We start from the raw sequence: 55,825 nt of genomic DNA on the forward strand, positions 1-55,825 counted from the left end.
GGTCGATCTTGACGCGTTAAGGGCCTTTGCCGGCCTTATCATCGGGAACAACCAGGAAAGCAGGCTCGCCGGGCACGATGTGAGCGCAAGGCTGAGCGCGCAGCGTTTTCTGGCTTCAGGCTTTGCCGCCAATGACACCGATGTTGCGCTTCGCCTGAAAGGCGGCACGCTTGATATCGACCGGTTGACGATCAACGATCTGGCGGGCGCCTCGGTATCAGGTGTCGGCAGGCTGGAGAATGTTTTTACGGCTCCGGTCGGCGATGTCGATGTCAGCATGATGACAGAGAGCAGCGGCCGCTTTCTGACGCTCCTGTCCCGGCTTGGCGGCGCCCATCCGGTGCTGGATCACCTGGGTGCGAACGCAGCTCTCTTCGGTGAAACATCGATTGACGTTCAGACGCGATTTGCCCCGGGGCTGACAGAGGGAACGTCCCTGTCCTCGCGTGTAAGGGGTCGCACAGGCGGCAGCCGCTTCAACATCCTCGTCGAGCGCAACGATGCGTTTGCGCCACTGGATACGGGCCAGATTTCCATAACGGCTGATCTTGGAAATTCAGAGCCGCGCACCTTGCTGGCGCAAATCGGCATCGACAGCCTTCCCGTAGAACTTCCCGGACCGGCTTCACTTGATCTTAGGGTCGAAGGCAGCCCATCGCAGGAACTTGCATTTTCCTTCGGCTATGATGCGCCCGACACTCAACTGTCGGCTCGCGGCAAGGGCTGGCAGGATCAGGACCGTATCCTGCAGGGCGATTTCAAGCTGCAGTTCAACTCCGATGACCTGACGCCCTATCTTGCGATGAATGGTCTGAACCTGACCGATCCGGGCCTTTCACTGCCGGCTCAGTGGAGCGCCGATATCCTCACCAGTTCGCGCTCCTATCTGCTGGAGAATTTGCAAGGAATTGCGGGGGAGAGTGAATTTGCCGGCAAGGTCTTTGTCGAACGCAATTCCGAAATCGCGGACCTGCGCGGCGAGCTGACGCTTACCGAGGTCGACTTTCCCTATCTTGCAGACCTGATGCTCGGGCCCGGCACGACCCTATCCGGCACCACGGATTGGTCAAATGCGCAATTTCTGCCACCGCTTCAGGGCAACCTCGAATTTGATTTTGACATCACGGCAAAGACCGCCGCGCTACATTTTGGGCCCAAGGCTGAAAACTGGTCCGGTAAACTGGTCCTGAAGGACAATGAGCTGCAGTGGCGTGACGTTGGCGCCGACTGGCTCGGCGGAAAACTGGCCGGCGGATTGACGCTGGCAAATCGTGACGCCACGGCGCTTTTGTCAGGTCAGTTTCAGGTAAACGGCGCCGACATCGATACCATCGTGTGGAAGCGTGACGGATTTCCGGTCGCCACGGGAACCTTTGACGCTTCCGCAGCCTTCGAGGGCGCCGGCACAAGTGTCCGAGACCTGGTTTCTTCACTCTCCGGGTCCGGGATCATTCAGGCCAACGGGCTTGAGATCGTCGGGGTGGAAAATGAATCCCTGTCTGCGATCCTGACGGCTGCAGATACGGAAGGTTTCGAGGCGGATCGTGAGAGCGTAGGCATTCTTGCGGATGCAACCGTTTCGGGCGGAACCTTTTATGCCGACAGCATGGCGGTGCCTTTTACCATGGCAGCCGGCACGCTGCGCATGCCGAATATTGTGCTCGACGATTCAGGAGCAAGTGTTCGCGGCGAGGCACGCTTTAATCTTCAAGAAGGCGCGGTGGATGCGCGTTTCGATATCGAATTCGATCCGGAAGACGCAGCGCTGACAGGTGCGGCGCCGGCCATCAGCATAGCATTTCTCGGACCGGTCGGTGCGCCGGACCGGACAATCGATGTTGCGGAACTGGCGAATTTTCTTTCGCTCAGGGCATTCGAGCGTGAGCGCCGCCGGGTCGAAATCCTTCAGGCGGTTGTTCTTGAAAACCAGCGCATGCGCCGCGAGGCGCTGCTTGCCAAGGAACAGGAGAGGGCCCATCGCGACGCCACGGAGCAGCGCGAACGTGAAATCGATGAGCGTGCGGCGAACGAAGCCGAAAGGCTTGAGCAGGAACGCCTTGCAGCAATAGAAGCCGAACGCCGGGCGGAACAGGAAGCGCAGGAGGCCGCGCTACGGGCCCAGGAGGAAGAAGAGCGCCGGCAACTTGAAGAGGCTCAATTGCGCGCCGCGCAGAATTTCGCCGACAGGCTTTTAAGGGGCGATGCTTCGCCGCCCCAGCAGGATGATTTCCTGCTGCAACTGGAAAATGCTGTGAGGCAGGCCGGTGAGCGCGCCGACAGCGCGCAGGGTGGAGCGGGCAGTGTAACCCGGTTACCGGTGCCTTCAGAGCGCGGCCCCCAGGACGGCGGTAGCAGGTTGCGTATCCTCAATTTCGACAGTTTGAACAACTAGAGCAGATCTGGCGCCGGCCGGAAAATGGCGGGGCCGCCTTATTCGCTGCGACGGGTTTGCAGCTGCTTGAGCACATAAACGCGTAAGGCGGACGACAGGTTCGTTTCAGAACGTCGGGCCTCGTCGATCTCAACGATCAGGTTGGAAAGCGAAAGCTCGCGATCTGCCGCGATCGCTCGCAAAGCCTGCCAGAATTCATCTTCCAGAGAGAAGCTGGTTCTGTGGCCGCGAATGGTTACCGAGCGTTTGCGGATCATTTTTCGGGCAGTTTGGACCGGCCCTTGTCCCGATTGTCTATACGCTTTTGCGCGTGTTGGCTGTTGCGCTGTTCATTCAGCTTGCCGGTCAGTTCTTTTTCGGCCTTTGTGCGGCCATAGGAAATGCGGTTTTGCTCCGCCGTCTTTTGCTTTTGTGCGCGTGCCTTGCGTTTTTTGAACTGGCGCAAATTGACCAGATCGGCGGTCATCTCAGTTTTTCTTCCGGAATGCATCGAGCGAAACGACATCTGCGCTGGCCTTGTCGCCGTCGTCGTCCTCTTCCTCGGGCTTGTCAGCCGCAGCAGCTGCCGGTGCGGTTTCCGACACAGCAGGTTCGGCTTCGGGTTCCGTGTTTGACTGGTTTTCCACGGTATCCAGATAATCGGCGATTTCAGCCGTTGGCTGTTCCTCGCCTTCGGTGGCCGAGGGGTCAAACTCCAGTTCGAAGTTGACGGACGGATCGTAGAAGCCCCGGATCGCCGCAAAGGGGACGTGAAGCTTCTCCGGCTTGTCGGAAAAGGAAAGACCGATTTCGAAATAGCTTTCCGTGACCTTGAGATCCCAGAACTGATGCTGGATGACAATTGTCATCTGCTCGGTATATTTTTCTTTCAGATAAGCGGAGATGCGCACACCCGGCGCATTGGTCAAAAAGGTTATGAAGAAGTGGTGTTCGCCTGGCAGGCTTCCGGTTGCGGCTACTTCTGACAAAACCTTGCGGATAACGCCCCTGAGCGCTTCCTGGGCCAGAATATCGTATCTGATGTGATCCTGCACTTGCCGATTCCGCCTTTTTCTTTCCGTACCGTGATACACATCCTGCGATAACCGCTCAATATTGTCTTTGAAAATTTCCTTTATAAAACAGAAAGTGGAGGCTTCTGTTGCCAGGTGCCTCCGAACCCCGCCTGACCGTGCGACCGGTCAGGAGTTTAATTGAAGCTATCGCACCGCATTAAGCGGCGAGACGCGCTTCCGCATAGTTGTCGTTTGCAACTATTGAGTCGGCCCGATAACGGCGGAACCATGCCGGGCAAAAAGTTGATCTTTACGCCCTCGTCGATCCTGTATCGCCCCCATCACAACCGTCTCGGCTTTCGCTCCGTGCTGGCGGAGCCGGTTGTGGTGGAGGCGCCGGGTACTGCCCCCGGGTCCGATGGGTTTATTGCATCTTCCGTTTATCGCCATAGCTGCCGAAACAGCACCCTAGATATAAGACGTCGTGTCCGGATTGAAAAGGGCTTGGGCATTTTGGCGCGGCGGTTCTGGCTAAAACCAAGCTTTTGCATTGAAGCTGTTGAACGTTTCGGCTTCATGGGATTGCGGTGGCTTTTTCGCGGCCAAAGCGTTTTGTGTCTTGCCCGGTGACCTTATGATGGCGCGTGCGAATCGGCGCGGGAGCATGACATGCAGCAATATCACGAACTACTTCGGCGGGTGCTCGACACTGGCGTCGATAGAAGCGACCGCACCGGAACGGGCACACGCTCGATTTTCGGCCACCAGATGCGGTTCGATCTGTCGGAAGGGTTCCCGGTCCTGACGACCAAAAAACTTCATCTGCGGTCGATCATCATCGAATTGCTGTGGTTCCTGAAAGGCGAGACCAATATTGCCTGGTTGAAGGAAAACGGCGTCTCCATCTGGGATGAATGGGCTGACGAAAATGGCGAACTCGGTCCGGTTTACGGCTATCAGTGGCGATCTTGGCCGGCACCGGACGGCCGTTCCATCGATCAGATCGCCAATGTGGTCGATACAATCAGGACAAACCCGACATCTCGGCGTCTGGTGGTATCGGCCTGGAATCCGGCACTTGTCGATGATATGGCGCTGCCGCCCTGCCACTGCCTGTTCCAGTTCTATGTCGCCGAGGGCCGGCTGTCGTGCCAATTGTACCAGCGGTCGGCAGACATCTTCCTGGGCGTGCCCTTCAACATCGCTTCCTATTCATTGCTGACGATGATGATGGCACAGGTCTGTGGACTGGAATACGGCGATTTTGTTCTCACCTTTGGCGATGCCCACCTTTATGCCGACCATCTGGAAAAAGCCGAGCTGCAGCTAAAGCGCGACGTTCGGTCGCTACCCGTCATGCACATCAACCCCGAAGTCAAAGATCTCTTTGCTTTCCGTTATGAGGACTTCACGCTCGAAGGCTACGATCCGCATCCGCACATCCCGGCGAAGGTCTCGGTATGAGCGGAGCCACCAGGTCATCCGATGTTGAGGTGTCCATGGTTGTTGCCATCGCGCGCAACGGCGTGATCGGCAGCAATGGCGATATGCCATGGCGGCTTTCGACAGACCTGAAGCGCTTCAAGGCCATCACCATGGGCAAGCCGGTCATCATGGGCCGCAAGACCTACCAATCCGTCGGTAAGGCTTTGCCTGGCCGCAGGAACCTTGTGATTACCCGGAACAAGGGGTTTGTGCTGCCGGACGCGGATGTTTTCCTGTCGCTTGATGATGCACTGGAAAGTGCGCGCAAAACCGCCGCTGCAGAAGGTCACAGCGAGGTCTGTATCATTGGCGGCGGCGAAATTTACCGGCAATCACTGCCGTTTGCTGATATCCTGCATGTAACTTATGTGGACAGCGATCCCGAGGGCGATACGGTGTTTCCAGAAATTGACAGCGGAACCTGGCGGGTGGAATCCGAACAGTCTTTTCCGTCCGGCGAACAAGACAGTGCGGCAACCCGCTACGTGGTTTATCGCCGCAAGGGAAGGTAACCTTAAGCGCCGGGCCGCGTTGAAAGCCGGGGCCGGAGTACCTATAACCCCAAAGGAGCGAATTGGCGCACACCCGAATATGCCTTGACCTTGCAGGGTTGCCGTGCAAATCGATGCGCCGAAACGAGAAACTGCAAGTATCAGATGCATTTGCGCGGGCTCACAGCCAATGGCGACAAATCGCAGCGACGAAATGGTGAGGATTGAATGCCCTGGAGCAACCAAAATGGTAGTGGTGGAAATAACCAGGGTCCCTGGGGGCAGGGACCGCGTGGGCCACGCCGTCCTGGCGGCGGCGGTGGTGGCGGAACGCCCCCCGATTTGGAAGAGATTATCCGCCGAAGTCAGGATCAGCTGAAAAATGCACTGCCTGGCGGCGGTGGCGGGAGCCCGTGGTTCATCGGCGTGATAATCGTCGGTCTCGTGCTCCTGTGGCTGTTTCAGGCTGTTTACACGGTTCAGCCCGATCAGCGTGGCGTCGTCCTTTTGTTCGGTGAGCCACGCGACGAGCTTTCACAGCCCGGCCTTCACTTCCTGTGGTGGCCGGTCGAACGTGTCGAGATGGTCAGCATTGTCGAGCGGCAGATCAATATCGGCGGAAGCTCCGCCAGGGGAGCCACGCAAGGCCTGATGCTGTCGGGCGATCAAAACATCGTCGATGTGCAGTTCTCCGTGCTTTATGCGATCACCGGTCCGCGTGACTACCTGTTCAATGTAGAGCAGCCAGAGGATACGTTGCGTCAGGTGGCTGAAAGCGCCATGCGTGAAGTTGTCGGTCGCCGTCCGGCTCAGGACATTTTCCGCGACAATCGTCAGGTAATTGCCGATGACGTGAAAACGACGATCCAGAGCACCATGGACAGCTACGGTGCCGGAATTTCCGTCAATACAGTGTCGATCGAGGACGCCGCACCGCCGCGCGAAGTGGCCGATGCGTTTGACGAGGTGCAGCGCGCCGAGCAGGACGAAGACCGCTTTGTCGAGGAAGCCAACCAGTATTCCAACCAGAAGCTTGGTCAGGCCCGAGGTGAGGCGGCTCAAATCCGCGAAGAGGCTGCGGCCTACAAGGACCGGGTGGTCAACGAAGCCGAAGGTGAGGCACAGCGCTTTGTCGCCATCTATGACGAGTATTCCAAGGCTCCTGACGTGACGCGCAAGCGCCTGTTCCTGGAAACCATGGAAGATGTGTTCAAATCGTCCAACAAGTTCATCATCGAACAAAACCAGGGATCGGGCGTCGTGCCTTATCTTCCGCTCACCGAACTCAACAGGAGCGCTGGCCAGGGAGGAACAAACTAATGGGTAACCGTCTTCCCATCATCGTCATTGCCCTCGTGGTTCTGGCTGGTCTTGCCTACTCGTCTTTCTTTATCGTTCATGCCGGACAGCAGGCCATCGTGCTGCGCTTTGGTGAAATCCGTTCGGTGAAAACCGAACCCGGGCTCTATTTCAAACTGCCGTTCAGTTTCATCGAAGCCGACAATGTGCAGATGATCCAGAAACGGGCCATCCGGTTTGATCTCGATGATATCCGCGTTCAGGTCTCAGGCGGTAAATTCTACGAGGTGGATGCGTTCGTGGTCTATAAGATCACCGATGCGCGGCGCTTCCGGGAAACCGTTTCCGGGGATGTGATGGCGGCTGAGGCGCGGCTTCGCACGCGTCTCGATTCGGCTTTGCGCCGTGTGTATGGTCTGCGTGGATTTGAGGCGGCGCTCTCGGATGCGCGTAATGCGATGATGACCGAGGTGCGCGATCAGTTACGTCCGGATGCCGAATCCCTCGGACTGACCATTGAGGATGTGCGTATTCGCCGGACCGACCTGACTCAAGAGGTCTCCCAGCAGACCTATGACCGTATGAAGGCGGAGCGTCTTGCAGAAGCCGAGCTGATCAGAGCGAGAGGCCGTGAAGCCGGCCAGCGCATTCGCGCCATTGCCGACAGGCAGGTCGTGGAGCTGGAATCCGAGGCGCGCCGCGATTCAGAAATCACCCGAGGTGAGGGCGATGCCGAACGCAACCGCATCTTTGCCGAGGCTTTTTCCAAGGATGAATCGTTCTTTGATTTCTACCGCTCCATGGAAGCTTACCGGCAGTCGCTGACCGACACTGACACGACCATGGTGATCACGCCGAACTCCGAATTCTTCCGCTTCTTCCAGGATGCAGCGGGAGCAGCGGCGAGCGGCGGCGACGCAGCCAGTTCGCAATGAGCCGAGTGCGCCATGAGTGACCTTCTTGTGGCCATCGGATTGTTCTTTGTCATCGAGGGGCTGGTCTATGCGCTGGCCCCTTCTTTCATTCGCAGGATGGCTGAAGAACTACCGCTGATAACGGACCAGCAGATGCGTGCCTTCGGGCTGGCTGCAGTCGGGCTTGGCGTGTTTTTTGTCTGGATGGTCAGGGGCTAGCCGGGCTTCACGGGATTTTTGCCAGAATTGAGTGGACGTGGCCGAAATTGACCATATCTATGCCGCAAAAGGTATCAGCCGAAATCAAACCGAGAGAGAGAACACCATGGCTTTGAACACAATCCTCAGACCGTTCCGCACTGTCGCAATCGTTGCGGCGTTGGGGGTCGCGGCGGTCCATTCAGGGGGCGTGAGTGTTCGGACCGCAGAAGCTGCGCAGGGCCCCGAATCGGTGGCGGATCTTGCAGAGGGCCTGCTGGATTCCGTGGTGAATATCTCCACATCGCAGCGTGTCAGCAGCAATCGCCGCACGCCGCGCCCGCGCATTCCGGAAGGGTCTCCCTTTCAGGACTTCTTCGACGAATTCTTCGGTGAGCGCGATGGCGATCAGCAACCACGCTCCCGCCGTGTCAACTCGCTCGGATCGGGTTTTGTGATCGATGCGCAGGGCATCATTGTCACCAACAACCACGTGATCGCGGAAGCTGACGATATCGAAGTCAACTTCGCAGACGGCACCAAGCTGACCGCCGAAGTCGTGGGTGCCGATCCGAAGACCGATATCGCGGTGCTGAAGGTCGAACCGGAGCAGCCGCTGACGGCCGTCCCTTTTGGCGATTCCAATGCGTTGCGGATCGGCGACTGGGTAATGGCGATCGGCAACCCCTTCGGACTTGGCGGTACGGTGACGACGGGTATCGTTTCGGCACGCGGACGCGATATCAATTCCGGTCCGTACGACAATTTTATCCAGACCGACGCGGCTATCAACCGAGGCAACTCCGGTGGCCCGCTGTTTAATCAGGAAGGCGAGGTCATCGGCGTGAACACCGCGATCATTTCGCCCACCGGCGGATCAATCGGCATCGGCTTTGCAGTGCCGTCCGATCTTGTTCAGACCGTGGTCGCCCAGCTCAGGGAGTTTGGCGAGACGCGCCGCGGCTGGCTCGGTGTGCGCATCCAGCCGGTTACAGATGACATCGCCGAAAGCCTCGACATGGCTGAAGCGAAGGGGGCGCTCGTTGCAGGCATCATCAAGGGCGGCCCGGTCGACAATGGAACGGTTGAACCTGGTGATGTCATCATCCGCTTTGATGGTCAGGAGGTCGAGGATATGCGCGACCTTCCGCGCATTGTCGCCGAAAGTCCGGTCGGCAAAGAGGTTGAAGTCGTCCTTATCCGAAAGGGCGAGGAGAAGATCATCAAGGTTACGCTCGGTCGCCTTGAGGATGGCGAACAGCTGATTGCACAAAGCCAGAGCACGGATGAACCGCAGACCGCCACCGTGCTCGGTATGGATATGGCCGAACTCGACAGCGCGTTGCGCGAGAAATACGAGATCGAGGAGGGCGTCGAGGGTGTCGTTATCGTGTCGGTCGAGGAAAACTCGGCCGCAGCCGAAAAACGCATCGTTGCGGGGGACGTGATTGTCGAGGTCGCCCAGGAAGAGGTCAAAACGCCTCAGGACGTCAAGGACCGGGTTAAAGAACTTACCGATGACGGCAGGCGCAACGCCCTTTTGATGATCGCCAACAAAACCGGCGAACTGCGTTTCATTACCGTTCCGATGCGGTAAATCGCGTTACGAACCGGTGTCGGCGTGCGCTTTGCGCCGGCGCCAGTCTTGTGCGGTGAGGGCATAGACCACGTGGCGTTTCAAATGTGCGGCGTCGTCGGGGATCATCGGATGATCGAAATCGCGCACCGGGTCGTAATGCATGCCGAGACGTTTCATGACCGCGGTGGACCGTTTGTTGGCCGGAACGGCGAAGGAAACGATTTCCGTTAATCCGCGTTCTTCAAAACCCATTTGCAGAAGCCTCTCGGCTGCTTCCGTTGCATATCCCTTGCCCCAATGTTCGGGCATCAGCCGCCAGCCGATTTCCACCGATCCTTTTTCGACATTCGGATGAAGGTCCGGCATCGAGAGCCCGATGAACCCGATGGCGTTTTCATCGTCCCGGGTCTGGAGTGCAAAAAAGCCGTAACCGGTTTCCTCGATCCTTCGTATCAGAGTGTGCAAGATGTCGCGCGTTTCGTGCCGATTGCGGCGGAACGGAAAAAACTCCATGATCTGCTCATCGGAGTTCAACCTGAAAAAGCTGTCCTCGTCGCCGGCGCGCCAGTTGCGAATGATCAAACGCTCGGTTTCGGCGATCATGTCTACGTCTCCGCAAATTCGTCCTGCTTGTATCCCTGAATGTACAACAGCGCCGTCAGGTCACCATGGTCCACACGCATTTTGGCTTTAGCAGCCACGCGCGGTTTGGCGTGAAGTGCAACGCCGCTACCGGCGATCCCAAGCATGCCCAGATCGTTTGCACCATCACCGACGGCCATGGTTTCCTGCGCCGTTATGCCGAGCTGGCGGATCAATTCCTGCAAGGCATCGACTTTGGCTTGCTGGCCAAGAATAGGTTCAGCCACAGTCCCGTCAAACACGCCATTGCTGTGTTGCAAGGTGTTGGCGCGGTGTTCGTCGAAGCCAAGTATTTCTGCAATACGGCTGGTAAAAACCGTGAAGCCGCCGGATACGAGCGCTGCATAGGCGCCGTTGGCTTTCATCGTGGCCAGCAGTTGCGGGCCGCCGGGTGTCAAGGTGATGCGATCGCGCAGGACTCTGTCGACAACGTCTGTCTCAAGGCCCTTGAGCAGCGCCACCCGTTCGCGTACAGCTGCCTCAAATTCGATTTCGCCGTTCATTGCCCGCCGCGTCACCGCTGCGACCCGGTCGTAAAACCCTGCTTCAGCAGCCAGTTCGTCGATACACTCCTGAGCGATCATGGTGGAATCCATGTCAGCGATCAGCAGCCGCTTTTTCCGTCCGACACTTTCCTGGATGACGATGTCCACGGGACGAGCCTCAAAAACATTCGATAAAAGCCGGTGTACTTCGTCTGCAGTTTTGCCCGGTGGTATCTCGATGTCGCAGGCGATGCCATCTGCAAGCCATACAGGCGGCAGCGATGCAACCGCCTTGGTTGCCTGCTGCGCCAGGCTTTGTGACAGAACAGGATTTGACGGATCGGTGACAAGCGTGGCAACGAGTGGCATTGATTACGGGTTCCTGGAGACGTCATGCGTTCCGTCCTGATAGCTGGCCCCACCGCAAGCGGCAAGTCCGCGCTCGCCATGGATTTTGCGGACTCCATGGGCGGCATTGTCATCAATGCCGATTCCATGCAGGTCTACGACACCCTGGAAATTCTGACGGCGCGACCTCCAAAGGCTGACACGCAGCGCGTAGAACATCATCTGTACGGCTTTGTGCCGGTGCGGCAATCCTACTCGGTCGGCCAATGGTACCGTGATGTGCGCGGTTTGCTCAATGACCCCCAGATCTTGGAACGCCCCAGGGTCTTTGTTGGCGGAACCGGCCTGTATTTCAAAGCCCTTTGCGGCGGACTTGCGGATATGCCGGATATTCCCGATGCCGTCCGCAGCCATTGGCGACGGGCGCTGGAACAGCAAGGCGCGGCACATCTGCATGAGGAACTGCGCCTCCGGGACCCGGCAATAGCCGGTGAACTCGATGTCAACGACAGTCAGAGAATTGTCAGGGCGCTTGAGGTGTTCGAAGCCTCGGGACGCTCGATCAGGTCATTTCAGCAGGCGAGGGGGCATGCGCTTATCGATGAGGCCGGGGCCAGGAAAATCGTTTTGATGCCGGATCGCCTGGAACTGAGGGCTCGTATCGAGCGTCGCTTTGAAGCGATGATGGAGCAAGGCGCCGCCGAGGAAGTCCGGCGGCTGCTGGAGCTCGATTTACCGACGAACCTGCCGGCCATGAAAGCGATTGGCGTCAGAGAGATCGCCGCCTATCTGGCCGGAACGATATCGCTTGATGAGGCGGTGGAAAGAGCCTGTATCGCGACGCGCCAATACGCCAAACGGCAACTGACCTGGTTCCGCAACCAACTCGATGCCAGTTGGGAACGCAGGCCTTGATGTCCGTTTCAGCGATCGTCGGTCGGCATGTCGGACTTCTTCAGCAAAGAGGCCCGGTGCGGTGATTTTGCCAACAGCGATTCGCGCAATTCCGAGGCGCGCACTGAACCAAGCGATTTCTGGCCCGGGGCCGGTTGATCAGGCATCGGCTTGTCTTCGATCGGCGCTGCCGGTCCGCTGACTGCCTTTTCCAACTCCGCAAGATCACCGAGAGCAGGCTGCAGTGTCGCGCCCTGCGGCGGCATGCCGGCCGAACCGAGCGGCGTTTCGGTATGGCGCATGTTTTTGACGATATTGCCGATATTCGGCAGTTGGTCCCTGCTGCCCATGCCGCGCATGGCAATGTTGCCACTGACGGTCTGGGGCAGTTCGCTTTGCGGCACGCGCTCGAAGCACATGCGCATGGGAACGGCAACCGCTTCACCAAATGCAATCGCTTCTCCATTGCCGATAGACGACAGGAAACTGATCGTTGAACTCGATGAGTTGGAGATGGCTGAGCGAATGATGTCCTGGTCCCGGTCATTTGCGAGGCGCATGGCAAAAACCGTCGAGCACTGTGACAGGATCGTCGGGTCCAGTTCTCCGGGCCTTTGGGTTATCACGCCCAGGCTAACCCCGTATTTACGGCCTTCCTTGGCGATACGGGCGACTGCCTGACGGGTCGGAAAGAAGCCGAGGCTCGGATCGGACGGCACGTAGCGGTGCGCCTCTTCACAAAGCACCAATATGCGCATTTGACCGTTGCTCCAAAGAGCGATCTCAAATGCCATGCGGCACAGAACCGATGCCACCGCGTTGACGACTTCGGACGGTATTCCCGAAAGCTGGAAGGAGGTGATCGGCTTTCCGTCTCCCGGGATGCGGAAGATTTCGCTGATAATCTCGATGAGATTGTCGTTGATTGTGTTTGTCGAGAACATGAACCGAAAGCGCGGGTCATTGATGACCGAACCAATCCGCATTTTCAGATTACGCAGATGCGGTTTCTCATCGCGGCCGTCCAGCTGCCCGATCCGTTCATCGATCAATGCCATGAGATCGGCTACCCGATAGGGGATCGGTGTATCCGCGGTAATGGATGAGCGGTCGACCTTGCGGGTCAGCATGGCGCTTTCAGGGTCGCCCCGGAAATTGCGCTTTGCTTCGGCGATCAGATCGCGCAGCATGTCGATTTCTTCTGCGACCGCAGGCCTTCCGCGGAAGATGACTTCGGTGAACTCCTCAAGCCGGAAAAGCCAGAAGGGCAGGTCAAGTGTGTCCGTCTCGATCAGATGAGCGCGCGTTTTAAAGGCGGACGCGAATTCATTGTGAGGGTCGAGAATAAGCACACGCAGGTCCGGACAGACATCGACAATGCGATTGACGAGGAGCGATACCGCGGTCGATTTACCGACGCCGGTGGTTCCCACGATGGCGAAGTGCCGGTTGAGAAGCGCATCGGCGGAAATGCATGACGGAATTTCCGAATTCTGCGTCAGATGGCCGATGTTGACGGGGTTGTCTGCATCGACCGAATAGATTGCATCAAGATCGCTCATGCGGATCTGATGGGCGACAGCACCGAGGGTCGGGTAGTCGGAGATACCCGCACTGAAATTTGCATCACTGTCGTCGCCACGGATCTCGCCGACGAGTTCGACCTCGAAATGCATGGTGTTGGGCTCACGCTCAAGCCAGATCTCACCGGGGCTGTGAATGCTGTAGACCAGTGCGACGACACGGTTGTTTCCAACCCGTATCGAGATGAGCCTGCCAACAGACATGGTGGTGGCGATGGCGTTCTCGTCATCGGGAACGCGGGCGGAAATTGTTGCGCGTGCACCATTGCACTTAACAACGTGACCGAGGACGCGAGACGTATAGGAGACGTCGCGCCTTTCCTCTTGTGGTGTCGTCTGGATCATGCTGCCCCTGCTTCATACAGTTAAGCGTGTGTGTGTGTACAAACCCCGATCGCTCTGTTTTCCGATGTTGGCGAACGACGGCCGGCGCAGATTAACGAATTTGTGTTAACAAGGCGTTGTTGCGAGCCGACTGGCCCTGTGGCCTGCCAGTTCAAAAATGCCGCAGTTGAGGCGCCGGCGAATGGGTTTTGCGGCATTGACGTGTCCGTTCTTTGCCGCTAACGTCCCGCGCATGATCAGGAATGGACTAATTGTGGTGAGAAAGCGCATGGGCAGGATGGTGTAACCATCCGGCGGCAGCCACCCATGCGCTGAATGAGGCTCCGATAGGGGCCTTTTTTTATGGCCTGGTAAGAAACGGGTTAAACCAAAGTCTGCAATGCAATTGAAAATATTCAAGAATTGGCAAGGGATCGAGACGGAACAGGACGATGACGGGCACAAATAAGGAAATGACGGGCGCCGAGATGGTCGTTCAGGCGATGAAGGACAATGGTGTCGAGGATATTTTCGGATATCCGGGCGGCGCCGTGCTGCCGATCTATGACGAGCTGTTCCAGCAAGAAGAGATCGCGCATGTGCTTGTGCGCCATGAACAGGGGGCCGGTCATGCCGCGGAGGGTTATGCGCGTTCGACCGGAAAGGTTGGTGTTGCGCTGGTCACATCCGGACCGGGCGCAACCAATATTGTGACCGCGCTTCAGGATGCGTTGATGGATTCAATCCCGCTGGTGTGTATCAGCGGTCAGGTGCCGACGCCTCTGATCGGATCGGACGCGTTTCAGGAATGCGATACCGTCGGCATTACCCGTCCGTGCACCAAGCACAATTGGCTGGTCCGTGATGTCAAGGACCTGCCGCGGGTGCTCCACGAGGCGTTTCGGATCGCGCAATCGGGTCGCCCCGGGCCGGTGGTTGTCGATATTCCAAAGGATGTTCAGTTTGCAACCGGGACCTATATCGGGCCGTCTCCGGTTACCGAACAGAAGAGCTATCAGCCCAAGGTTCAGGGCGATCTTGATGCCATCCGCGAAGCCATTGCTCTCATGGGCGAGGCGAAAAAACCCGTCATCTATACTGGTGGAGGTGTCGTCAATGCCGGCCCCGAGGCAAGCCATCTGCTGCGTGAACTCGTTCAGCTCACGGATTTTCCCATCACATCGACCCTGATGGGGCTTGGCGCCTATCCGGCATCGGGCAAGAACTGGCTCGGCATGCTCGGCATGCACGGCACATACGAGGCAAACATGACCATGCATGATTGCGATGTCATGATTTGCATCGGTGCGCGGTTCGATGACCGCATCACCGGGCGGATTGATGCGTTTTCGCCCAATTCGAAGAAAATCCACGTGGATATCGATCCATCCTCGATCAACAAGAACGTTCACGTCGATGTCCCAATCCTTGGTGATTGCGGACATGTTCTGGAAGATATGGTGCGACTGTGGCGGGCATCGTCTCACAAGGTCGACAGCAAGGCGCTGTCGGGCTGGTGGGACCAGATCGACAAATGGCGGGCGCGCGATTCACTCGCCTACACGCCCAATAAGGATGTCATCATGCCGCAATATGCGTTGCAGCGGCTCTACGAACTGACCAAAGACAAGGATACCTACATCACGACGGAAGTCGGGCAGCATCAGATGTGGGCGGCCCAGTTTTACGGTTTCGAGGAACCCAATCGCTGGATGACGTCCGGTGGCCTTGGCACCATGGGGTACGGCCTGCCGGCTGCGCTCGGGGTGCAGATTGCCCATCCGGATTCTCTGGTTATCGACATAGCCGGCGACGCATCGGTTCAGATGACGATCCAGGAAATGTCATCGGCGGTTCAGTATGAGGCGCCGATCAAGATCTTCATCCTCAACAACCAGTATATGGGCATGGTTCGCCAGTGGCAGCAATTGCTGCACGGCAACCGTTTGTCCCATTCCTATACCGAGGCCATGCCGGATTTCGTGAAACTGGCGGAGGCCTATGGCTGTGTCGGTATCAGGGCCGAAAAACCCGGTGAACTGGATGATGCCATCAACGAAATGATCTCGGTCGACAAGCCGGTCATTTTCGATTGCCGTGTTGCCAATCTTGCCAATTGCTTCCCGATGATCCCGTCCGGCAAAGCGCATAATGAGATGCTCCTTCCGGACGAAGCAACGGATGAGGCGGTTGCGACAGCGATCGACAAAAAGGGCAAGGCTCTGGTCTAGAGCGGCGGACAAACGCATGAAAGCAGGCAATCACCCGGGCTGGCCAGACTACGGCATGCTGTGTGTGCTGGCCGCCATATGGGGCGGCAGTTTCATGCTGACCCGGGTGGCTGTCGCCGAACTGCCGCCGTTTACACTGACGGCAATCCGCCAGGGCATCGGTGTCCTGGTGATGGGAGCCGTGGCGGTTCAGGCCGGCCAGGCGCTCAATGCGAGCCGCTCCGACCATGGTGCTATCTTCGCGTCCGCCTTTTTTGGCCTGGCATTGCCGTTCATCCTGATCACCTGGGGCCTTGAAGAGGTGACGGCTGGGTTTGCCGCCATTTTGATGGGGCTGATGCCGCTTATCACCATCGTGCTTGCGCATATTTTCACCGACGATGAAAAGATGAACCTGATGAAACTGCTTGGCGTTTTCATCGGAATTGCCGGCCTTGTCGTGCTGTTCTGGCCTGACATTGCCGGCGGGTCGGATGCACAGCTCTGGCGGCAATTGGCAATCATGAGCGCGGGTGTTTCCTATGCGATCAATGCGCTGATCACGAAAAAGCTGCTGCATCTGAACGCCCGTCCGATGTTTGCCGTTAACATTGGATGGTCGTTCGTGATGGTTTTGATCCCCGCCACGCTGTTGGAGACCTGGCCGGCACAAAACCCCTCCGCAGCGGCGTGGACCAGTGTTGTGCTGATGGGCGTTTTTCCAACGGCCATCGCATCTCTGATCATGTTCAGGGTCATTGCGCGCCAGGGCGCTTCATTTTTCGGGCAGATCAACCTGCTTGTGCCCGTCGCCGGCGTCCTATGGGGTGCTGCTATTTTGGATGAACGCCTGTCTTTGAATGCACTGGCTGCTCTTGTCATAATCCTGTCGGGCGTTGCCGTTGCCCGGATGCAACTGAAGAATCATTTCCAGACAACCGAGGAAAAGACCTCATGAACGCACAACACAAACCGACCGGTTCGGCCTATTTCATCGCCAAGGAGACCGAGCAACCGGAAACGCGAACGCTGTCGGTGCTGGTCGATAACGAGCCGGGTGTCCTTGCCCGGGTGATCGGGCTGTTTTCCGGTCGTGGCTACAATATTGAGAGCCTGACCGTTTCCGAGACGGAACATGAAGCGCATCTGTCGCGCATCACGATTGTCACGCGAGGGACCCCCAACGTGCTTGAGCAGATCAAACACCAGCTTGAGCGGATTGTGCCGGTGCATCGCGTTGTCGACCTGTCGACCAGGGCCCGTGAAAAGGGTCATGAAAAACCGCTTGAGCGGGAACTTGCGCTGATCAAGGTGAAAGGCGGCGGCGATCACCGTGTCGAGGCGCTGCGCCTTGCCGACGCCTTTCGCGCCCAAGTCATAGACGCCAATACCGAGCATTTCATCTTCGAGATTACCGGACGCGTTTCAAAGATTGAGCAGTTCATTTCCATCATGCGCCCGCTCGGGTTGATCGAAGTCTGCCGCACGGGTGTCGCCGCTCTCAATCGCGGCCCCGACGGGATGTAACGTCCGGCGCGAGCCATGTTCACAGCGTATGCGAGCCATGCGTCGTGGCTGTTGTCATCTATTTCAATTTAGGTCAGCATTGCTGACTTAAATGGAGGAGCATGATGACGGTCGACACGTTTCTCGCGCTGATCACCTTTGCCTTTGTCACATCCGTGACGCCGGGACCGAACAATTTCATGCTTCTGGCTTCGGGTGTGAATTTCGGGTTTGTGCGGACATTTCCCCACATGTGCGGCATTGCAGCGGGATTCTGTACGCTCTTGCTGGGTGTGGGTTTTGGGCTTGGCGCGCTTTTAAAGAGTTGGCCGACGCTGGCGCTTGGCCTCAAATTCGCCGGCGGAGCCTATCTTTTGTATCTGGCGTGGAAGATTGCCGGGAGCCGGTCGCTTGGCGAAAGCCGGAAGGCTGCACGGCCGATAACATTCTTGCAGGCCGCAGCGTTTCAGTGGGTCAACCCCAAGGCGTGGATGATGGGTGTGACGGCAATGGTACTTTTCACCGACCCGTCCCGGCCGGACCTTTCGGTGGTATTCGTTGCGCTCGCCTTTGTACTGGTCAATTTCCCCAGCGTTTCCGTCTGGGCGGGGTTTGGCATGGTCCTGCGGCGTTTTCTGTCCGATCCGGCCCGGCTCAAATGGTTCAATATCGTCATGGCCGTTCTGCTGGTTGCGACACTCATTCCGATGATGATGTAGCGGGTCCGACCTGGTTGCCGTTGGCCGGACAATTTTTCCCGTCGGAGATTTACTTGAACGCCGTATGCGATAAAGTTCAACCATGACCAATTCTCACGATCATGATCACGACAATCATTTCGATCCGATGACCGCAAGGGTGAAGGCTCTCGAGACCATCCTTACGGAAAAGGGCCTGATAGAACCTGAGGCCATCGATGCCATTGTCGATACCTATCAAAACAAGGTTGGACCACAGAACGGCGCGCGCGTCGTAGCGAAGGCCTGGGCCAACAAAGACTTTGCCCAATGGTTGCGTGACGATGCGACGGCGGCCATTGCCTCGCTTGGCTTTACCGGACGGCAGGGCGAACATATGCGTGCCGTGTTCAACGGGCCGCAAACGCATAATCTGGTCGTCTGTACGCTGTGCTCCTGCTATCCGTGGAGCGTACTTGGCTTGCCGCCCGTCTGGTACAAGTCGCCGCCTTATCGCTCGCGGGCTGTGATGGACCCTCGCGGCGTACTGGAAGAATTTGGCGTAACGCTCGGTAACGACGTTAATATCAGGGTCTGGGACTCCACTGCGGAACTGCGTTATCTGGTCGTGCCGCAGCGCCCGGACGGTACAGATGATCTGGACGAAGACGCGCTGGCGGCGCTGGTGACGCGTGATTCCATGATCGGTACCGGGTTTGCGAGGCCGGTGACATGAACGGACCGCACGATCTCGGTGGCCGAATGGGTTTCGGGCCGGTTTTACCGGAGGCCGATGAGCCGGTTTTCCATGCTGAATGGGAAAAACGCGCGCTCGGTGCAACGCTGTGCTGCGGTGCCCTGGGGCTTTGGAACATCGATGAAAGCCGCCATGCCCGCGAATGCCTGCATCCGGCAGACTACTATTCTTCGAGTTACTATGAAATCTGGACCAAGGCGCTGGAGGTGCTGCTGGTTCGCCATGGCTGCGTAACCGGGGAAGAGCTGGAAACAGGGCATGCAAAGAGGCCGTCCACCATCGACCGTCCGGCTCTGAAGGCGCAGGCTGTTCCCGAGACGCTCGCCCGGGGCGGACCCTGTGACAGGCCGGCATCGGAACCGGTGCAGTTTGCCGTTGGAGACCGTGTCAGGGTGCGTAATCTCAACCCGCAGGGCCATACGCGGATCCCGTGCTATGCGAAAGGCAAGGTCGGTGCCGTTGAGGAGGTCGCCGGTGTCTATGTGTTTCCTGATGACAACGCTCATGGCCGCGGTGAAAACCCGCAATGGCTCTACCGCGTCGTGTTGACCGGCCGCGAGCTTTGGGGCGAAGACGGCGACCCGAACCTGACCGTGTCCATCGATGCGTGGGAGAGTTACCTTGAGCGGGCGTGAGGGTCGCGGGGTCGGCGGTTCGCTTCCGAAGGAGATCGAAGACCCGTCACCCTTTACCGAACCCTGGCAGGCACAGGCATTTGCAATGGCCGTTGAACTCAACCAACGCGGCTTGTTTACATGGGCGGAATGGGCCGACACGTTGTCGTTGGAATTGAAACGGCCCGGTGTTGCACAAGATGGAAGTGATTACTACACCTGCTGGATGCGCGCTCTTGAAAAGCTGATCACAGCAAAAAGCGTTGCCGGCAAGGATCAGATCGATGATCTGAGCAAAGCCTGGGCCCGGGCGGCAAACGCAACACCGCACGGACAGCCCATCCTGCTTGAGAACGACCCGCACATGCCATGAGCGGCCAACGATCTTGAACATGTATATTGCAATCGGAATCTCCCATGACGTTCACACTGGATGACAGTCTTGGCCTTGAAGCGCCGGGCAATGACACGTTCCGCAGCCAGACCGACCAGCGCTATTGGAATATGAAGGGCCCCTATGGAGGCTGGATCGCGGCCTTGTTGATCAAAGCGGTTCTCCACGATCTGGAAGACGCACGTTTTGAACCGATCGCGTTGACGGTCGACTTCATGAAAGCGCCGCCGGAGGGGCCTTTGATCCTTCGCCGCACTTGCGACCGGGTTGGCCGAACGGCGGCTTTCTGGCGTGTCATGCTGGAATTGCCGGACGGCACACCCTGCGCACGGGCGATGCTCACGCTGGCTCCCCACCGCGAAACGCTGATTTTTTCAAATCCGGAGATGCCCGATGTCCCGCCGGCTGAAGCGGTCGAAACCTTCAACGGCCGCATGCTGCCGATCAACTGGGCAAAGCTCTATGAGACGCGTCCCATCAAGGGAAAAATGGGCGATGTGACGTCCGATGCCCATTCGCTGGTGTGGACCCGCGATGCGGATGGACGTCCGCTCGACTATCTTTCCATTACAGCGATAGCAGACAGCCCGTTTCCCAGGTTGTTCCTCGCCACGGGTCGCCCATCCAATATTTCGACTATCTCGATGACGGTCTATTTTCATTCAACAACATCGGAAATGGCTGCCATTGGTAATGATTCCATTCTCGTTGATGCAAGGTGTGAACGCTCGTTCGGCGGGTTTTACGATCAGCATACGCGGTTTTATGCCCGCAGCGGCGAGACGATCGCCGTTTCGCAACAGATGGTGTGGTACGATCGCGCACCCTGAGGTGCATTTCCGGCTTGCCCTGTAAGCGCGAATCCTGCCAGTTGTCGGCATGCAGTTTTCCAATCAACAGGATGAAGCGCTGAAGGCGGTTTCGAACTGGCTCAGCCGAGGTGACAGTCCGTTGTTCCGGCTGTTCGGCTATGCCGGGACAGGCAAGACAACGCTTGCCCGCCATTTTGCCGAGGAAGTTGACGGCGATGTGCAATTCGCCGCCTTTACCGGCAAGGCTGCGCAGGTTCTGCGCAGCAAGGGCGCCAGCAATGCCAAGACCATTCATTCGCTGATCTACCGTCCGCGCGGCGAGGAAGCCGTCGAGGACGAGGAAACAGGCAAGACTTCCATCGCGCCGATGTTTTCGTTGAACAGACAAAGCCCGGTCGCACAGGCTTCGCTGGTCATTGTCGACGAGTGTTCGATGGTGGACGAAGAGCTTGGTCAGGACTTGATGAGTTTTGGAACGCCGATCCTCGTTCTCGGCGATCCGGGACAATTGCCGCCGGTTTCCGGCGGCGGCTTCTTTACCGAGCACGAACCGGATTATCTGTTAACCGAAATTCACCGGCAGGCCCGCGACAATCCGATTGTCGATCTGGCGATGCGCGTGCGCGAAGGCGTCGATATCGGTTATGGCGACTGGGGCAGGGCGCGCGTCATCACGAAATCCGACGTAACGACGGAGCTGGTGCTGGAGGCGGATCAGGTGCTTCTCGGCATCAACCGGACACGCCGCCGCTACAATCAGCGTTTGAGGGAATTAAGAGGCTTTGACGCCAAATATCCGCAGGCCGGCGATAAGCTGGTGTGCTTGCGCAACGACCCGGCGAAGGGGTTGCTGAACGGCTCCCTGTGGCAGGTCATGACATCGTCACGCGAGACGGTGAAGCCGGGGATCAACCTGCTGGTCAAGCCGGAGGATGACGACATGAATCGCGGCTCGGCAAAGATCAAGCTCCTGAAGGCGGCCTTTGAAGACCCGGATACGGAAGTGCCGTGGCAAACCAAGAAACGCTACGACGATTTCGACTACGGCTATGCGCTGACGGTGCACAAGGCACAAGGATCGCAGTGGGACAATATCGTGCTGTTCGACGAGAGTTTTGCCTTCCGCGACTCGCGCGAGCGCTGGCTTTATACGGCGATTACGCGGGCGGCCGAACAACTGACAATCGTGCGATAAGGCACTGCCTGTCAGTCTTCACCATTGCCGTAAATCCATTTCCACGCCTCAGTCTCGTCATCGAGTTCAAAATGCCTGACGTCCATGCGGAATAGGGGGCCGAAAAAGCCGATGGCGTTTGCGGCCCATGTCGGTCCGCCGACCAGCGCATAGCGGCGCATATGACGGATGGCCTGGTACTTTCCGACATAGGTCTTCTCCGAGAAGAGCGCGCTCCAGTCAAAACCGTCATAGCGTCCCAGGCGGACAAGCAGGTTTATCTTGCCGTGTTTTTCATAGGCGTTTTCAAGTATCTTGTAGGCCCCATCCATCTCTTCCTGGGACACATGGCCGTCGATTTCGAAGGCGTAGACATCGTCACGTTCTGTTTCGATCTGCGTGAGGGCGGGATGTACGAGTTTTTCGGTCATAACGGACCTCCAACGATGTTGCACCTCAGTTTCATTTAGGCATGCAATACAACCGATGCAATCGGCGGTCCCCATTGGTTTGGTTTCAACTGCTTAAATTGGTTCGTGATTGTCTCAGGGTTGCGGGTTAGATAGTGCAAAAGTGGGCGAACCCGTTGAAAGCAAAGAATTATGGTCGAAACTGCGATGACCAGGCTGTCCGTTAATCTCAACGCCATTGCGATGTTGCGCAACAGGCGCGATCTGCCGTGGCCAAGCCTGACGGACCTTGGCGCGCTGGCGCTTCAAGCCGGTGCACACGGGCTGACAGTTCATCCACGGCCGGACCAGAGACATGTGCGGTTTTCCGACTTGCCCAAGATCAGGGCGCTGATTGATGACGATTTCCCGCACGCCGAATTCAATATCGAGGGATATCCGACGGAGGACTTCCTTCAGCTAGTGGAAGCCAATCAGCCGGAACAGGCGACGCTGGTTCCTGACGACCCGGCGCAGGCAACATCGGATCATGGGTGGGATTTTCGCAGGGATCTGGAGCTTTTGAAGCCTGTCGTGCTTCGGCTGAAGAAGCAGGGTATTCGGGTTTCCCTTTTTGCCGAAGGCGATGCAAATGCCGAGGCGCTTGCGGCCGCAGCCGAAACGGGTGCCGATCGGGTGGAGTTTTTCACCGGGCCCTATGGGGCAAGCTATGACGATCCGAAAACCGAAAGCCGGATATTGGCTCAGCTCGCAAAGAGCGCTGCCACTGCTACCGATCTGGGGCTCGGCATCAATGCGGGTCACGATCTGACGGTGGCCAATCTGACGGCGCTGAAAAAGAGCATGCCGATGCTGCTAGAGGTGTCAATCGGCCACGGCCTGACCGCTGATGCCTTGCAATACGGCATGAGCGAGACCGTGCGGCGTTTCTTGCGAGCTTGTGGGCACGACGTTTAACGTCGGGCTGGGTCCAATCCTCACTTCGCAGTCAGATCCTTCGATGCTTCAATCCGGCTTTGTCCAATCAAATTCCAGCCAGTGATTGAAATTGCGCGCCCATATCGGGGCAACAACAGGGTGGCTTGCAACGGACTTGGTCAAGGCAGTGCAGCGCGGCAGATCGGGCCGGGGGCGATGCCAGGCACAAAGCATTGCGCACAGAACATCGATGGGTGACAGGCGGTCGCCACACAGTCCCGATCGATCTTCAAGTTGCCTTTCAATCAGACCAAAAGCCTCGTGATTTCTCGCTGCGGCTGCGCGACGAACCGCCTTGTCGATCTCTTCGGGTGCGACATCGCGGTCTTTGGCGTAACGTCCGGGATAGACCAACCGCAACATGCCTTCATAGAGATTGACCACCATGAACACGCCCCACCGGTAGAAGGCGGCGTTGTCATCGATATAAAGCTGTGGTCCTGTGCGCAGCGTTTCGTGTTCCTCGGCAAGGTAGAAAAGAATCGCCGCCGTTTCGGTGACGGTACGACCGTCGGGCGTAACCAGTACCGGCACTTGACGCCATGGGTTCACTTTCTGAAACTCTTCGGAAAGATCGCTGCCAGGTATCGACTCCAGCAGGACCAGCTCATGTGGAATATCGGCGAGAGCAAGGACGGCCTCAATCGCAAACCCTCCTGAGCCCAGGCGGTTGTGCAGCGTATAGGGTTTCGTCACGTTTTCCTCCATGGTGCAAGCTAGGGCGGGCACGAGCGATCACTCGTCCAAATTGAATCAGCATCCCGTTGCGCAGTTCGATTTCGGGCAATATCGAATGGATGCCCTTTCGTTGCAATCTATATAAAAGCGGCTTGACGGTCCAAGCGGCATCGCTTAAAACCGCCGAACCGTACCGTACGGTACGCATAACCATGGAAAGTACGAAAGTGCCTGTAAACCCGGTACCGCTAGAGGATGCAGAGTTCACGCCGCGCCAGAATGCAGTGCTGGAAGCCGCCTTGCACCTGCTGGTGGAAGGGGGCGGTGGTGCGTTGACCACGGCGCGTATTGCAAAGGCCGCAAACTGTTCCAAGGAAAGCCTCTACAAATGGTTCGGCGACCGGGATGGTCTCCTGGCTGCCATCATCGAATACCAGGCCGGGAAGGTGCGTTTGCCGGAAGCAGCCACGCTGCCTGAGACGGCCCGGAGCTTTCGCAATTCGCTTGAGCGCTTCGCGTTCGATCTGCTCAGCGTCCTCTCAGGCGATGTTTCACTGGCCTTGAACCGGCTGGCGATCGGCCAGGCGAGCCGCGAGGACGCCCATCTCGGCACGCTGGTGCTGGAACGCGGGCGCCGGGTGATCGGGCTGCGTGCCGGTGCGCTGCTTGAAGCCGGGCGAACAAAGGGTTTTATCGCCTATGATGACGGCGAGGAGGCGTTCGGCACCTTATACGGCCTGATAATCCGGGATATTCATGTGCGCCGCTTGCTGGGCGACGAATCCGCATCCGGAAACGGCATGCTGGAGCGGCAGGCAAAAAAGGCCGTTGAACAGTTTTTCTCGCTTTACGGGACCGCCGGGAGCTCGGGATCGGAGCTCGAACCGGTACGGATGAACAAATGATCAATTCAGAACATGAAGGAAAGGAAGACTTATGCGTGTTTATTATGATCGCGATGCCGATCTTAATCTGATCAAATCGAAGAAAGTCGCCATTATCGGATATGGAAGCCAGGGAAGGGCGCATGCGCTGAACCTGAAGGATTCCGGCGCGACCAACGTCGTCATTGCCCTGCGCGAGGGATCAGCGACGGTCAAAAAGGCTGAAGCAGACGGGTTTGAGGTCAAGTCGGTCGCGGATGCCGCCGCCTGGGCCGACCTGATGATGATGGCAACGCCCGACGAACTGCAGGCTGACATCTACCGAGATCACATTGCCGGTAACATCCGTGACGGTGCGGCGATTGCCTTTGCTCACGGCCTCAATGTGCATTTCGGCCTGATCGAGCCGAAAGCGTCTGTCGACGTGCTGATGGTTGCTCCGAAAGGTCCGGGTCACACGGTGCGCGGCGAATACCAGAAGGGCGGCGGCGTTCCCTGCCTGATCGCCGTTCATCAGGACGCATCGGGCAATGCCCATGATCTCGGCCTTTCTTACGCGTGCGGCGTTGGCGGCGGACGATCCGGCATCATCGAGACCAACTTCAAGGAAGAGTGCGAAACCGACCTCTTTGGCGAACAGGTCGTCCTGTGTGGTGGTCTCGTTGAACTGATCCGTGCCGGTTTCGAGACGCTGGTGGAAGCCGGATATGCACCGGAGATGGCCTATTTCGAATGTCTCCACGAAGTCAAGCTCATCGTCGACCTGATCTATGAAGGCGGTATCGCCAACATGAACTACTCGATCTCGAACACGGCCGAATGGGGCGAATATGTGTCGGGCCCGCGCATCATTACCGATGAGACAAAGGCCGAAATGAAGCGGGTGCTCAACGATATCCAGACCGGAAAATTCACATCCGAATGGATGCAGGAATACCGGGCCGGCGGTGCGCGCTTCAAGGGCATTCGCCGTAACAACGATGCCCACCAGATCGAGGAAGTCGGTGAGAAGTTGCGTGGCATGATGCCCTGGATCAAGTCCAATGCGCTTGTCGACAAGGAGCGTAACTGACCGGTTTGGTTTTGCCTTATCAATAGGGCGTGAACGAACATCAGCGGGGCGCTTTGCGCTCCGCTTTTTTTAATGGGCGAAATATTTCAAGAGATATATACATTAAACATGTTCAGTATTTGTTGTTTAATATTTCAGTATTGAAACAACACAAAGTGTTGGCTCTCTTATTTTGAATGTGATTTGAAGAAAGACTGTTCATACACCCATATGTGGTCGACGCAACCAAACGAGGACAAATTGCGATGACCAGATTTTTGCGTTTTCTAACAGTGGCTGCGCCGGCGGCGCTCCTGGCCGGCACGGCACATGCGGCGGATGCGATCTTGGAGCCCGCACCTGTGGCAGCGCCGGTCGCTGAGTCCGCGCCTGCTCCGAACTACTGGAACGGGTTTTATGCCGGTGTTCTGCTTGGATATCACCATGAGACCGTCGACACGGTCGGCGGTAACGGTTCGGGCGCGTCGCTTGGCGGTTATGCCGGTTACAACCACCTTTTCAGCAACAACATCGTTGTTGGCGTCGAGGGCGACTACAATGCGGCTTTCGGCAGTTTCGACGGCTTTGACTGGGAGTTGTCCAGTTTCGGAACCGTTCGCGGACGGCTCGGTTATGCCATGAACCGGTTTCACATCTATGCCACGGGCGGCCTGGCGCTTATGGATTTCAAGTCGTCCTTTGCCGGCCCGGGCAATCCTGGCCTTGAAACCGGCTGGACGGTCGGCGGTGGCCTTGAATATATGGTCACGCAGAACATCAGTGCCCGGGCTGAATACCTCTACATGAATTTCAACGATACGTTCCAGGATGTCGGTGCGCCGGCCGGTATTACTACCGACATTCACAATGTCCGTGCCGGTGTTGCCTATCACTTCTGATCGACCTTAGCCGGGGTGGGGGACCTGCCGCTGCCATTTTGGCAGCGGCTTTTTTGTGGTGACAAAGCACCGTCTGTTTTTTTAGCGCAAGCCGAGAAGACGTTTGAGCGTTTTGCGCGGATGGCGAAAGACTGACGGTTGCGGCGGCCGGTAAGCTTGGGGAACGACGGGCTCGGGAAGAGTTCGCTCCATCGCGGCGCGCTGCAGATGATCAGGCAGGGTCAAGGTCGTCAGCCTGTCGTTCTGTGTCGTGATGATATCGTCTCCGGTCAGGCCGAATGAATCCTGCGGCTGCCGGTCGACCTTCCGCCAGTCAAAGTCGACGCGGCGGATGTTTTGCCCGGGCCGGCCGTGGCTGAGATGATAGGTGTTGCCGATCTTTTGGACGGGTGCGGTGTGTTCAAACGCCGCTGTACAGAATATGGCATCCTTGTGCGTGTTGCTGAAGGTCAAATCCTCGCGGAAACCGCCAATCTCGTGAAAGAGCGATCTGGAGCAAAAGATGAAATCTCCTGACGCCATGCAATAGGGCTCGATATCGCTGGCATGGTTGTCGGACAGGGATGGGTCGTTAAGCGAAGATGCATCCTCGATGTCGATCCAGCCGGCCCTGTACAACATGCGCGTTTCGAAGTTGCCCTTTTGCAGGAACTCCAGGACATCGTCGCCGAAGTAATTGTCGGGATTTGTCAGCAGCAGCCATGATCCTCTGGCTCTGGCGGCTCCGGCATTCTTGGCGTGATATTCAAACAGCTTGATGTGCCGGTTTTCGCTGATCAGCCGGTGGATGGATGCGTCGACAACAATGCAGCGCGCCTTGTCGATGGTGGACAGCAGCTTTTCTGACAATAACGGCCTTCCGGGAAGCGGGTTCCACTCGACGAATACCAGCTCCGCCTCAACGCCCCGGGCCTCCAGCGCTTTAAGATTGTAGAGGCTGGTCGAAAACAGCCGATCCTCGAAATCGCCGCCGTAATTGTCGTTGCGGCCCACAATGACGATCGAAATCATGCATCCACCCTGCGCATATAGGCTTCATAGGCTCTAAGGGCCCGTTGCGGCCAGTAGGCACTGATGTCGTAACTTCCGGAATTGATCGCTTGCACCATCTTCGCGTTGTTTTCGTAGCCGACAAACTCGTTGACCAGATTGCCGGTCAGGTCCTGCACGTTTCTGTCCTGGCGAACCGAGGCCTGCGCATAGGCGACTTTGTAGCCGAGGTGAAGCAGATGATAGGCGGCCCAGATATCGTCCATCCTGCCGGCAAAAGGCACCATGAAGTAGCGCCGAAGTGCTTCGGAGGTCAGGAAAGTATTTTGTGAATTGAAGGGGCTGACCGTGTCGGATGTGAAAGGAAAGCTGCCCGTATCGAAAGTTACATCCGGAGCGTGTTCCATGCGGCAGACCGCATCGATATCCGGGTCGCCATCCCAGAAATCGGCCTGAATATCGACATGGACCTGTCGGTCTTCGAAATTTGAATAGTCTCGGGTTCTAAGCAGTTGAAGGGGAAAGCCGCGATGCCAAAGGTGCCTGTGTTCCGTCGCGCCGACCGGGTCAAAACAATCGCCATCGACGATAAATGACTTCATTGTCGCCGTCGTGCCGACAAGCAGTTCGCTGCCCCAGTTCTCATAGGGTATGTTGTCATCATCGACCGTCGCAATGATATCGGCGCCTTCATCCAGCGCCAGCACAAAGCCGAGATTTCGGCGCTGGATGCAGTTCCAGCCAATCAGCTCCGAAAGCTCCGGTGCGAGTTTTTCCTGATCCGAAGGTGACAGGTATCGCCCGTTGTCCAGCCGGTAGTCGGTCGGCGTTTTCCGGTCGCCCACCACGATCAACGTCCAGTCCTTCATGGCATCAAAGCGCCGGATCGCCTCGGTTGGTGCGTTGATGGTGGTTGAAACGATATATTTTTTGTGTCCTTGCATGCACAGACGCTTAGACAAGGAGGCGACCGGGAACAAGCGCAAATAACCTCAAAGCCAAGCGCGTTTCTCTTTGCGCATTGTCCCGTCGCGATGTTGACAGCTATCACCAACACGATAAGACTGCCGCCCAGATGGTTCCGGCGAATCCTTACGGCTAGCTGGATGAAAAGGGAACACGGTGCGGTGTAACCATCAGGTGCCAATTCCGTGACTGCCCCCGCAACTGTAAGCGGAGAGCCTATCAGCGAAAACCACTGGGTATGGTGTGTAGTCTCCATCCTGGGAAGGTGCTGACAGGCATAGACCCGCGAGTCAGGAGACCTGCCATCGCTCAACTTAAACTCGGGCGGGGTGCCCCCGGGGAGGTCGTAGTGATGACATCGAAAATTTCGCTGACATTTGCCGGGCGTAACAAATCCGGCCTTCATCTCTCCCTTCGGTACCCGCCGCTTCCTCGGGGGATGATGATCTGTGCAAAACAAGAAATTGGCGAGCTTGTCGGTCTGTACCCGTTGCCGGCAGGCAGCGTTCTCCGGCCCGGATAACCAGCGGCCGGGTTATCGCCTGGCCAAGACACTCCATTCACAATTTTCCGGCAGCGCCGCCGCCGGGCTCGGCATGTCGTTTCGTGGCGTGCGTTGCATGAGCCAGTGCAAGCGTCCTTGCGTTGTCGCGCTGTCGGGGCCATCCAAATACACGCTCGTATTCGGCGATCTTCACCCGCAAACCGATGCCGAGGCGATCCTCGAACTGGCCGAAAAGTATGCCACGACAACCAATGGTTTCGTCGAGCGCGCCGATCGTCCAGAAGCCTTGCGCGCCGGCATTCTTGGCCGCATTCCGCCCCTCAACCTTGATGGCGACCCAATCGACCCTGATTTCACCATTCTTCCTGCAATCGACAAGGACATACTTTGATGCTTATTGCGAAAAACCAATTGAACCGGGATCAGCAAACCTTTGACAGATGCCGCAACGCCCTGTCGGCTGCAGGCCTTGCAGCTGCGTTTGCCCTGGCAGGTGTGATTGCTTCCGCGGCGGCTGAAAACGTGACTGTCGGCCAGACGTTCCTTGCATCAGGTCTTGATCCTGCCGATGGTTCAACCGGCTGGGCGCTCGTATCCCATGGTATTGCCGAACAGCTTTTCTCCGTATCGCGCGATGGAGAGGTCATTCCTAATCTCGCCGCGTCCGCGACAAAAAATGCGGATGGCTCCTGGATGATTGAACTGTCGCCCGAACGCTTTTTCTCCGATGGAACGCCCGTTACAGCCAAGCTGGTCGCGGCCGCTCTCAACCGCACCGGTGAGGCCAACGCGTCGGCACGCGCGACAGCGGGCCGGTTGATTTTCGAAGCGGTGGACAACGATACGCTGAACGTGACAACCGAGCAGCCAACGGCGATCCTTCCATCCATTCTCGCCGAGTGGGCCTTCCCGGTTTACATGGAGACCAGCGGCGATCCCATCTTTACCGGTCCATTTGCCGTGGAAAGCTTCGAAACCGGCTCCGCGATCGAGATGGTGCCGAATAGGCACTATGAAGGACACGGGCAGCGGCCGGATGTTACGATCCGGCGGATCGCTGATGGTCAGTCTATGGCGCTTGCATTTGCATCCGGCGAGTTGGACCTTGCCTTCAATCTGCCTGTTGAAACCATCTCGATGTTTGATGGCAGCAAAGACCGGTCGGTAAGATCTTTCCCGGTCGCTTACCAGTACATGATGTGGATGAACACGCGCACGCCGACACTGGGAGACGTTCGGGTCCGCCGGGCGATCGACGCTGCTATTAACAGGAACCATCTGGTAACCGCCGCGCGAGCGGGCACACCGGCGACAGGCGCTTTCGCCGCTGGCTACCCGTTTGCTGCCGAGGGGACACTTGCCTACGATCCCGACCTATCGGCACGCCTGCTTGATGAGGCCGGCTGGATTATGGGTGATGATGGCTTGCGCTCCAAGGATGGCAAAAATCTGGACCTCGTTTTGTGGGCCTATCCGCAGCGCCCCGATCTCGTGACCTTCCAACCGGTAATCCGTGCGGCTCTCGCGGATCTGGGCATTGCAGTGACAACGCAGGTGACCGAATCCCCGAGCAATGTCGCGGACAGCGGCGAGTTCGACCTGTTCCTTTGGGCGCAGCATACCGCTCCTTCGGGTGATCCTGGCCTGTTTCTTTCTCTCTTCTTCGAAACAGATGCCGCACGCAATTACACGGGCTGGTCCAGTGCGACCTATGACGATGTTGTTGACGCGCTGCGCAAGGCAGAGGATTCCAATGAGCGGATTGCGTTGGCAAAAAAGGCGCAGGAACTGATTGCGGATGGTGCCCCGGTCTCGTTCCTCGTTACGCCGCAATGGCATGTCGGCCTGTCCGGCCGGTTGGCGGATTATCAGCCTTGGGGGTCGGACTACTACGTCATCCGTCCGGATCTTTTTGTGTCGCAACCATAGACAGGGAGCCTGAGCGATGAGCTGGCTTGCGGCAATGCGGATGGCATTCATGGCCCTTGTGTCATGGCTGGCTGCGGTTGCCGTGAGCTTTGTGTTGATTCGCCTCATTCCCGGCGATCCGGTCGATATTTTTGCAAATCGCATGAATGTTCACGCCGGCGACGAGCTGGTCGCCGCCTACCGTCAGGCCTGGGGGCTTGATCACAGTCTGATCGAGCAGTTTTTCATCTGGCTGAAGGGTTTCGTCACCCTCGATTGGGGTGTTTCATTTGTCACCGGCGGCAGCGTTTCGAATGAACTTGCTCCGCGCCTGGCATGGTCGGCGGCGATTGGTTTCGGCGGCATGATTGCTGCGATTTGTTTCGGCACATTTCTTGGTTTTCGTGCCGCGCTCCACCCTGGAGGCATGGCTGATAGTCTTTCGCGGAGCATGGCCGTGGCCGGTCAGGCGCTTCCTGCCTTTGCTGTGGGGCTCCTGGCGCTTTGGCTGTTTGCCGCCGAACTTCGATGGCTTCTTCCATTCTCGGGCAGCACGGTTGAACGGCTCGTTCTGCCGGTTGCGCTGGTCGCATTTTTCTCTATCGGCAGTGTTTCCCGCCTGGTACGCACCGGGTTTGCCGAAACGGCGGCAGCGCCGTTTATGCGGACCGCCCTTGCAAAAGGCCTTTCGCGCAAGACCGCGCTGTGGCGCCATGGCGGCCGTCAGGCCGCGATCGTGCTTGTGGCCGGCATCGCGCCCGATCTTGCATGGATTGTGGGTGGTACGGCCATTGCCGAGATTGTTTTCGGGATTCCGGGATTGTCTGAACGGGTCGTGGATGCAGTGTCGTCGCGTGATTATCCTGTTTTGCAATCATATATCGCGCTCGTTGCCCTATGGATAATCTTCGGCCTGCATCTTTGTGCTTTGCTGAGACACACGCTTGATCCGCGGATTGGCTCATTGCCGTCGAGGGTGCAATGACAAGCGAACGGAGCCACAACTATCTCCCGGTCGCGCTGTTGTTTGTCGGCACCATGCTGTTGGGCGCGTACTGGCAGCCTCATAATCCCCACGCCGTGGACTTAAACAACGTCTTGTCGACACCTTCTCTGGAACACTGGTTGGGCACGGACCATCTGGGCCGGGACGTGGCCTCGCGTATCCTTGCCGGAGCGCGGCCGTCTCTATCGGCCATTGCGATTGTCATCGCCTCCAGTATCGGTCTGGGCCTTGCGGCTGGCGTTGCAATAGGTTTCGGCCCGCCCGCGCTCTCCCGGCCCGTACGATGGCTGGCACAGACCGCGCTGGCGCTGCCGACCCTTATCACGGCTCTGCTGCTTGCAACGCTTTTCGGGGCGGGTCTGCTGGCGATCTCGGCGGCACTGGTTGCAAGCACATGGGCACCCTATGCGCTCAGCATGTCGGCCTTGTTGGAGCGTTTGCGCGGCGAGCCGTACTGGCTTGCGAGCCTTGCGCTCGGATCATCGGTCACGGGCGCCGTGTACCGGCACATGCTGCCCAATGCGTGGCCTGCGATCGGAGCCTTGGCGGGCGCAGATGCCGGTCGTGCGATCATTCTTGTGGCGTCGATGGGATTTCTCGGGCTCTCGGCAGACACCGGGCGGCCCGAATGGGGCGCGATGGTCCACGAGTATCGCATATTCCTGTTTTCTGAGCCTCGCCTGGTTCTGGCACCGGTCCTGGCGACAGCCATGGCCGCCTTCGTTCTCAACCGGACCCTTGATCGCTCCTGACCAGGTTTCCCTATTGGCTCAAAAACGCAGAAAAGATCCGGAGACCTGCAGGCACGGCGTCCTGACGCGCCCGCATCACCTCAGCGTTTTTCAGTACGGCGACCGGCAGGGCCTGCGTGGACCGTGATAGGGCTGGAACGTATTGTCCGATATGCGATAGGACCGGTACTTGCGGAAGCAGTAATTGACGTGCGCGCGAGAGCCGTAATAGCGGGGACGCGGTGCCGGCCTGTAGTAAGGCGCCGGCCCGTAGGTGCGGCGGTAATGGCGCGGTCCGTAATAGGGTTTGGGATAGTAGTAGCGTTTCCCGTAGTAGCGCTTGTGACGAGGTCCGTAGTAATAGCCGTGACGCGGGCCGCTGGCGACGATTCCGCCGATAATCAACCCGGTGACAAGGCCTGCGCCGAAATTGCCGCCTTTATGGCCGTAGCGGTATTTCTTTCCTGCTTCGGCATGCGGCGCAGCCATGGCGAGCAATCCGGCGCTGATCACGGCAATTGCGAGCCCCTTGAGCAATCCTGACATAGATGCCTCCCGGATAAGTGTTAAACCACATTAACTATTTGTCATGTTCCGCCGTCTGGCAAGCTCGCTTTGGACCGTGAGCGATCACTTTGTCATCACGCTTTGCTGCTTGGGCCGGGCAAAATCGTTTTGATTCAGCGCATTGTTCCGGTTTGGTGAAGCGTTATCAAGCCCGCGTGACAAGCCGTCGCGAAAGCTCTACACAGGGTCGCCAGCCCATGCCGCGAACGGATACCGCAGACCATGTCCCTACGGATTGCCACTTTCAATGTCGAGAACCTGATGAGCCGATTCGACTTCTCGGGCTTTCGCAACGAGTTACGGCAGGATCGCAGCCTCAAGCTTTTCGATATCAAGACGGAGGCCGAATACCGCACTTTGGAACAGGCACGGACCATCGCGCATACGGACGATACGCGCCAGCTGACCGCGTTGGCGATCGCCGAGACCGGGGCGGACATTCTGTGCCTTCAGGAGGTGGACGACCTCGATGCGTTGAAGGCATTTGAATATGGCTATCTCTTCAAGATGATCGGCCATGGCTACCGCAACAAATACATGATCGACGGCAATGACGGGCGTGGCATCGATGTTGCTGTCATGATGCGCGAGGAAACGCGGGACGGTCAGCCCATCACCTTTGAGAACATGCAAAGCCATGCGCATCTGACCTATGCCGATCTCGACCTGTTTGACGACGCCATCGCCGAGACCAACCAGCCGCAAGACCGGGTGTTCCGGCGTGATTGTCTGGAAATCGATGTCAGGATCGGCAAGCGGCCGCTGACCATTTACGTTGTTCACTTCAAGTCGATGGGGTCACCCCGCAACGGCATGGACGGGCGTACCGCAACCATGGCCGTGCGCAAGGCGGAGGCGAGGGCGGTACGGCGTATCATCGAGGACCGCTTCGGATCGGGAAAGACCGCCGGCAAGCGCTGGGTCATCTGCGGCGACATGAACGACTACCAGGAACGCGTCATCATTTCGGGCGACCGGACCAACGGTTACATCTTCGAGCCGGTTCGTGAAGCCGAGAGCTCTGTCGACATTTTCACTTCGGACGGCTTTGCCGAGAATGTGGTTCAACGGCGCGACGAGATGGACCGCTGGACGCTGTTTCATACGCGTGGCCCCGAGGAGCGGCATCTGTGTCAGCTTGATTATATCCTGCTTTCCCCCTCGCTTGCCGAAAGCAATGCGAGCCGTGTTCCCGATATCGTCCGGGCAGGCCAGCCGTTCCGCACCATTTTTCCCGATGGACAGGCTCCCGAACGCTATCCGAGAACCGGCTGGGACCGGCCCAAGGCCTCAGATCATTGTCCGGTGGCAATCACCCTCGATATGGTGTGAACACACACCCGCCGGTGTCCTGGCGCAAGACCGGACCACAGAACGGTTGATAGGCGAGAATTCCATTGTCGGTGCCGAAGCAGCTATGCCATGTTGGCGCCGTATCATTCATTTCAGATTGACCGGAGTGCCGATATGCCTCGCCAATACGCCATTTACGATGTCTTTTCCTCAGACCGCCTTGCCGGCAATCCCCTGGCGGTGGTGTTCGATGCGGAAGGGCTGTCGGATGAGGCGATGCAGCAGATCGCAGGAGAATTCAATCTCTCCGAAACGGTGTTTGTACTCCCGGCGGAGAACCCGGCTCACGGGGCAAAATTGCGTATCTTCACGCCGGGCCGGGAGCTGCCGTTTGCGGGTCATCCAACGGTCGGGGCCGCCATTGCGCTTGCCGAGAAAAAATCCGGCAGCGATATCGACATCGATTTGATGTCGGTGCTCGAAGAAGGGGTCGGACCGGTCCGCACCGTGGCCAAACTGCAGCGCGGCGAGCCGAGTTTTGCCGAATTCGATCTGCCGCGCCTTTCAAGCCGCATCGGCGCGGACGTCAGCAAGGAGGCGGTGGCTGCGGCCCTGCAGATCGAACCGCATGAGCTGGGTTTCGAGAACCATCAGATCTCCTTCTGGAACGCCGGCGTACCCTTTTTGATGGTGCCGGTGCATGACCTTTCCATCGCGGCAAAGGCGCGTTGCGACGGCATTCAATGGGAGCAGCTCGCCCCGATTGCCGACGGGCAGCTTGCCGACGCCTTTGTCTACTGCCGGGGCGGCGTGGCGCATGATGCGCATTTTCACTGCCGCATGTTCGCGCCGCATGCCGGCATTCCGGAGGACCCGGCTACCGGCTCCGCGGCGGCGGCGTTTTCCGGCGCCATCCATCTTTTTGACGAGCTGCTCGACGGCCACCACGCGCTGCTCATTGAGCAGGGCGTCGAGATGGGCCGGCCTTCAAAAATCCATCTTCACCTCGAAGTCGATGGCGGCAAGATCGTCCAGGGCCGCATCGGCGGAAACGCGGTGAAGGTGGCTGAGGGATCGTTGCTGATCGACTGAGTGTTGCAGACGCCGGCGGCGCGGTCTAAAATCCGCTGGACAGGCAGGAGAAGGGCGGTTATACCGCCGTCTCTCGTGATGGGTGTGTAGCTCAGTTGGTAGAGCAGCTGACTCTTAATCAGCGGGTCCACGGTTCGAGCCCGTGCTCACCCACCAGTCTTCTTAATTGCCTCTGTGAATTTCCGTTCCCCCATCCAGATCGACGCGCTGCCATGGCCGCAGATGTCCGAAGCAAACGACTTCGAGAATTCAGTCGGCCGCTTCCGTCAGGCAACAGACCTGGACCAGGCCGGGCAATGCGTTCCGGTACAGTAACGCTCTAACAAGAATTATTGCGTATCATACCGGTCATGAGCTCTGCGCGAAAAACCGGTCCTGATATGTCTCATGCACCTTCAAAGCAGGTGTCTGTTTCCGCTGTTGTGCCGTGCCACAATGAAGAAGCCGTGGTGAATGAGCTTTTGACGCGTCTGACGGCGGCTTGCGAAGCAGCCGTCGGCAACGATTTCGAGATCGTCCTGGTGGATGACGGATCACAGGACAAGACCCGTGCGCTTTTACGTGCAGCGCAGGCGAAGGATCCTCGTATTGTCGGCGTCTTCCTGTCGCACTGTCACGGTCACCAACTGGCGCTCACCGCAGGATTGTCGGTGGCGCGGGGAGAGCGACTCTTTATCCTCGATGCCGATCTGCAGGACCCGCCCGAACTTCTGAGCCCGATGATGGAAAAAATGAATGAGGGCTATGACGTCGTTTATGGAAAGCGCAGGTCACGCAAGGGCGAAAGCCTGTTCAAGCAAACCTCCGCGAGCGTCTTTTACCGATTGCTGTCACGCCTGACCAAGTTCGATATTCCACTCGATACCGGTGATTTCCGGCTGATGACCCGGCGTGTCGCCGACGTGTTGAGCGACATGCCGGAGCGTGACCGCTTCATCCGCGGTATGATCAGTTGGGCGGGCTTTCCCCAGGCGGCGTTCGAATATGACCGTGATGCCCGCTTTGCGGGCGAGACAAAGTATCCGTTGCGAAAAATGCTGAGTTTCGCGGTGGGTGCGATCAGCAGCTTTTCCACCATTCCTTTGCGTATCGCGATGTTGATTGGTTTCATATTTTCAGCGCTGTCCTTTGCGCTGATCATCTACACGCTCACAGTTTGGCTGGGCGGCAGTGCGGTGGAAGGTTGGTCGTCCACGATGATCGCCGTTCTGCTGATCGGTGGCGTGCAGCTCATGACAATCGGGGTTCTGGGTGAATATGTGGGCCGGACCTATATGCAAACAAAGATGCGGCCGCTGTTCATTGTAGAAGAGATTATTCGAGCAGGTAATGAGCGCGTGGAGCCGGGTGAAGCGACGCATGATCTCAAGATCACCACAAATTAGCATAAGCCATGCAGCGCTTGGCGAGTTGGTCCGCTTCGCCGTGGTCGGGGTGACCGTGGCCGCGCTGTATTTTGTTCTGTTCGTCTGCCTGTCGCAAACCAGGCTCCCGGATTTTGTCATCAATCTGGTGGCCTTTTGTACCGCGGTTGTCGTGCAATATTTCCTGCAGGCGAAATGGACCTTCAAGAGAAGCGCCGCGAAAACCGCTCAAGCAGGAAAATTCATTGTCACGGTCGGCTTTGGCCTGTTGCTTTCCACGTTGATCAGCAGCGTTATTGGACCGGCGATGCACTGGTCTTCTGTCGTCACGGCAGCGGTTGTAGTGGTCATTCTTCCGATTTCAAACTTCATTCTCTTCAAAGTCTGGGTGTTCGCACTCAAGTGAAGGAAGCATCTATGAGCCACGTTTATTCCAGCGATTTCTTCGACTACATAGATGCCGGCGTTCAAACCTCGGCCGAGGCGCTTGTCGGGGCTCTTTATCCCATGCTGGCGACCACGTCTGTTGTCGACTTCGGATGCGGCCGCGGGCTTTGGCTGGCGCAATGGTCTGCGACCGGTGTGGAAGACATCGTCGGTGTTGATGGTGATTATGTCGACCGTGCAAATCTGGGCATTCCTGAAGACAAATTTCGCGGGCTCGACTTGACGATGCCCATCGATCTCGGGCGAAAGTTCGATTTGTGCCAATCGCTTGAGGTTGCAGAGCACCTTCCGGGTGAGGCGTCTTCGACATTCATCGACACGCTTGTCCGTCACAGCGATTGCGTCCTGTTCTCGGCCGCGGTGCCAGGCCAGGGCGGAGAGTTCCACATCAACGAACGTCCGATGGAGTTTTGGCGCGCCTGCTTTCGGGAACGCGGCTACCAGCCCTTTGACTGCATTCGTCCGGGCCTTGCGGGAAACCCGGCGGTGGAGCCGTGGTATCGCTATAACACGGTTTTGTATGCAAACGGGGCCGGGGCGGGGCGACTGCCCGATGATGTTCTTGGGACACGGGTCGATGAGGGTGTGCCTCTGGCGGACTTTTCAAGCCTGCCGTGGAAGTTGAGGAAAGCCGTTGTTCGGCATCTGCCACGGCCGCTTGTCACTGAAATAGCTCAAAGACGCGCGGTCCTCATCGCAAACAAGGCACGGCGAAAAAAGGCGCAACAGGGTCTGGCATGAATATGGCATCGGGGTCCGGCGCCGGAAGCGGATTGACCGTTTTTGTCGTGTGCGCCTTTGTGCTTGCCGCAGCGATGTTGCCGTCGCAGTGGTCAGGAAACGAGATCCATTATTTTGATCTTGCCCTTCGTCAGGTGCGACCGGATCTGTTTGGTGCCGACCACTCTGTGTTTGACTCGTCGAATGCCCGCTTTCTAAGTTTTTGGATCATCGGGACTTTGATCGATGCGCTCGGGTTTGAATACACCAAGATACTCCTCGGATTTCTTGGTATAGGCCTTTACGCCTTTGCCTTGGCCGTGCTGGCGCGGGCGTTGGATCTGGGTCCCATCGCAATGGCGGCTGCACTCGTGGTGTTCCTCGCACAGCAAAGCCTGCTTGGCCGCGAATGGCTGTTTTTGACCATCGAAGCCAAGGTCTTTGCCTATGCCTGTGCGATGGGCGCGATCGCTCTGGGCGTACGCGGCCGATGGAAGGCGGCCATTGTCGTCTCGGCCATTGGCACAGTCTTTCATTTTCTGGTCGGAGGGTTCTGGGGCGCTGCCATTCTCCTTTTTCATGCCCTGTCCTTGCGCGACTGGCGTCAAACCCTGTCGCTCCTTGGCCTGTTTGTTGTCCTGATTTCGCCAATGGTTGCGCTTGTAGCTTTTGAGCGGCTTGGCGCTGTTGTCGACCCAACCGGCCTCGATCTCAGCCTCACCGAAATCTACAGTGAATATCGAAACCCGCATCATGTCAGCCCGTTTGCAGGCGGTGCAGTCGGTTTCGTATTGGGGTGGCTCCCTGGCCTGATTGTGCATGCGGCCCTTGCGGCTGCAATCTTCTTCATGCGCAAGGACTTCGGTCGTTATGCCGCTTTCGCGCTTTGGGTCGCCGGGCTGAATGTGTACATCGTCTTTGCTGTCTTGGTCGCATTCCTGGACCAAAACACCCATCTGTTCGCGCCGTTTTACATTTTCCGTCCTTCAGGGCTTATCTTTTTGCTGTCTCTCCTGCTGATCGTGAAGCGGGTCTTCCTGGCTATCCGGCTGGAAACATACCGGCGTATCCGCTTGCCGATATTCCTGGTTGCCGTAGCGTTGGTCCTGCCTGATATCACGCGCAATGCCCTGCGGCTGGCTGTTTCGGGACCGATCGGTCAGCGATTGGAGGCCTCATTGCGGGGAGCGGAGCGCGACGCCTTTGAATGGCTGCGGGAAAACACGGCATCAGAAGACGTCGTTCTGATCCAGCCCCCGATGGGAGATGGCAATGTTCACCAAGAACAACAGCCATTTCCGGCTGCCCTGGAAAGGTTGACGCCTGCTGCCTATTACGTGAACTTCAAATTCGTACCCACAGCACCTGCAGACCTGGCGGAGTGGTATCGCCGCGTGAAACACCGCAGGGCTATTTTCGATGGTGATTGTGACATGCTGCGGGTCGTCGCGCCGGACATACTCATTGTGCGCCGTTCGGCGGCGTCTCCTCCGTTGCAGGACTGCGCAGAACCCGTCTACGACAATGAAAGATACGTTTTCCTGCGCCCGATCTAGGATGACCTTGCTTGTGGTACGCGCATTTCCGCAGGAGGATTGTTTAGTTGTGCGCCGGTCTACAACGGAAAGACCATTAGAATGACCGGTACCGATACGGCGACGACCACGACCTCCAGCGGCAGGCCCATGCGCCAGTAGTCTCCGAATTTATAGCCGCCCGGGCCGAGGATCAGCGTGTTGTTCTTGTGTCCGATCGGGGTGAGAAAAGCGCAGGATGCGGCGACCGCGACGGCCATCAGGAAACCGTCCGGATTGGCGTTCAGCCGGGACGCGATATCAACGGCGATCGGTGCGCCGATAACCGCGGTCGCGGTGTTGTTGAGCACGTCCGACAGTGTCATGACGACAAGCATCAACGCCGTCAGGACCACCCAGGAGGGAAGACCTGCCGCAAGATCCACGATTGCGATGGCTATAAGCTGTGTGCCGCCGGCGTTTTCCAGCGCGACCCCGAGCGGGATCATGCTGCCGAGAAGCACCACGACCGGCCATTCAATATGGTCGTAGACGCTGCGGATCGGGACGATGTCGAGGAAGATGTAAAGGGCGACAACAATCGCCAGTGCGGTTGCGAGATAAAGCAGACCGAAGGCCGAGATGGAAATGGCTGCGGCAAAGACGCCGACGGCCAGCCAGGCCTTGCGGTGCTGCGTGACATTAAGGCCGCGTTCGGCGAGCGGCAGAACGCCGAGCCAGTTTGCAACGTCAGGCAGCCGGTCTTCAGAGCCGAGCAGCAGCAGGATGTCTCCGGCCCGTACGGTTTCATGCCGCACGCGCTTGGAGAACCGCTTGCCCTTTCGGGAGATGCCGAGCAGCGTGACGCCGCGGCGGGCGCGAAGCCGCATGGAGATCGCCGAACGGCCGGCGAGGCGCGACTCGCGGGGGACAACCACTTCCATCAATGACAGGTCACCAGCGGCCGTCTCCCTGTCGGGACGTTCGCCGAGAAACTCCAGTCCAAGCGTACCGCGAAAACGATCAATGTCTTCGGCGGTTGCCTCGACGATCAGCATGTCGTTGGGGCGAAGGATGACCGTGGATGAAAAGCCGCCAAGCCGCTTGCCGTTTCTGACCACGCCGATGATGGCGACATCGTCCTCATCGCCCACGGGATAAAGATCACGGACCTCTTGGCCGACGGCCTTGGATTTTTCCGGAACCACCAGTTCTGCGAGGAAGCCTTCCAGGGCGCGCAGATCGTCCGCCGGGGCATCGTCGCCGTCGCCTTTCGGGATCAGGCGCCAGCCGATGAGCGCGACAAAGGCGATGCCGATGATCGCGACGGTGCCGCCGACCGGCGTGAAAGCGAACATCCCGAACGGTTCGCCCAGTGCCCGTTCGCGAAAGGAGGCGATGATGATATTGGGCGGCGTGCCGATCAGGGTGACCATCCCGCCAAGGATCGTCGCGAAGGAGAGGGGCATCAGCGTGCGTCGCACCGGCCGTCCGGCCTTCTTCGCTGCTTGCAAATCGACCGGCATGAGGAGCGCCATTGCCGCAACGTTGTTCATGAATGCCGACAGTACCGCCCCGACACCGCTCATGACGGCAATATGCGCGGCGACGCTTCTGCCGGCATCGACCATCTGGCGCGTGATCAGATCAATAGCGCCTGAGTTGAGCAGGCCGCGCGAGATCACCAGCACCAGGGCGACGATGACCGTTGCCGGGTGCCCGAAGCCCGAGAAGGCCTGATCCGTCGGGACGAGGCCGAGCACCAGTGCAACAAGCAATGCGCTGAAAGCGATCAGATCGTAGCGCCAGCGTCCCCAGAACAGGAGCGCGAAGACCGCAGCAAAGAGTATGAATAGCTGTATCTGTTCAACGCTCATAGGCCGGGCCTTCAATCGCAGTTTTCGTCATATCGACTGTCTCATCGATAACAGCTTCCGGTGCGGAAACAAGCCGGCGAAGAAATTGATGCACTCAATCATATCGCCGGGTTAGCAATGAAACCGGGTGGCCGGCATGCTAAATAATCCGCTGCGACAGCCGGCCCTGTTGATGATGACGCAAATCCGTTGCATTTGTGTGGTGCTGCTGTGCTGAACACCGGCAAAATGTGATGCAGCAGACAGGCGAAAGGAGAGATGAAGGATGGCTGAGGATCGTGACGGGGAGGCCATGGACTGGCTTGAGGCGGAACTTGCCGATACTCTCGACGAGGATTACGAGTTGGAAATGTCGGAGCCGGCGCTGTCGATGGAAATCCGGCGCATCTACCGGCAGATGCATCCACCGACAATTCCGCGCCCGGAATATTTTCGCGAATTGCTGTCTCTGCAATCCGAACTGATCAAGCTGCAGGACTGGGTTTCTGCCACCGGAGCCAAGATTGTTGTCATCTTCGAAGGCCGCGATTCAGCCGGCAAGGGCGGGGTCATCAAACGAATCACTCAGCGCCTCAACCCGCGCGTCTGCCGCGTTGTCGCGCTGCCGGCGCCGAACGACCGGGAAAAGACGCAGTGGTATTTCCAGCGTTATGTGCCGCATCTGCCGGCGGGTGGCGAGATCGTGTTGTTCGACCGTTCCTGGTATAACCGCGCCGGTGTCGAGCGCGTGATGGGCTTCGCCGATTCTGACCAGGTCGAGCAGTTTTTCCGCGATGTGCCCGAATTCGAGCGGATGCTCGTGCGCTCGGGCATTATCCTGATAAAATACTGGTTTTCCATTACGGACGAGGAACAGCAATTGCGCTTCCTCATGCGCATTCACGATCCGCTCAAGCAATGGAAGCTGAGCCCCATGGATCTGCAGTCCCGGGTCAAGTGGGAAGACTACACGAAAGCCAAGGAAGAGATGCTGGAGCGGACCAATATTCCGGAAGCGCCCTGGTATATCGTGGAAGGCAATGACAAGAAGCGCGCCCGCCTGAACTGTATGAATCATTTCCTCAAGCAGATCCCGTATGGACCGGTCGACCATGAAGATGTCGAGTTGCCCGACCGCGTGTTCAAGCCGGATTACGAACGTGCCGTTCTGCCGCAGGATCTCTATGTACCGCAGAAGTATTGAGACCGGTTCCCGGCGGCTTCCTTGGAGTTATAGCCGGCGATGCTTCAGAATGTTGTCCTGAAGCATGCGTTGAGACCGTGAAGCGCTGATTTATAAACGGGCTTCGTTTTCCTGCAATATTTCGCACTATCGAGTAATTCGCAATCGGGTTATTGGTAGGCGGGGTGATTTTCAGGAGAAGGGCGTGTTCTATGATGATCGACCGATATTCAACGGTTTTTCTTGCCGTTCTGGTGGCGGCTGTGCCGGCCAAGGCAGACTCTCTGTTTTCGTCTTCGGGCGCCTTGGCCAGCCAGACAAGCGTCTATGACTGGACCGGCTTCTATGTGGGCGTTGGCGGCGGAACCGGCTTCATCATAGACCAGATCAATGTACCTTCTCTTGGAACGTCCATTGGCGGAACTGGCGGGCGGGGTTATTTCGGCAAGCTGACCCTTGGCTACGATCATCTCTTTTCCAATGGCATCGTCCTTGGCGGCGCGGTTGTTGGGCGCTACGGCGATATCGATACGTCCTGGTCGATCAACGGCACACCGTTTTCCTCCGAAGTGAAGGCCGACTACGGTTTCGACGTGATCGGCCGTCTTGGCTATACGATCACGCCCCGCACGCTTGCCTATGTGCTCGGCGGCTATAGCTGGCAGCACTTTAAGTTCAACTCGGCAATCCCAGCCTTCTCCAGGAGCTGGAGCGACAATGGTTACGTCGTGGGCGTGGGAACGGAGACGGCATTTCGCAACAACTGGACGTGGAGTTCGGAATACCGGTACTCGGATTATTCCGGCCGCTCCTTCGGACCGCTCGGCGGCTCCAGCATCGAACCGGCAACCCATACGTTTCATTCAAGCCTCAACTACAGGCTTGGAGGCGGACTTTCCCAACAGGAAAGGGCGCCGTTCGTACACGAATGGGCCGGCCTCAAGGTCGGCGGTGCGATCAGCGTTGGCGCCAATGTCAACAAGATCACGACAACCGGCGGCGGCTTTACCTTCGACGGCATGGCGACGGAAGGATATCTTGCCGAAGCCAATATCGGCTACGACTGGGAACTTGGCGAGCGGTGGGTCGCCGGTGTCGTCCTGGCGGGCGAATATATCAGCGCTTCGTCAAGCACGACAGCGGCCGGAGTGACGTTCAACGCAGAAGCCGATGATTTCGGTTTCGATGCTTTGGTGCGGGTCGGGCGGAAGTTTAACGACTATACGCTGGGTTACGTGATCGGCGGCTACACATGGCAGAACCTTGAGGCATCTGTCTCGGTTCCGGCGATTTCGAGGGATATCAGCCTCAATGCCGTTTCAATCGGCACGGGCACGGAATTGGCGCTCAGCGAAAAGACCAGCGCCTATGTCGAATACCGCTACACGCGCTATGAAGATGTGGACCTTGGCACCTTTGCGACAATTGAACCGTCAAGCCATACGGTTCGGGTCGGTGCGAAGTTCAAGCTTTATACACCCGACTAGAGGGTAAGGGCGTATCCTGCTCCTAAAAGACCGGTGACTTAGTGTCAGAATCATTAAGGGCTGGGTTCCGTTTGGAGCCCAGCCCTTATCTTTTGTGTGCTCTACCTTAGCGCCAGTGACAGCGTGTCGTGTAGATCTGTCCGCGCGAGTTGCGGTACTGGCAACGACCGTCTGCGGTTGTGGCAAGATAGGTGCCGAAACCGCCGATCAGTGCGCCGACAACCGCACCACCAGCGGTCCCTGTCGCAACAGCGCCGACCGCAGCGCCTACGCCAGCGCCCGATGCGGTCTTTTCAGTCGTTGTGCATGCCGTGAGTGTTGCTGCGGCGAGAACCGCAATTATTAAAGCCTTCATATCACCCTCCTTTTGGTGCCCCGTAAACGATGCCGTGTCACGGAATCGAAATCAATGTTCTGATAAACCCGGCCCGCCGACCCAAGGCCTAACGGACCGGTTCGGTTTGCAGGTTGTGCTGTGCTTAAAGCCAGTGACAGCGCGCTGTGTAAATCTGGCCGCGTGAATTGCGGTACTGGCACATGCCGTCGCCGGTTTCGGCCAGATAGGTTCCGAACCCGCCGATCAATGCGCCGACAACGGCGCCTCCGGCACTCTGGGTTACAGCGCCGCCGACAATTGCGCCGACGCCCGCGCCGGATGCTGTTTTTTCACCCGTCGTGCAAGCCGACAGTGTCGCGGCTGCGAGAACTGCAATGACCAAGGCCCTCATTGTTTACTCCTGTATTTGCCGTCCCCGAGCGTGGGCGGTTTCCGTTTGCCACTCCATGGGATTGGAGTCGGATCCCGTGCAGTATTGAAACTACTGTCCGCAAGGTCAAGTCGTCGGGAAGTCATGACGCAGTATTTGCCGCGTGTGGTGTTTATCCGGCACAGTATACAACCGGTCCGGCTCAGATGCTGTTTCTTTCGTCATCCAGCATACGCAAACCGGTCGCAAGGCCGTTGACGTCAATGGAATAGGTAACCGGCCGGTCCTGTGTATCATGTACGGTTGCCGTGATGCGGTCTGTTGTCAGGAGTGTGCCGACAAGCTTCGGATCGAGACTGGCCGTTGTTTCGCAATAACGGTCCACACATGAGCGGAAATCAAGGCTTAACGTGTCATCGGAACCGGCTTCGAGGACAAGCCCCTGATCAATTCGAATGCCCGTCGCAGCACGCCAGATGGCGCTGTATCCGCCTTGCGGATCCATCTCAATTCGCCACGAGAAGTTCACTTTACCTTGGTCGGAAACCTGATGGGTTACAGAACAACTGGTCTCAGAGGCTTCTTCAACGTTGCATTTGTAAAGCCAGGTGCCGACGGGGATACCGACAGCCAATGGGACAGGACTTGGTTGCCGTGGTTTTATGCGTTTTGTGCTTGCAGTGGTCAGACGGTCAGGACGATAAGTCAGCAGGTCTTCAATAATTTCGGTCTTGGCCCATGCTGCGCGTAATGTGTCAGGCAGTTCGTCGATAATCCTGTCGAACTTGTCCTGCGGGACGATCATCGGACCAAGCACTGCGCCAAGGGACACAGCCACCAGAAAAACAAGAAACGGAATATACATGGCAACACTCAGGCTAAAAGCAAAGCTGAAGCGTTGAGGTCAAGACAGGCAATTTCGTGACCGGATGCATGCCGATTGAGCGATGTGATCAGCCGGTTACAATTTGTGATTGGATTGTCTTGCTTTGAATTTGACTGCAACAAAAAAGGCGGGCCGAGCCCGCCTTCTTCTTGGTTTGTTTTGTGAGGCCTAGTTACCTGGGCTCCAGAGCTTGAAGTTGACGCCGACCTTGACAGAGTTTATCGCGTCGTTGTCGGCTGAGAAGGTAGCCACTGCCGGCGGACCGGGTGGATTAAAGCTGAATGAGTCATTGCTGTTCAAGTCAATGTAGGAGTATTCGGCAAAGACGGTTACGCGGTCAGCTACCGCCGCTTCTACACCTGCACCGGCAACCCAACCAACTTCTGTTCCGCCAAGGCTCACACCGTTTATCGCGCTGGCAGGATTGGCAGCCGTGAAATCGGTGCTGACATCAGCAATTGCCAGGCCGCCGTGACCGTAAATCAGAACATTGTCATTGAAAAGCCAACCCGCACGGCCGCGAATAGTTGCGAGCCAGTCATACTCTGTTTCAAAAGTCACAAACTGACCAGCAGGAACCACTCCGGTTTCCTGCATGCCGGTAAGAGCTATATCGCCTACAACGCCAAAGACCAGGTTGTTGTGTTGATAATTGTATCCAGCCTGGAAGCCTCCGAGCACACCATTGGGGCTGATTTGGCTGGAGCTAAACACGTTTGCCGGCGGACCCACGGTTCGCGATACTGTTGTATCCGTCCATCCGTATCCGGCATGGACGCCCACAAACAGGCCGTCCCAAGCGCTCGCCGGCGCCGGCGCCGGTGCCGGAGCAACGGCTACTTCTTCGACAAACACATCTGCGGCCCCCGCCACGCTTGTCACCATTGCGGACACGATCATGGTGCCCAAAATCTTTTTCATTGCCTTCATAACAACACCGTCACTGTTTCAATCTGGGTTGTATCTCTATTATGAATTCTCACAAATGATAATGGTATAATTCATATATCGGATATTAAGGCCGACTATGTGCCATAATGGCAACTCTATACTTAAAGTTGCGGTCAGATGAGGAATTCGATATTATTTAGTGTGCTTCATATCACTATTTTTTCTATTGGACGCAGCTGTTGGTTCCCGTTCATTGCGAACGTTGATCTTTGCCGGAATTTGACTGGAATCAATGCACACTCAACTTTGTGCTGTATGATCTGCATGGAGAGCGAGGTGAGGTATGCCGGCGAAAAACAAAACAGAACTGCTCGAGGTAACGCACAAGGAGTATGGCAAGTTGGACGAGATTCTCTTGTCCTTGTCCGATGCTCAGGCGGCGACCAAGCAAGACGACATCTCGATCAAGGACATCGTCGGCCATCGGGCGCATTGGATCGATCTGTTTTTGGGCTGGTATGCTGACGGGCAGGCGGGCAAGCCCGTGTTTTTTCCAGCCGAAGGTTACAAGTGGAACGAGCTGCCACGTTATAATGCCGACCTTCGCGAAAAGCAGAAGGAACTGGATTGGGAGGGTGCCAAGGCGTTGCTGGAAGCCAGTCACCAAAAGCTCGTCGCGCTTTTGGAAGGATTGTCGGAAGATAAGCTCTATGGCGGCCCGATGAAAGGCGCGCGCAATGCCTGGACACCGGGCCGATGGGCGGAGGCGGCGGGGCCGAGCCACTATCGGTCGGCTTCAAAATACATCCGGTCTGCCCTGAAAGGGGCGTCCTGACCCTCGTCCGATGAGGTGCCGGAATGGAACAAAAAAGGCGGGCATGGGCCCGCCTTTTTCACAACAGTTCTGACAAGGTCAGTTGCCGGGGCGCCAGAGTTTGAAATTGACGCCGATCTTGATCGTGTCGATTGGGTTGTTATCGGCTGAATAGGTGACAGTGCTGATCCGGCGTCCCGGTCCGAAGGTGACAGAGTCGCCGCTGCCGAAATCAAAGTGCGAATATTCTGCAAAGATGCTGACGCGGTCCGACAGGGCAGTTTCAATGCCTGCACCCGCGACCCAACCCGTGTCATTTCCGCTCAAGGAGAGGGAGTTGACCCGTCGGGCTGGTGAAGAAAAGTCCGTACTCATGTTTGCAATCGCCAGACCACCATGAGCGTAGAGCAGCGTCTGATCGTTGATAAGCCAGCCAGCGCGCCCACGAATTGTTGCGAGCCAATCATATTCACTTTCGAAACTGACTGGCGGTGTCAGACGCCGGGGCCTGCGGAAGGAAGCGCCGGAATCGCTCATGCCAGTCAGTGCAATGTCGCCGATGACACCGAAAACAAAATCATTGTGTTGATAGTTGTAGCCGACCTGGATGCCGCCAAGGAGGCCGTCCAGCTCAAGTTGTGTTGAGAAATTGTTGCGGGTGCGCCCGCGACGTGTGCGATCACGCGACACGTCTGTATCAGACCAGCCGTAGCCGGTGTGCAGCCCAACGAAGAGGCCATCCCAATCATATGCAGGTCCGGCGTCCTGGGATAGAGCCTGGGTCCCGCCGGCAACACTTATTGCCAGCGCGCAGACCGTTACGCCCAAGAATTTCCGCAAATAAACCATCTGAAAAGCAACCCCTCACAAAATAAAGCTGCTTTTCTTCTATATAATTGGTTTTGAAACGAAATATTAAACTTAACTAATGGTTAATACATAAAATTTTACGCAAATTTTTACTGTTCTTTTGTTGTTTGTTCTGCCGCTGATTTCATGCCGCATGCGCTGCCGAAACACACCTCGAACACGCGAACCCAGCCATTGTTGTAATGGCCGCGCGCTTCCTCCCCACGCTCGCCGAGCGCTTCCCAATTGCGATGTTCGAGCGTGACTTGTGTTTGTGCGGGCGAAAGGGGCTCAAAGCGAACCTCAACCTCTGTCTGGTTCTCGACCGGTTCAGCCACATGCCAGGAAAAACATAGGATTTTGCCCTGCTCATATGTTTTTACAGAGCCCCAGTGGAGTTCCTCTCCCTCTGGCGTTGTCTCGTAAATGCGGCCGCCCACACCCTGTTCGATGGTGACGGATTTCGCCGGGTTTCCGGTTCGCCCTGCTGTCAACGAGTGCTGCGCGAGCGGCCACCAATTGGCGGTTTGTTCGGCAAAAATTCTGAAGGCGGTCTCCGCATCACACGGAACTACAATGCGCTTTCTGATCGGATCAACCATTCTGTTCTCCCGTTTGCCTGTCGACTTCGGCCGCATAGGCTTCAAGGACATCGTCCCAGAAACCATCAAGATAGCTGCGTAGTTCGGCAAGGCCAGCATGCCGAATGCCGTAATACCTGGCGGTACCTTTCGGATACACTTCAACAAGGCCTGCGGTCTGCAGTACTTTAAGGTGCTGCGACACGGCAGGCCTGCTTATCGGCTGTTCGCCGGCGATGTCCGTAACCGTGCGCGGGCACGTCCGGAGCGCTTCGAAAATGTTCCGGCGTGAGGGATCGGCAAGCGCCGTCAGAGCCATTTCGTAAGTCATCACTTACCGTAAGTCCTTACTTACGGAGCGTCAAGTGATATTCTCAAACAGGGTAGAGCCTGACTGACGGATGCCTCATTTTGTCCGTCCGGTCATTTGCCGGGGCCGGATTTACGAAGAACTTCGGGCAGGAATGTTGGAATCCTGACCGTAAGACGAACAAGCTGCCGCCGATCGATGCCGAGCTGGACGATTATTCAGGCCTTATTGCGGAAAAAACGTCGCAGACCTATTGCCGCCCGAGTAATCGGAAAAAACCGATTAATTCACAACGGCTTGACTTCAGGAAAGCTTGTTGCGGAGAAAGGCGGATCAACAAAATAATACGTCGAAAACTCGCCTTATGGTTTATGCATTGGACTAAAGTCGCTTGCGCGATTGCGAATCTTTTGATTAAAAGAACATACGTTCATTTATTTTTGAACGAAAGAAAGGCGCTCGGGCGCTTCCGGCAGATTGAGGGTCTGCCGGGTTTGGGAGGAGAACCTGAGGAATGCCATCGACGGGCAGCGATGCCGGCCGTGTGCCGGTGACTTTTCCGCAATATCTTCTGTTGAACGCCAGTCGTTTTGCCGATCGCCCGGCAACGCGTCATAAGGATCTGGGCATATGGCAGAGCTGGACCTGGAAGGAACAGCTCGACGAGATCCGGGCGTTTTCCATCGGATTGCAGGAAATGGGAGTAGGCGAGGGCGACAAGATCGCCATCGTCGGAACAAACCGGCCAAGGCTTTACTGGACCTTTTGTGCTGTCCAGGCCCTGAAGGCTATACCTGTTCCGGTATATGCCGACGCGGTGGCCGAGGAAATGGCCTATGTTTTGAATCATGCCGGCGTTCGGCTCGCAGTGGTTCAGGACCAGGAACAGGTCGATAAAATTCTCTCCTTCTCGGAAGATATTCCGGCACTCAAGGATGTGATTTACGACGAACCGCGTGGACTGCGCGATTATGATCACACCCATCTTCAGGAATTCACCGCCGTTCAGGACAAGGGTCGGCAAGCCATGAAGGCCGATGCGGGCCGGGCGGGTGCCTGGGCCGATGCGATCAACGCGTCGGATGGCGAGGAAGTCTCCGTATTTCTTTACACCTCCGGTACAACCGGCCGTTCGAAAGGCGTCGTTCTGAAGGCGAAGACCTCGGTCAAGGCGGCTTGCGACACCGCGGAGTTCGATCACCTGACCGAAAACGACAATGTGCTCGCCTACCTGCCGCTTGCCTGGGCCGGTGATCACTATTTGAACTATGCGCAAGGCTATGTGGCAGGACTTTGCATGGCCTGTCCGGAGAGCCCGGAAACCGTCTCCCACGATCTGCGCGAAATTGGGCCGAGCTTCTACTTTGCACCGCCGCGCGTGTTCGAGCAGTTGCTGACCACGGTGATGATCAGGATGGAGGATGCGGGCGGCCTGAAGAAGTGGATGTTCCAACGCTTTCTCAATGTGGCGAAAGCCCATGGCGAGCAGATTCTGGAAGGAAAACCCGTGCCGCTTGGCGGCCGGCTGGCTTATTGGCTTGGCGAACTATTCGTTTACGGGCCGCTCAAGAACACACTCGGGTTCTCCAATATCCGCACCGCCTATACGGCCGGTGAGGCGATCGGCCCGGATCTGTTCTCCTTTTTCCGGTCGCTCGGCATCAACTTGAAACAGCTTTACGGGCAGACCGAAGCATTCCTTTACGTGACCGCTCAAAAAGACGGTGAAATCTATGCCGACACGGTCGGAAAGGCGGTGCCGGATGTCGAGATTCGCATCTCCGATGATGGCGAAGTCCTGTTCAAATCGCCCGGCATGTTTGTCGAGTATTACGCCGATGAGGAAAAGACGAAGGAGACGTTCACCGAGGACGGATTTGTCCGCACGGGTGATGCCGGCATTTTCGACAGTCGCGGCGATTTGAAGATCATCGACCGGGCAAAGGATGTCGGTAAGCTGCGCAGCGGTTCACTCTTTGCGCCGAAATATATCGAGAACAAGCTCAAATTCTTTCCGAATATCCGTGAGGTGGTGGCCTTTGGCGACGACCGCGATTTCTGCACGGTGTTCCTGAACATCGACCTTGTGGCCGTCGGCAACTGGGCAGAGCGCAACAACATCTCCTATGCATCCTATCAGGAACTCGCGGGACTTCCCGAGGTCTACAACATGATGCGTGAGCATGTGGACCAGGTGAACAGCGACCTTGCCGGCGAGGACCTGATGGCGGGCTCGCAGATCAAGCGTTTCCTGGTGCTCCACAAGGAGCTCGACGCCGATGATGGCGAACTGACCCGGACGCAGAAGGTGCGTAGAGGCTTTATTGAAGATCGCTATGCACCATTGATCGAGGCGCTTTATGACGGCTCCAGCGAGAAATTCGTCGAGACCGAAGTGACCTTCGAGGACGGCCGCAAGGGCAATATTTCAGCCACGGTCAAGATCGAGGATATGGACACGCACGCCGCTGCCAATCCGACCATGGAGGCTGCGCAATGAACCAGCATATCGATCCGGGCAGTCTGAGAGCCGATGACGGCATCGAAAAGGGCGGCCTTCTCCTGCATGTCGACAACATCTCGCTTTCCTTTGGCGGCGTTAAGGCGATCTCGGACATCTCCTTCGACATAAAGAAGGGCGAGATCCGCGCGATAATCGGCCCGAATGGCGCCGGCAAGACGTCGATGCTCAATGTCATCAACGGCTTTTATCATCCGCAGGAGGGCACCATAACCTTCCGCGGCGAGAAACGCCGGCGCATGCGTCCCCATCGCGCTGCAAGCCAGGGTATCGCGCGCACATTCCAGAATATTGCGCTTTTTAAGGGCATGACGACGCTCGACAACATCATGACCGGGCGCATGACGCTGATGCGCAGCAATATCCTCGCCCAGGCGCTATGGTTCGGACCGGCCCAGAACGAGGAACTGGCCCACCGCGAGACGGTTGAGAAGATCATTGATTTTCTGGAGATCGAACACATCCGCAACACGCCGGTCGGGCGACTGCCATACGGTCTGCAAAAGCGGGTGGAGCTGGGGCGCGCACTGGCTGCCGATCCGGCGCTGCTTCTGCTCGACGAGCCGATGGCAGGCATGAACCTTGAGGAAAAGGAAGACATGAGCCGCTTTGTGCTGGACGTCAATCAGCAGTTCGGCACCACCATCGCGCTGATCGAACACGATATGGGCGTGGTCATGGATCTGTCGGACCGGGTTGTCGTGCTCGACTATGGCCGCAAGATCGGGGACGGGACACCGGATGAGGTGCGGAACAATCAGGCCGTCATCGACGCCTATCTGGGGGTGAGCCATGACTGATGTGTCTTGCTTTGCGATCCGCAAGAAGGGGGATACGGCGTGAGCCCTGATTTTCTGAATTTTGTTGAAACCGTCTTGAACGGGCTCATGACGGGCGTGATGTATTCACTTGTCGCGCTTGGCTTTGTGCTGATCTTCAAGGCGTCTGGCATCTTCAATTTTGCACAGGGCGTCATGGCGCTGTTCGCGGCGCTGACACTGGTTGGCCTGCAGACCGGCCAGGTTCCGTTTGCGCATTTGATCAATGCCATATTCGGCACCGAGATCCATAATTGGGGGCCCGGTCTGCCGACAATTCTGGCGATCCTGATGACGATGGGGGTGATGATCATTCTCGCCTTCCTCATCGAGAAGATTGTGCTCAAGCATCTGGTGAACCAGGAGCCGATTATCCTGTTCATGGCGACGATCGGCCTTGCCTACTTCCTTGAAGGCTTCGGCGACATCATGTGGGGTGCCGACGTAAAAGCTCTGGATGTCGGTCTGCCGACTGGCGGATCGTTCTGGTGGGAGGATGTGACCCGCAACTGGGCTTCCGAGGGTGCGGATTATTTCGGCATGTATATCGACACGCTCGATGTCTCCGCCGCCATTATCGCCGTTGTTCTGGTGATCGCGCTGACCATCTTTTCGCAATACACGGCGACCGGCAGAGCGCTGCGGGCTGTGGCCGACGATCACCAGGCGGCACTTTCGGTCGGTATCTCATTGCGCGGCATCTGGGTCATCGTCTGGTCGATCTCGGGATTTGTGGCCCTTGTTGCCGGCATTATGTGGGGGGCGAAATCCGGTGTTCAGTTCTCGCTGTCTCTGATTGCGCTCAAGGCGCTGCCGGTCCTGATCCTTGGCGGCTTCACATCAATACCGGGCGCCATTGTCGGCGGATTGATCATCGGCGTCGGCGAAAAGCTGGCCGAGGCCTATGTCGGCCCGCTGGTCGGCGGAGCGGTTGAAAACTGGTTCGCCTATATGGTTGCGCTCGCCTTCCTGCTGTTCAGACCGCAGGGGCTTTACGGTGAAAAAATCATCGAGAGGATCTGACTGAGATGTTGTATCGCGAAACAGGCGACTTCAAGACTACCTATGCAGCCGATCAGCAGACGTTCCCGATCAAGTCTGAACGGTATCTGTTCTGGACGGCGATGGCGTTTGCCTTTCTGGTGGTGCCGTTCTTCATCAATGACTATTGGGAAAAATCCGTCCTCGTACCGTTGCTGGTCTGGGCGATGGCGGCCCTCGGCCTCAACATTCTGACGGGCTATTGCGGTCAGGTAAGCCTTGGCACCGGCGGTTTCATGGCTGTCGGCGCCTACGCCTGCTACAAGCTGATGACCGCGTTCCCGGAACTCAACATATTTTTCGTTGTGATCCTGTCGGGCGGTGTGACCGCTTTTGTCGGCCTGTTGTTCGGCCTTCCTTCGTTGCGCATCAAGGGCTTTTATCTGGCTGTTGCGACGCTTGCGGCGCAGTTCTTCCTGGTATGGATCTTCAACAAGGTGCCGTGGTTCTACAACTATTCGGCGTCCGGACAGATCACCGCCCCGGAAAGGACGATCGTCGGGATTGCCGTGACCGGTCCGAATGCGCCGCCCTGGGCGACCTATCTGTTCTGCTTGGCGATTGTATTTCTTTTTGCATGGATCGCCCGCAACCTGACACGCGGAAACCTTGGTCGTTCGTGGATGGCTATTCGCGATATGGATATCGCCGCCGAAATCATCGGCGTGCAGCCGATGATGGCAAAGCTCTCGGCCTTTGCCGTCAGCTCGTTTTACGTCGGCGTGGCCGGGGCTCTTTATTTTTCCGTATGGCTCGGTGCTGCCGAGCCGACAGAGGCATTCGGCATCGACAAATCGTTCCTCGTTCTCTTTATGGTCATCATCGGCGGTCTTGGCTCGATCCTCGGATCGTTTCTGGGCGCGGCGTTCCTGACGCTGATGCCGGTGCTCCTGAAGAACGTTATGGTCGGCGGCCTCGGCTGGCCGACGGACTTGGCCGCTCATATCGAGATCATGCTTGTGGGCGGTCTCATCGTGTTTTTCCTGATCGTCGAACCGCATGGGCTTGCCCAGTTATGGCGGCTGGCTAAGGAAAAATTGCGCCTTTGGCCATTCCCCTATTAGGGTGGCCGGGGGCATTCGAACCCGTGCAGGGTTGTTTAATGCGTGTCTGTTTTATCCAGGGAGGAAAGACATGAAACTGAGTAAACTGGCAATGGCGACCGCGGTTGCAGCGATGGTCGGAACCACACCGGCGTTGGCCGATCTGGTGTTTCCGTCACTGAGTTACCGCACCGGTCCCTATGCCGCCGGCGGAATTCCTTTCGCCGACGGATATGCCGACTATTTCACGCTGCTCAATGAGCGTGACGGCGGTATCAACGGCGTGCAAGCGCGCGTTCTGGAATGTGAAACCGGCTACAACACCCAGAAGGGCGTCGAGTGTTACGAGGCGACAAAGGGTGAGGGCTCTCTGATCTATCAGCCGCTTTCAACCGGCATCACCTATCAGATCATCCCCAAGGCCACCGCAGACGGTATCCCGGTCCACTCGATGGGATACGGACGCACGTCCGCTGCCAACGGCAAGGTCTTCAGCCACGTCTTCAATTATCCCGGCACCTACTGGGATGCAGCCTCGATCATCGTCAACCATATTCTCGATGAGAATAATGGCGATATCAAAGGCAAGAAGCTTGCGTTGGTCTATCACAACTCGGCCTATGGCAAGGAGCCGATCCGCACGCTTGAAGATCTGTCTGAGAAGCATGGCTACGATCTGACGCTCATTCCGGTCGACCATCCCGGGCAGGAGCAGAAGTCCCAGTGGCTGCAAATCCGCCGGGAACGTCCTGACTATGTCCTTATGTGGGGCTGGGGCGTCATGAACCAGGTTGCCATCAAGGAAGCCGCCAATATCCGCTTCCCGATGGAGAACTTCATCGGCGTATGGTGGTCCGGTTCCGAAAATGACGTGGTTCCCGCCGGAGAAGGCGCGAACGGTTATAAAGCCGTGACCTTCCATGGTGTCGGATCGAAGTATCCGATCTTTGACGAGATCCAGAAACATGTCGTCGATACCGGCAAGGCAGCCGGTGCAGGCGATCAGATCGGTTCGGTGCTGTACAACCGCGGCCTTTATGCTGCGATGCTGGCCGCCGAGGC

The 55,825-nt window shown here is 57.4% G+C and carries 58 protein-coding genes, 1 tRNA gene, 1 other RNA gene and 1 riboswitch (2 of these 61 cut by a window edge); of the genes, 40 read left to right on the plus strand and 20 right to left on the minus strand.

Features of this window, described 5'->3' with window-relative positions:
- Window positions 1–2,392 carry the 3' portion of an AsmA family protein gene (locus OQ273_RS04175; RefSeq protein ID WP_267993023.1) on the plus strand. Its footprint begins 1,496 nt before the window's first position, so only the last 2,392 of its 3,888 coding nucleotides appear in the window; its start codon lies beyond the left edge, outside the window; it ends in the stop codon at window positions 2,390–2,392.
- Window positions 2,393–2,430: 38 nt separating this feature from the next.
- Here the strand turns inward: OQ273_RS04175 and OQ273_RS04180 are convergent, their stop codons facing one another.
- The 4 genes from OQ273_RS04180 to ssrA form a co-directional block, all read right to left on the minus strand.
- On the minus strand, window positions 2,431–2,649 hold the full coding sequence (locus tag OQ273_RS04180) for a ribbon-helix-helix domain-containing protein (RefSeq protein ID WP_267989215.1): 219 nt from the start codon (window positions 2,647–2,649) through the stop codon (window positions 2,431–2,433).
- Window positions 2,646–2,858, minus strand: a complete 213-nt coding sequence (locus tag OQ273_RS04185) for a DUF4169 family protein (RefSeq protein ID WP_267989216.1) — start codon at window positions 2,856–2,858, stop codon at window positions 2,646–2,648. Before OQ273_RS04185 ends, OQ273_RS04180 begins: the two co-directional genes overlap by 4 nt.
- 1 nt (window position 2,859) lies before the next feature.
- Window positions 2,860–3,426 (minus strand): SspB family protein, encoded by a 567-nt coding sequence (locus OQ273_RS04190; protein WP_267989217.1) that lies wholly within the window; start codon window positions 3,424–3,426, stop codon window positions 2,860–2,862.
- A 93-nt stretch (window positions 3,427–3,519) separates the two neighbouring features.
- Window positions 3,520–3,891, minus strand: a transfer-messenger RNA (tmRNA) gene (gene ssrA / locus OQ273_RS04195).
- Window positions 3,892–4,056: 165 nt separating this feature from the next.
- Here ssrA and OQ273_RS04200 point away from each other — a divergent pair.
- The 6 genes from OQ273_RS04200 (at window position 4,057) to OQ273_RS04225 (ending at window position 9,371) form a co-directional block, all read left to right on the plus strand.
- Window positions 4,057–4,851 carry a thymidylate synthase gene (locus tag OQ273_RS04200; RefSeq protein WP_267989218.1) on the plus strand — a complete coding sequence of 265 codons (795 nt, stop codon included), beginning with the start codon at window positions 4,057–4,059 and terminating at the stop codon, window positions 4,849–4,851.
- Window positions 4,848–5,384, plus strand: a complete 537-nt coding sequence (locus tag OQ273_RS04205) for a dihydrofolate reductase (protein WP_267989219.1) — start codon at window positions 4,848–4,850, stop codon at window positions 5,382–5,384. The genes OQ273_RS04200 and OQ273_RS04205 overlap by 4 nt, the downstream gene beginning before the upstream one ends.
- Window positions 5,385–5,591: 207 nt before the next feature.
- Window positions 5,592–6,683 carry an FtsH protease activity modulator HflK gene (gene hflK / locus OQ273_RS04210; protein ID WP_267989220.1) on the plus strand — a complete coding sequence of 364 codons (1,092 nt, stop codon included), beginning with the start codon at window positions 5,592–5,594 and terminating at the stop codon, window positions 6,681–6,683.
- Window positions 6,683–7,597 (plus strand): protease modulator HflC, encoded by a 915-nt coding sequence (hflC, locus tag OQ273_RS04215; protein ID WP_267989221.1) that lies wholly within the window; start codon window positions 6,683–6,685, stop codon window positions 7,595–7,597. The genes hflK and hflC overlap by 1 nt, the downstream gene beginning before the upstream one ends.
- Window positions 7,598–7,609: 12 nt before the next feature.
- On the plus strand, window positions 7,610–7,795 hold the full coding sequence (locus tag OQ273_RS04220) for a DUF2065 domain-containing protein (protein ID WP_267989222.1): 186 nt from the start codon (window positions 7,610–7,612) through the stop codon (window positions 7,793–7,795).
- A gap of 106 nt (window positions 7,796–7,901) precedes the next feature.
- Complete coding sequence (locus OQ273_RS04225) at window positions 7,902–9,371, plus strand: DegQ family serine endoprotease (protein WP_267989223.1); 1,470 nt, start codon at window positions 7,902–7,904, stop codon at window positions 9,369–9,371.
- Between the two features lie 6 nt (window positions 9,372–9,377).
- Here the strand turns inward: OQ273_RS04225 and OQ273_RS04230 are convergent, their stop codons facing one another.
- Both OQ273_RS04230 and serB read right to left on the minus strand, forming a co-directional pair.
- A complete protein-coding gene (locus OQ273_RS04230) occupies window positions 9,378–9,956 on the minus strand; it encodes a GNAT family N-acetyltransferase (RefSeq protein ID WP_267989224.1) in 579 nt (192 codons plus the stop codon).
- Between the two features lie 2 nt (window positions 9,957–9,958).
- Entirely contained in the window at window positions 9,959–10,849 is an 891-nt protein-coding gene (gene serB / locus OQ273_RS04235) for a phosphoserine phosphatase SerB (RefSeq protein ID WP_267989225.1), read from the minus strand.
- Between the two features lie 24 nt (window positions 10,850–10,873).
- Between serB and miaA the strand changes: the two genes are divergently transcribed.
- Window positions 10,874–11,743, plus strand: coding sequence for a tRNA (adenosine(37)-N6)-dimethylallyltransferase MiaA (gene miaA / locus OQ273_RS04240; RefSeq protein ID WP_267989226.1), 870 nt, complete (start codon window positions 10,874–10,876; stop codon window positions 11,741–11,743).
- Window positions 11,744–11,751: 8 nt separating this feature from the next.
- On the opposite strand, the gene OQ273_RS04245 is transcribed toward miaA, so the two are convergent.
- Window positions 11,752–13,650, minus strand: a complete 1,899-nt coding sequence (locus tag OQ273_RS04245; protein WP_267989227.1) for an ATP-binding protein — start codon at window positions 13,648–13,650, stop codon at window positions 11,752–11,754.
- A 431-nt stretch (window positions 13,651–14,081) separates the two neighbouring features.
- Here OQ273_RS04245 and OQ273_RS04250 point away from each other — a divergent pair, with 431 nt between their 5' ends.
- From OQ273_RS04250 to OQ273_RS04290, 9 genes are all read left to right on the plus strand, one after another.
- Entirely contained in the window at window positions 14,082–15,860 is a 1,779-nt protein-coding gene (locus OQ273_RS04250; protein ID WP_267989228.1) for an acetolactate synthase 3 large subunit, read from the plus strand.
- 16 nt (window positions 15,861–15,876) lie between these two features.
- The gene (locus tag OQ273_RS04255; protein WP_267989229.1) at window positions 15,877–16,797 is read left to right on the plus strand and encodes a DMT family transporter; all 921 of its coding nucleotides are present in this window, start codon (window positions 15,877–15,879) and stop codon (window positions 16,795–16,797) included.
- Window positions 16,794–17,366: an acetolactate synthase small subunit gene (ilvN, locus tag OQ273_RS04260; protein WP_267989230.1), complete on the plus strand. Its 573-nt coding sequence runs from the start codon at window positions 16,794–16,796 to the stop codon at window positions 17,364–17,366. The genes OQ273_RS04255 and ilvN overlap by 4 nt, the downstream gene beginning before the upstream one ends.
- A gap of 104 nt (window positions 17,367–17,470) precedes the next feature.
- Window positions 17,471–18,064 carry a LysE family translocator gene (locus tag OQ273_RS04265; RefSeq protein ID WP_267993024.1) on the plus strand — a complete coding sequence of 198 codons (594 nt, stop codon included), beginning with the start codon at window positions 17,471–17,473 and terminating at the stop codon, window positions 18,062–18,064.
- An 82-nt stretch (window positions 18,065–18,146) separates the two neighbouring features.
- A complete protein-coding gene (gene nthA / locus OQ273_RS04270) occupies window positions 18,147–18,758 on the plus strand; it encodes a nitrile hydratase subunit alpha (RefSeq protein ID WP_267989231.1) in 612 nt (203 codons plus the stop codon).
- Window positions 18,755–19,414 (plus strand): nitrile hydratase subunit beta, encoded by a 660-nt coding sequence (nthB, locus tag OQ273_RS04275; RefSeq protein WP_267989232.1) that lies wholly within the window; start codon window positions 18,755–18,757, stop codon window positions 19,412–19,414. The genes nthA and nthB overlap by 4 nt, the downstream gene beginning before the upstream one ends.
- Window positions 19,401–19,766, plus strand: a complete 366-nt coding sequence (locus OQ273_RS04280) for a nitrile hydratase accessory protein (RefSeq protein WP_267989233.1) — start codon at window positions 19,401–19,403, stop codon at window positions 19,764–19,766. Before nthB ends, OQ273_RS04280 begins: the two co-directional genes overlap by 14 nt.
- A gap of 44 nt (window positions 19,767–19,810) precedes the next feature.
- Window positions 19,811–20,617: an acyl-CoA thioesterase gene (locus tag OQ273_RS04285; protein ID WP_267989234.1), complete on the plus strand. Its 807-nt coding sequence runs from the start codon at window positions 19,811–19,813 to the stop codon at window positions 20,615–20,617.
- 49 nt (window positions 20,618–20,666) lie between these two features.
- Window positions 20,667–21,794 carry an ATP-dependent DNA helicase gene (locus OQ273_RS04290; RefSeq protein ID WP_267989235.1) on the plus strand — a complete coding sequence of 376 codons (1,128 nt, stop codon included), beginning with the start codon at window positions 20,667–20,669 and terminating at the stop codon, window positions 21,792–21,794.
- 11 nt (window positions 21,795–21,805) lie between these two features.
- Here the strand turns inward: OQ273_RS04290 and OQ273_RS04295 are convergent, their stop codons facing one another.
- Window positions 21,806–22,204: a SpoIIAA family protein gene (locus OQ273_RS04295; protein ID WP_267989236.1), complete on the minus strand. Its 399-nt coding sequence runs from the start codon at window positions 22,202–22,204 to the stop codon at window positions 21,806–21,808.
- Window positions 22,205–22,375: 171 nt separating this feature from the next.
- Here OQ273_RS04295 and OQ273_RS04300 point away from each other — a divergent pair, with 171 nt between their 5' ends.
- Window positions 22,376–23,140 (plus strand): pyridoxine 5'-phosphate synthase, encoded by a 765-nt coding sequence (locus tag OQ273_RS04300; RefSeq protein ID WP_267989237.1) that lies wholly within the window; start codon window positions 22,376–22,378, stop codon window positions 23,138–23,140.
- Between the two features lie 48 nt (window positions 23,141–23,188).
- On the opposite strand, the gene OQ273_RS04305 is transcribed toward OQ273_RS04300, so the two are convergent.
- Window positions 23,189–23,857, minus strand: coding sequence for a glutathione S-transferase family protein (locus OQ273_RS04305; RefSeq protein ID WP_267989238.1), 669 nt, complete (start codon window positions 23,855–23,857; stop codon window positions 23,189–23,191).
- Window positions 23,858–24,051: 194 nt separating this feature from the next.
- On the opposite strand from OQ273_RS04305, the gene OQ273_RS04310 reads away from it, so the two are divergent.
- From OQ273_RS04310 to OQ273_RS04320, 3 genes are all read left to right on the plus strand, one after another.
- The gene (locus tag OQ273_RS04310; RefSeq protein ID WP_267989239.1) at window positions 24,052–24,744 is read left to right on the plus strand and encodes a TetR/AcrR family transcriptional regulator; all 693 of its coding nucleotides are present in this window, start codon (window positions 24,052–24,054) and stop codon (window positions 24,742–24,744) included.
- Between the two features lie 31 nt (window positions 24,745–24,775).
- The gene (ilvC, locus tag OQ273_RS04315; RefSeq protein WP_267989240.1) at window positions 24,776–25,795 is read left to right on the plus strand and encodes a ketol-acid reductoisomerase; all 1,020 of its coding nucleotides are present in this window, start codon (window positions 24,776–24,778) and stop codon (window positions 25,793–25,795) included.
- A 245-nt stretch (window positions 25,796–26,040) separates the two neighbouring features.
- Window positions 26,041–26,673 carry an outer membrane protein gene (locus OQ273_RS04320; protein WP_267989241.1) on the plus strand — a complete coding sequence of 211 codons (633 nt, stop codon included), beginning with the start codon at window positions 26,041–26,043 and terminating at the stop codon, window positions 26,671–26,673.
- Between the two features lie 81 nt (window positions 26,674–26,754).
- On the opposite strand, the gene OQ273_RS04325 is transcribed toward OQ273_RS04320, so the two are convergent.
- Entirely contained in the window at window positions 26,755–27,684 is a 930-nt protein-coding gene (locus tag OQ273_RS04325) for a hypothetical protein (RefSeq protein WP_267989242.1), read from the minus strand.
- Window positions 27,681–28,607: a hypothetical protein gene (locus tag OQ273_RS04330; protein ID WP_267989243.1), complete on the minus strand. Its 927-nt coding sequence runs from the start codon at window positions 28,605–28,607 to the stop codon at window positions 27,681–27,683. Before OQ273_RS04330 ends, OQ273_RS04325 begins: the two co-directional genes overlap by 4 nt.
- 115 nt (window positions 28,608–28,722) lie before the next feature.
- Window positions 28,723–28,950: riboswitch (cobalamin riboswitch) on the plus strand.
- A gap of 128 nt (window positions 28,951–29,078) precedes the next feature.
- On the opposite strand from OQ273_RS04330, the gene OQ273_RS04335 reads away from it, so the two are divergent.
- Genes OQ273_RS04335 through OQ273_RS04350 form a run of 4 tightly spaced genes read left to right on the plus strand, consistent with a single transcriptional unit; the run spans window position 29,079 to window position 32,800 of the window.
- A complete protein-coding gene (locus OQ273_RS04335) occupies window positions 29,079–29,525 on the plus strand; it encodes a DUF1636 domain-containing protein (RefSeq protein WP_267989244.1) in 447 nt (148 codons plus the stop codon).
- Complete coding sequence (locus tag OQ273_RS04340; protein ID WP_267989245.1) at window positions 29,525–31,063, plus strand: ABC transporter substrate-binding protein; 1,539 nt, start codon at window positions 29,525–29,527, stop codon at window positions 31,061–31,063. The genes OQ273_RS04335 and OQ273_RS04340 overlap by 1 nt, the downstream gene beginning before the upstream one ends.
- A gap of 16 nt (window positions 31,064–31,079) precedes the next feature.
- Window positions 31,080–32,027, plus strand: coding sequence for an ABC transporter permease (locus OQ273_RS04345; RefSeq protein WP_267989246.1), 948 nt, complete (start codon window positions 31,080–31,082; stop codon window positions 32,025–32,027).
- Window positions 32,024–32,800, plus strand: a complete 777-nt coding sequence (locus OQ273_RS04350; RefSeq protein WP_267989247.1) for an ABC transporter permease — start codon at window positions 32,024–32,026, stop codon at window positions 32,798–32,800. The genes OQ273_RS04345 and OQ273_RS04350 overlap by 4 nt, the downstream gene beginning before the upstream one ends.
- A 90-nt stretch (window positions 32,801–32,890) precedes the next feature.
- Here the strand turns inward: OQ273_RS04350 and OQ273_RS04355 are convergent, their stop codons facing one another.
- Window positions 32,891–33,325 carry a BA14K family protein gene (locus OQ273_RS04355; protein WP_267989248.1) on the minus strand — a complete coding sequence of 145 codons (435 nt, stop codon included), beginning with the start codon at window positions 33,323–33,325 and terminating at the stop codon, window positions 32,891–32,893.
- A 243-nt stretch (window positions 33,326–33,568) separates the two neighbouring features.
- Between OQ273_RS04355 and OQ273_RS04360 the strand changes: the two genes are divergently transcribed.
- The 7 genes from OQ273_RS04360 (at window position 33,569) to OQ273_RS04390 (ending at window position 39,818) form a co-directional block, all read left to right on the plus strand.
- A complete protein-coding gene (locus tag OQ273_RS04360; protein ID WP_267989249.1) occupies window positions 33,569–34,678 on the plus strand; it encodes an endonuclease/exonuclease/phosphatase family protein in 1,110 nt (369 codons plus the stop codon).
- 135 nt (window positions 34,679–34,813) lie between these two features.
- Window positions 34,814–35,731, plus strand: a complete 918-nt coding sequence (locus OQ273_RS04365) for a PhzF family phenazine biosynthesis protein (RefSeq protein WP_267989250.1) — start codon at window positions 34,814–34,816, stop codon at window positions 35,729–35,731.
- 80 nt (window positions 35,732–35,811) lie between these two features.
- Window positions 35,812–35,887: transfer RNA gene (locus tag OQ273_RS04370), tRNA-Lys, on the plus strand.
- Between the two features lie 224 nt (window positions 35,888–36,111).
- Window positions 36,112–37,116, plus strand: coding sequence for a glycosyltransferase family 2 protein (locus OQ273_RS04375; protein WP_267989251.1), 1,005 nt, complete (start codon window positions 36,112–36,114; stop codon window positions 37,114–37,116).
- Window positions 37,091–37,501: a GtrA family protein gene (locus OQ273_RS04380; RefSeq protein WP_267989252.1), complete on the plus strand. Its 411-nt coding sequence runs from the start codon at window positions 37,091–37,093 to the stop codon at window positions 37,499–37,501. Before OQ273_RS04375 ends, OQ273_RS04380 begins: the two co-directional genes overlap by 26 nt.
- Window positions 37,502–37,512: 11 nt before the next feature.
- Window positions 37,513–38,283: a methyltransferase domain-containing protein gene (locus OQ273_RS04385; protein ID WP_267989253.1), complete on the plus strand. Its 771-nt coding sequence runs from the start codon at window positions 37,513–37,515 to the stop codon at window positions 38,281–38,283.
- Window positions 38,280–39,818, plus strand: coding sequence for a DUF6798 domain-containing protein (locus tag OQ273_RS04390; protein ID WP_267989254.1), 1,539 nt, complete (start codon window positions 38,280–38,282; stop codon window positions 39,816–39,818). The genes OQ273_RS04385 and OQ273_RS04390 overlap by 4 nt, the downstream gene beginning before the upstream one ends.
- Window positions 39,819–39,877: 59 nt before the next feature.
- On the opposite strand, the gene OQ273_RS04395 is transcribed toward OQ273_RS04390, so the two are convergent.
- The gene (locus OQ273_RS04395; RefSeq protein WP_267989255.1) at window positions 39,878–41,653 is read right to left on the minus strand and encodes an SLC13 family permease; all 1,776 of its coding nucleotides are present in this window, start codon (window positions 41,651–41,653) and stop codon (window positions 39,878–39,880) included.
- A 265-nt stretch (window positions 41,654–41,918) separates the two neighbouring features.
- On the opposite strand from OQ273_RS04395, the gene ppk2 reads away from it, so the two are divergent.
- Together ppk2 and OQ273_RS04405 are read left to right on the plus strand one after the other, a co-directional pair.
- Entirely contained in the window at window positions 41,919–42,836 is a 918-nt protein-coding gene (ppk2, locus tag OQ273_RS04400; RefSeq protein WP_267989256.1) for a polyphosphate kinase 2, read from the plus strand.
- A 191-nt stretch (window positions 42,837–43,027) separates the two neighbouring features.
- Window positions 43,028–44,302 carry an outer membrane protein gene (locus tag OQ273_RS04405; RefSeq protein WP_267989257.1) on the plus strand — a complete coding sequence of 425 codons (1,275 nt, stop codon included), beginning with the start codon at window positions 43,028–43,030 and terminating at the stop codon, window positions 44,300–44,302.
- Between the two features lie 106 nt (window positions 44,303–44,408).
- Here the strand turns inward: OQ273_RS04405 and OQ273_RS04410 are convergent, their stop codons facing one another.
- The 4 genes from OQ273_RS04410 to OQ273_RS04425 form a co-directional block, all read right to left on the minus strand.
- Window positions 44,409–44,657: a hypothetical protein gene (locus OQ273_RS04410; protein ID WP_267989258.1), complete on the minus strand. Its 249-nt coding sequence runs from the start codon at window positions 44,655–44,657 to the stop codon at window positions 44,409–44,411.
- A gap of 124 nt (window positions 44,658–44,781) precedes the next feature.
- Entirely contained in the window at window positions 44,782–45,030 is a 249-nt protein-coding gene (locus OQ273_RS04415) for a hypothetical protein (RefSeq protein ID WP_267989259.1), read from the minus strand.
- A 181-nt stretch (window positions 45,031–45,211) separates the two neighbouring features.
- The gene (locus OQ273_RS04420; protein ID WP_267989260.1) at window positions 45,212–45,874 is read right to left on the minus strand and encodes an invasion associated locus B family protein; all 663 of its coding nucleotides are present in this window, start codon (window positions 45,872–45,874) and stop codon (window positions 45,212–45,214) included.
- 189 nt (window positions 45,875–46,063) lie between these two features.
- On the minus strand, window positions 46,064–46,825 hold the full coding sequence (locus tag OQ273_RS04425) for an outer membrane protein (protein WP_267989261.1): 762 nt from the start codon (window positions 46,823–46,825) through the stop codon (window positions 46,064–46,066).
- A gap of 304 nt (window positions 46,826–47,129) precedes the next feature.
- On the opposite strand from OQ273_RS04425, the gene OQ273_RS04430 reads away from it, so the two are divergent.
- Window positions 47,130–47,621, plus strand: coding sequence for a ClbS/DfsB family four-helix bundle protein (locus tag OQ273_RS04430; protein ID WP_267989262.1), 492 nt, complete (start codon window positions 47,130–47,132; stop codon window positions 47,619–47,621).
- A gap of 78 nt (window positions 47,622–47,699) precedes the next feature.
- Here the strand turns inward: OQ273_RS04430 and OQ273_RS04435 are convergent, their stop codons facing one another.
- From OQ273_RS04435 to OQ273_RS04445, 3 genes are all read right to left on the minus strand, one after another.
- A complete protein-coding gene (locus OQ273_RS04435) occupies window positions 47,700–48,428 on the minus strand; it encodes an outer membrane protein (protein ID WP_267989263.1) in 729 nt (242 codons plus the stop codon).
- A gap of 131 nt (window positions 48,429–48,559) precedes the next feature.
- Complete coding sequence (locus OQ273_RS04440; RefSeq protein ID WP_267989264.1) at window positions 48,560–49,051, minus strand: SRPBCC family protein; 492 nt, start codon at window positions 49,049–49,051, stop codon at window positions 48,560–48,562.
- Complete coding sequence (locus tag OQ273_RS04445) at window positions 49,044–49,361, minus strand: ArsR/SmtB family transcription factor (protein WP_267993025.1); 318 nt, start codon at window positions 49,359–49,361, stop codon at window positions 49,044–49,046. The genes OQ273_RS04440 and OQ273_RS04445 overlap by 8 nt, the downstream gene beginning before the upstream one ends.
- Before the next feature lie 493 nt (window positions 49,362–49,854).
- Here OQ273_RS04445 and OQ273_RS04450 point away from each other — a divergent pair, with 493 nt between their 5' ends.
- From OQ273_RS04450 to OQ273_RS04470, 5 genes are all read left to right on the plus strand, one after another.
- On the plus strand, window positions 49,855–51,840 hold the full coding sequence (locus tag OQ273_RS04450; RefSeq protein ID WP_267989265.1) for an AMP-binding protein: 1,986 nt from the start codon (window positions 49,855–49,857) through the stop codon (window positions 51,838–51,840).
- The gene (locus OQ273_RS04455) at window positions 51,837–52,661 is read left to right on the plus strand and encodes an ABC transporter ATP-binding protein (RefSeq protein ID WP_267989266.1); all 825 of its coding nucleotides are present in this window, start codon (window positions 51,837–51,839) and stop codon (window positions 52,659–52,661) included. Before OQ273_RS04450 ends, OQ273_RS04455 begins: the two co-directional genes overlap by 4 nt.
- An 87-nt stretch (window positions 52,662–52,748) precedes the next feature.
- Window positions 52,749–53,702 carry a branched-chain amino acid ABC transporter permease gene (locus OQ273_RS04460; RefSeq protein ID WP_425493405.1) on the plus strand — a complete coding sequence of 318 codons (954 nt, stop codon included), beginning with the start codon at window positions 52,749–52,751 and terminating at the stop codon, window positions 53,700–53,702.
- Window positions 53,703–53,707: 5 nt separating this feature from the next.
- Entirely contained in the window at window positions 53,708–54,784 is a 1,077-nt protein-coding gene (locus OQ273_RS04465; RefSeq protein WP_267989268.1) for a branched-chain amino acid ABC transporter permease, read from the plus strand.
- Between the two features lie 70 nt (window positions 54,785–54,854).
- Window positions 54,855–55,825, plus strand: the 5' portion of a protein-coding gene (locus OQ273_RS04470) for an ABC transporter substrate-binding protein (protein WP_267989269.1). It continues 319 nt past the right edge of the window; 971 of the gene's 1,290 nt are visible here — the first part of the coding sequence; its start codon is at window positions 54,855–54,857; the stop codon falls past the right edge of the window.

It is taken from the genome of Hoeflea prorocentri, from assembly GCF_027944115.1.
GTDB classification, from domain to species: domain Bacteria; phylum Pseudomonadota; class Alphaproteobacteria; order Rhizobiales; family Rhizobiaceae; genus Hoeflea_A; species Hoeflea_A prorocentri.

Coding starts and splice junctions, on each gene's coding strand:
- OQ273_RS04180 (WP_267989215.1), bottom strand. CDS start 2,649: ATGATCCGCAAACGCTCGGTAACCATTCGCGGCCACAGAACCAGCTTC.
- OQ273_RS04185 (WP_267989216.1), bottom strand. CDS start 2,858: ATGACCGCCGATCTGGTCAATTTGCGCCAGTTCAAAAAACGCAAGGCA.
- OQ273_RS04200 (WP_267989218.1), top strand. CDS start 4,057: ATGCAGCAATATCACGAACTACTTCGGCGGGTGCTCGACACTGGCGTC.
- OQ273_RS04205 (WP_267989219.1), top strand. CDS start 4,848: ATGAGCGGAGCCACCAGGTCATCCGATGTTGAGGTGTCCATGGTTGTT.
- hflK (WP_267989220.1), top strand. CDS start 5,592: ATGCCCTGGAGCAACCAAAATGGTAGTGGTGGAAATAACCAGGGTCCC.
- hflC (WP_267989221.1), top strand. CDS start 6,683: ATGGGTAACCGTCTTCCCATCATCGTCATTGCCCTCGTGGTTCTGGCT.
- OQ273_RS04220 (WP_267989222.1), top strand. CDS start 7,610: ATGAGTGACCTTCTTGTGGCCATCGGATTGTTCTTTGTCATCGAGGGG.
- OQ273_RS04225 (WP_267989223.1), top strand. CDS start 7,902: ATGGCTTTGAACACAATCCTCAGACCGTTCCGCACTGTCGCAATCGTT.
- OQ273_RS04230 (WP_267989224.1), bottom strand. CDS start 9,956: ATGATCGCCGAAACCGAGCGTTTGATCATTCGCAACTGGCGCGCCGGC.
- serB (WP_267989225.1), bottom strand. CDS start 10,849: ATGCCACTCGTTGCCACGCTTGTCACCGATCCGTCAAATCCTGTTCTG.
- miaA (WP_267989226.1), top strand. CDS start 10,874: ATGCGTTCCGTCCTGATAGCTGGCCCCACCGCAAGCGGCAAGTCCGCG.
- OQ273_RS04245 (WP_267989227.1), bottom strand. CDS start 13,650: ATGATCCAGACGACACCACAAGAGGAAAGGCGCGACGTCTCCTATACG.
- OQ273_RS04250 (WP_267989228.1), top strand. CDS start 14,082: ATGACGGGCACAAATAAGGAAATGACGGGCGCCGAGATGGTCGTTCAG.
- OQ273_RS04255 (WP_267989229.1), top strand. CDS start 15,877: ATGAAAGCAGGCAATCACCCGGGCTGGCCAGACTACGGCATGCTGTGT.
- ilvN (WP_267989230.1), top strand. CDS start 16,794: ATGAACGCACAACACAAACCGACCGGTTCGGCCTATTTCATCGCCAAG.
- OQ273_RS04265 (WP_267993024.1), top strand. CDS start 17,471: ATGACGGTCGACACGTTTCTCGCGCTGATCACCTTTGCCTTTGTCACA.
- nthA (WP_267989231.1), top strand. CDS start 18,147: ATGACCAATTCTCACGATCATGATCACGACAATCATTTCGATCCGATG.
- nthB (WP_267989232.1), top strand. CDS start 18,755: ATGAACGGACCGCACGATCTCGGTGGCCGAATGGGTTTCGGGCCGGTT.
- OQ273_RS04285 (WP_267989234.1), top strand. CDS start 19,811: ATGACGTTCACACTGGATGACAGTCTTGGCCTTGAAGCGCCGGGCAAT.
- OQ273_RS04290 (WP_267989235.1), top strand. CDS start 20,667: ATGCAGTTTTCCAATCAACAGGATGAAGCGCTGAAGGCGGTTTCGAAC.
- OQ273_RS04295 (WP_267989236.1), bottom strand. CDS start 22,204: ATGACCGAAAAACTCGTACATCCCGCCCTCACGCAGATCGAAACAGAA.
- OQ273_RS04300 (WP_267989237.1), top strand. CDS start 22,376: ATGGTCGAAACTGCGATGACCAGGCTGTCCGTTAATCTCAACGCCATT.
- OQ273_RS04310 (WP_267989239.1), top strand. CDS start 24,052: ATGGAAAGTACGAAAGTGCCTGTAAACCCGGTACCGCTAGAGGATGCA.
- ilvC (WP_267989240.1), top strand. CDS start 24,776: ATGCGTGTTTATTATGATCGCGATGCCGATCTTAATCTGATCAAATCG.
- OQ273_RS04320 (WP_267989241.1), top strand. CDS start 26,041: ATGACCAGATTTTTGCGTTTTCTAACAGTGGCTGCGCCGGCGGCGCTC.
- OQ273_RS04325 (WP_267989242.1), bottom strand. CDS start 27,684: ATGATTTCGATCGTCATTGTGGGCCGCAACGACAATTACGGCGGCGAT.
- OQ273_RS04330 (WP_267989243.1), bottom strand. CDS start 28,607: ATGCAAGGACACAAAAAATATATCGTTTCAACCACCATCAACGCACCA.
- OQ273_RS04340 (WP_267989245.1), top strand. CDS start 29,525: ATGCTTATTGCGAAAAACCAATTGAACCGGGATCAGCAAACCTTTGAC.
- OQ273_RS04345 (WP_267989246.1), top strand. CDS start 31,080: ATGAGCTGGCTTGCGGCAATGCGGATGGCATTCATGGCCCTTGTGTCA.
- OQ273_RS04350 (WP_267989247.1), top strand. CDS start 32,024: ATGACAAGCGAACGGAGCCACAACTATCTCCCGGTCGCGCTGTTGTTT.
- OQ273_RS04355 (WP_267989248.1), bottom strand. CDS start 33,325: ATGTCAGGATTGCTCAAGGGGCTCGCAATTGCCGTGATCAGCGCCGGA.
- OQ273_RS04360 (WP_267989249.1), top strand. CDS start 33,569: ATGTCCCTACGGATTGCCACTTTCAATGTCGAGAACCTGATGAGCCGA.
- OQ273_RS04365 (WP_267989250.1), top strand. CDS start 34,814: ATGCCTCGCCAATACGCCATTTACGATGTCTTTTCCTCAGACCGCCTT.
- OQ273_RS04375 (WP_267989251.1), top strand. CDS start 36,112: ATGTCTCATGCACCTTCAAAGCAGGTGTCTGTTTCCGCTGTTGTGCCG.
- OQ273_RS04380 (WP_267989252.1), top strand. CDS start 37,091: ATGATCTCAAGATCACCACAAATTAGCATAAGCCATGCAGCGCTTGGC.
- OQ273_RS04385 (WP_267989253.1), top strand. CDS start 37,513: ATGAGCCACGTTTATTCCAGCGATTTCTTCGACTACATAGATGCCGGC.
- OQ273_RS04390 (WP_267989254.1), top strand. CDS start 38,280: ATGAATATGGCATCGGGGTCCGGCGCCGGAAGCGGATTGACCGTTTTT.
- OQ273_RS04395 (WP_267989255.1), bottom strand. CDS start 41,653: ATGAGCGTTGAACAGATACAGCTATTCATACTCTTTGCTGCGGTCTTC.
- ppk2 (WP_267989256.1), top strand. CDS start 41,919: ATGGCTGAGGATCGTGACGGGGAGGCCATGGACTGGCTTGAGGCGGAA.
- OQ273_RS04405 (WP_267989257.1), top strand. CDS start 43,028: ATGATGATCGACCGATATTCAACGGTTTTTCTTGCCGTTCTGGTGGCG.
- OQ273_RS04410 (WP_267989258.1), bottom strand. CDS start 44,657: ATGAAGGCTTTAATAATTGCGGTTCTCGCCGCAGCAACACTCACGGCA.
- OQ273_RS04415 (WP_267989259.1), bottom strand. CDS start 45,030: ATGAGGGCCTTGGTCATTGCAGTTCTCGCAGCCGCGACACTGTCGGCT.
- OQ273_RS04420 (WP_267989260.1), bottom strand. CDS start 45,874: ATGTATATTCCGTTTCTTGTTTTTCTGGTGGCTGTGTCCCTTGGCGCA.
- OQ273_RS04425 (WP_267989261.1), bottom strand. CDS start 46,825: ATGAAGGCAATGAAAAAGATTTTGGGCACCATGATCGTGTCCGCAATG.
- OQ273_RS04430 (WP_267989262.1), top strand. CDS start 47,130: ATGCCGGCGAAAAACAAAACAGAACTGCTCGAGGTAACGCACAAGGAG.
- OQ273_RS04440 (WP_267989264.1), bottom strand. CDS start 49,051: ATGGTTGATCCGATCAGAAAGCGCATTGTAGTTCCGTGTGATGCGGAG.
- OQ273_RS04445 (WP_267993025.1), bottom strand. CDS start 49,361: ATGACTTACGAAATGGCTCTGACGGCGCTTGCCGATCCCTCACGCCGG.
- OQ273_RS04450 (WP_267989265.1), top strand. CDS start 49,855: ATGCCATCGACGGGCAGCGATGCCGGCCGTGTGCCGGTGACTTTTCCG.
- OQ273_RS04455 (WP_267989266.1), top strand. CDS start 51,837: ATGAACCAGCATATCGATCCGGGCAGTCTGAGAGCCGATGACGGCATC.
- OQ273_RS04460 (WP_425493405.1), top strand. CDS start 52,749: ATGACGGGCGTGATGTATTCACTTGTCGCGCTTGGCTTTGTGCTGATC.
- OQ273_RS04465 (WP_267989268.1), top strand. CDS start 53,708: ATGTTGTATCGCGAAACAGGCGACTTCAAGACTACCTATGCAGCCGAT.